The sequence below is a fragment of the Streptomyces sp. NPDC001380 genome, from assembly GCF_042895785.1.
Classification (GTDB): Bacteria; Actinomycetota; Actinomycetes; order Streptomycetales; family Streptomycetaceae; genus Peterkaempfera.
The window spans coordinates 86,697-137,335 of record NZ_JBIAWP010000014.1 but is presented as its reverse complement, the minus strand read 5'-3'; the positions used below and the strand labels follow the sequence as shown (position 1 = coordinate 137,335).

45 protein-coding genes and 1 pseudogene (1 of these 46 only partly in view) are annotated in these 50,639 nt (G+C 76.6%); 19 read left to right on the top strand and 27 right to left on the bottom strand.

Annotation, left to right across the window (positions count from 1 at the left end; translation table 11 throughout):
- The first annotated feature begins 172 nt into the window (after window positions 1-172).
- On the top strand, window positions 173-1,609 hold the full coding sequence (locus tag ACFY07_RS18800) for an FGGY family carbohydrate kinase (RefSeq protein WP_390869802.1): 1,437 nt from the start codon (window positions 173-175) through the stop codon (window positions 1,607-1,609).
- A 105-nt stretch (window positions 1,610-1,714) separates the two neighbouring features.
- Here ACFY07_RS18800 and ACFY07_RS18795 read toward each other — a convergent pair whose 3' ends face one another.
- The 6 genes from ACFY07_RS18795 to ACFY07_RS18770 form a co-directional block, all read right to left on the bottom strand.
- Complete coding sequence (locus tag ACFY07_RS18795; RefSeq protein WP_390869870.1) at window positions 1,715-2,935, bottom strand: RNA polymerase sigma factor; 1,221 nt, start codon at window positions 2,933-2,935, stop codon at window positions 1,715-1,717.
- 563 nt (window positions 2,936-3,498) lie between these two features.
- Window positions 3,499-5,415, bottom strand: a complete 1,917-nt coding sequence (dnaG, locus tag ACFY07_RS18790) for a DNA primase (RefSeq protein ID WP_390869801.1) — start codon at window positions 5,413-5,415, stop codon at window positions 3,499-3,501.
- A gap of 87 nt (window positions 5,416-5,502) precedes the next feature.
- Window positions 5,503-6,768 carry an NAD(P)/FAD-dependent oxidoreductase gene (locus ACFY07_RS18785; RefSeq protein ID WP_390869799.1) on the bottom strand — a complete coding sequence of 422 codons (1,266 nt, stop codon included), beginning with the start codon at window positions 6,766-6,768 and terminating at the stop codon, window positions 5,503-5,505.
- A 180-nt stretch (window positions 6,769-6,948) separates the two neighbouring features.
- Window positions 6,949-8,268 carry a deoxyguanosinetriphosphate triphosphohydrolase gene (locus ACFY07_RS18780; RefSeq protein WP_390869798.1) on the bottom strand — a complete coding sequence of 440 codons (1,320 nt, stop codon included), beginning with the start codon at window positions 8,266-8,268 and terminating at the stop codon, window positions 6,949-6,951.
- Between the two features lie 137 nt (window positions 8,269-8,405).
- Entirely contained in the window at window positions 8,406-8,846 is a 441-nt protein-coding gene (locus ACFY07_RS18775) for a hypothetical protein (RefSeq protein ID WP_230649799.1), read from the bottom strand.
- Window positions 8,847-8,893: 47 nt separating this feature from the next.
- A complete protein-coding gene (locus ACFY07_RS18770) occupies window positions 8,894-9,904 on the bottom strand; it encodes a sirohydrochlorin chelatase (protein WP_390869796.1) in 1,011 nt (336 codons plus the stop codon).
- A gap of 215 nt (window positions 9,905-10,119) precedes the next feature.
- Between ACFY07_RS18770 and ACFY07_RS18765 the strand changes: the two genes are divergently transcribed.
- Entirely contained in the window at window positions 10,120-12,276 is a 2,157-nt protein-coding gene (locus ACFY07_RS18765) for a molybdopterin oxidoreductase family protein (RefSeq protein ID WP_390869794.1), read from the top strand.
- 27 nt (window positions 12,277-12,303) lie between these two features.
- Here the strand turns inward: ACFY07_RS18765 and ACFY07_RS18760 are convergent, their stop codons facing one another.
- Entirely contained in the window at window positions 12,304-12,882 is a 579-nt protein-coding gene (locus tag ACFY07_RS18760; protein ID WP_390869792.1) for a hypothetical protein, read from the bottom strand.
- Window positions 12,883-13,146: 264 nt separating this feature from the next.
- Between ACFY07_RS18760 and ACFY07_RS18755 the strand changes: the two genes are divergently transcribed.
- Genes ACFY07_RS18755 through nirD form a run of 3 tightly spaced genes read left to right on the top strand, consistent with a single transcriptional unit; the run spans window position 13,147 to window position 17,848 of the window.
- Window positions 13,147-14,790 (top strand): NAD(P)/FAD-dependent oxidoreductase, encoded by a 1,644-nt coding sequence (locus ACFY07_RS18755; RefSeq protein WP_390869790.1) that lies wholly within the window; start codon window positions 13,147-13,149, stop codon window positions 14,788-14,790.
- On the top strand, window positions 14,787-17,456 hold the full coding sequence (nirB, locus tag ACFY07_RS18750) for a nitrite reductase large subunit NirB (RefSeq protein WP_390869788.1): 2,670 nt from the start codon (window positions 14,787-14,789) through the stop codon (window positions 17,454-17,456). Before ACFY07_RS18755 ends, nirB begins: the two co-directional genes overlap by 4 nt.
- Window positions 17,453-17,848, top strand: coding sequence for a nitrite reductase small subunit NirD (gene nirD / locus ACFY07_RS18745; protein WP_390869786.1), 396 nt, complete (start codon window positions 17,453-17,455; stop codon window positions 17,846-17,848). Before nirB ends, nirD begins: the two co-directional genes overlap by 4 nt.
- A gap of 70 nt (window positions 17,849-17,918) precedes the next feature.
- On the opposite strand, the gene ACFY07_RS18740 is transcribed toward nirD, so the two are convergent.
- From ACFY07_RS18740 to ACFY07_RS18730, 3 genes are all read right to left on the bottom strand, one after another.
- Window positions 17,919-18,470: a Uma2 family endonuclease gene (locus ACFY07_RS18740; protein WP_390869868.1), complete on the bottom strand. Its 552-nt coding sequence runs from the start codon at window positions 18,468-18,470 to the stop codon at window positions 17,919-17,921.
- Window positions 18,471-18,601: 131 nt separating this feature from the next.
- Entirely contained in the window at window positions 18,602-19,657 is a 1,056-nt protein-coding gene (locus ACFY07_RS18735) for an SGNH/GDSL hydrolase family protein (RefSeq protein ID WP_390869784.1), read from the bottom strand.
- Window positions 19,658-19,873: 216 nt separating this feature from the next.
- Window positions 19,874-20,806, bottom strand: coding sequence for a PAC2 family protein (locus ACFY07_RS18730; RefSeq protein ID WP_390869782.1), 933 nt, complete (start codon window positions 20,804-20,806; stop codon window positions 19,874-19,876).
- Between the two features lie 560 nt (window positions 20,807-21,366).
- Here ACFY07_RS18730 and ACFY07_RS18725 point away from each other — a divergent pair.
- Window positions 21,367-22,059, top strand: a complete 693-nt coding sequence (locus tag ACFY07_RS18725) for a GNAT family N-acetyltransferase (protein ID WP_230649824.1) — start codon at window positions 21,367-21,369, stop codon at window positions 22,057-22,059.
- A 106-nt stretch (window positions 22,060-22,165) separates the two neighbouring features.
- On the opposite strand, the gene ACFY07_RS18720 is transcribed toward ACFY07_RS18725, so the two are convergent.
- Entirely contained in the window at window positions 22,166-22,858 is a 693-nt protein-coding gene (locus tag ACFY07_RS18720; protein ID WP_390869779.1) for an MOSC domain-containing protein, read from the bottom strand.
- A 160-nt stretch (window positions 22,859-23,018) separates the two neighbouring features.
- Here ACFY07_RS18720 and ACFY07_RS18715 point away from each other — a divergent pair, with 160 nt between their 5' ends.
- Window positions 23,019-23,813 (top strand): methyltransferase domain-containing protein, encoded by a 795-nt coding sequence (locus tag ACFY07_RS18715; protein WP_390869777.1) that lies wholly within the window; start codon window positions 23,019-23,021, stop codon window positions 23,811-23,813.
- A 9-nt stretch (window positions 23,814-23,822) separates the two neighbouring features.
- On the opposite strand, the gene ACFY07_RS18710 is transcribed toward ACFY07_RS18715, so the two are convergent.
- Window positions 23,823-24,527 carry a TetR/AcrR family transcriptional regulator gene (locus ACFY07_RS18710; protein WP_390869774.1) on the bottom strand — a complete coding sequence of 235 codons (705 nt, stop codon included), beginning with the start codon at window positions 24,525-24,527 and terminating at the stop codon, window positions 23,823-23,825.
- Window positions 24,528-24,662: 135 nt separating this feature from the next.
- On the opposite strand from ACFY07_RS18710, the gene ACFY07_RS18705 reads away from it, so the two are divergent.
- The 3 genes from ACFY07_RS18705 (at window position 24,663) to ACFY07_RS18695 (ending at window position 26,584) form a co-directional block, all read left to right on the top strand.
- Window positions 24,663-25,133 (top strand): nitroreductase family deazaflavin-dependent oxidoreductase, encoded by a 471-nt coding sequence (locus tag ACFY07_RS18705; RefSeq protein WP_390869773.1) that lies wholly within the window; start codon window positions 24,663-24,665, stop codon window positions 25,131-25,133.
- Between the two features lie 216 nt (window positions 25,134-25,349).
- Window positions 25,350-26,159 carry a histidine kinase dimerization/phospho-acceptor domain-containing protein gene (locus tag ACFY07_RS18700; protein ID WP_390869771.1) on the top strand — a complete coding sequence of 270 codons (810 nt, stop codon included), beginning with the start codon at window positions 25,350-25,352 and terminating at the stop codon, window positions 26,157-26,159.
- The gene (locus tag ACFY07_RS18695; RefSeq protein ID WP_390869769.1) at window positions 26,153-26,584 is read left to right on the top strand and encodes an ATP-binding protein; all 432 of its coding nucleotides are present in this window, start codon (window positions 26,153-26,155) and stop codon (window positions 26,582-26,584) included. Before ACFY07_RS18700 ends, ACFY07_RS18695 begins: the two co-directional genes overlap by 7 nt.
- A gap of 121 nt (window positions 26,585-26,705) precedes the next feature.
- Here ACFY07_RS18695 and ACFY07_RS18690 read toward each other — a convergent pair.
- Window positions 26,706-27,134 (bottom strand): annotated as a pseudogene (locus ACFY07_RS18690) (dihydrofolate reductase family protein); the annotation flags it as partial.
- Window positions 27,135-27,265: 131 nt separating this feature from the next.
- Here ACFY07_RS18690 and ACFY07_RS18685 point away from each other — a divergent pair.
- Window positions 27,266-27,853 carry a TetR/AcrR family transcriptional regulator gene (locus ACFY07_RS18685; protein WP_390869768.1) on the top strand — a complete coding sequence of 196 codons (588 nt, stop codon included), beginning with the start codon at window positions 27,266-27,268 and terminating at the stop codon, window positions 27,851-27,853.
- 170 nt (window positions 27,854-28,023) lie between these two features.
- On the opposite strand, the gene ppdK is transcribed toward ACFY07_RS18685, so the two are convergent.
- On the bottom strand, window positions 28,024-30,741 hold the full coding sequence (ppdK, locus tag ACFY07_RS18680) for a pyruvate, phosphate dikinase (protein WP_390869766.1): 2,718 nt from the start codon (window positions 30,739-30,741) through the stop codon (window positions 28,024-28,026).
- A 519-nt stretch (window positions 30,742-31,260) separates the two neighbouring features.
- On the bottom strand, window positions 31,261-32,517 hold the full coding sequence (dusB, locus tag ACFY07_RS18675; protein WP_390869764.1) for a tRNA dihydrouridine synthase DusB: 1,257 nt from the start codon (window positions 32,515-32,517) through the stop codon (window positions 31,261-31,263).
- Between the two features lie 169 nt (window positions 32,518-32,686).
- Between dusB and ACFY07_RS18670 the strand changes: the two genes are divergently transcribed.
- Together ACFY07_RS18670 and ACFY07_RS18665 are read left to right on the top strand one after the other, a co-directional pair.
- Window positions 32,687-33,301 carry an NADAR family protein gene (locus tag ACFY07_RS18670; protein ID WP_390869762.1) on the top strand — a complete coding sequence of 205 codons (615 nt, stop codon included), beginning with the start codon at window positions 32,687-32,689 and terminating at the stop codon, window positions 33,299-33,301.
- Window positions 33,302-33,488: 187 nt separating this feature from the next.
- On the top strand, window positions 33,489-35,054 hold the full coding sequence (locus tag ACFY07_RS18665) for a hypothetical protein (protein WP_390869760.1): 1,566 nt from the start codon (window positions 33,489-33,491) through the stop codon (window positions 35,052-35,054).
- A 134-nt stretch (window positions 35,055-35,188) separates the two neighbouring features.
- Here the strand turns inward: ACFY07_RS18665 and ACFY07_RS18660 are convergent, their stop codons facing one another.
- Complete coding sequence (locus ACFY07_RS18660; RefSeq protein ID WP_230649857.1) at window positions 35,189-36,571, bottom strand: glycine--tRNA ligase; 1,383 nt, start codon at window positions 36,569-36,571, stop codon at window positions 35,189-35,191.
- Between the two features lie 201 nt (window positions 36,572-36,772).
- Here ACFY07_RS18660 and ACFY07_RS18655 point away from each other — a divergent pair, with 201 nt between their 5' ends.
- The 4 genes from ACFY07_RS18655 (at window position 36,773) to ACFY07_RS18640 (ending at window position 40,038) form a co-directional block, all read left to right on the top strand.
- Window positions 36,773-37,741: a metal ABC transporter substrate-binding protein gene (locus ACFY07_RS18655; protein WP_390869758.1), complete on the top strand. Its 969-nt coding sequence runs from the start codon at window positions 36,773-36,775 to the stop codon at window positions 37,739-37,741.
- Entirely contained in the window at window positions 37,738-38,544 is an 807-nt protein-coding gene (locus ACFY07_RS18650) for a metal ABC transporter ATP-binding protein (protein WP_390869756.1), read from the top strand. The genes ACFY07_RS18655 and ACFY07_RS18650 overlap by 4 nt, the downstream gene beginning before the upstream one ends.
- Before the next feature lie 5 nt (window positions 38,545-38,549).
- Complete coding sequence (locus ACFY07_RS18645; RefSeq protein ID WP_230650238.1) at window positions 38,550-39,470, top strand: metal ABC transporter permease; 921 nt, start codon at window positions 38,550-38,552, stop codon at window positions 39,468-39,470.
- A 142-nt stretch (window positions 39,471-39,612) separates the two neighbouring features.
- On the top strand, window positions 39,613-40,038 hold the full coding sequence (locus tag ACFY07_RS18640; RefSeq protein ID WP_390869754.1) for a Fur family transcriptional regulator: 426 nt from the start codon (window positions 39,613-39,615) through the stop codon (window positions 40,036-40,038).
- 84 nt (window positions 40,039-40,122) lie between these two features.
- On the opposite strand, the gene ACFY07_RS18635 is transcribed toward ACFY07_RS18640, so the two are convergent.
- The 4 genes from ACFY07_RS18635 to leuA all read right to left on the bottom strand — a co-directional run bounded on the left by ACFY07_RS18635 (window position 40,123) and on the right by leuA (window position 44,810).
- Window positions 40,123-41,034, bottom strand: a complete 912-nt coding sequence (locus tag ACFY07_RS18635) for an isoprenyl transferase (protein ID WP_390869752.1) — start codon at window positions 41,032-41,034, stop codon at window positions 40,123-40,125.
- Window positions 41,035-41,037: 3 nt separating this feature from the next.
- Window positions 41,038-41,784 carry a DNA repair protein RecO gene (gene recO / locus ACFY07_RS18630; RefSeq protein WP_390869750.1) on the bottom strand — a complete coding sequence of 249 codons (747 nt, stop codon included), beginning with the start codon at window positions 41,782-41,784 and terminating at the stop codon, window positions 41,038-41,040.
- A 280-nt stretch (window positions 41,785-42,064) separates the two neighbouring features.
- Window positions 42,065-42,793, bottom strand: a complete 729-nt coding sequence (locus ACFY07_RS18625; RefSeq protein ID WP_390869748.1) for a TerB family tellurite resistance protein — start codon at window positions 42,791-42,793, stop codon at window positions 42,065-42,067.
- A 235-nt stretch (window positions 42,794-43,028) separates the two neighbouring features.
- Window positions 43,029-44,810, bottom strand: coding sequence for a 2-isopropylmalate synthase (leuA, locus tag ACFY07_RS18620; protein ID WP_390869746.1), 1,782 nt, complete (start codon window positions 44,808-44,810; stop codon window positions 43,029-43,031).
- A 364-nt stretch (window positions 44,811-45,174) separates the two neighbouring features.
- Here leuA and ACFY07_RS18615 point away from each other — a divergent pair, with 364 nt between their 5' ends.
- Both ACFY07_RS18615 and ACFY07_RS18610 read left to right on the top strand, forming a co-directional pair.
- Complete coding sequence (locus ACFY07_RS18615; RefSeq protein ID WP_390869744.1) at window positions 45,175-46,251, top strand: M4 family metallopeptidase; 1,077 nt, start codon at window positions 45,175-45,177, stop codon at window positions 46,249-46,251.
- Window positions 46,252-46,383: 132 nt separating this feature from the next.
- Window positions 46,384-46,650 (top strand): protealysin inhibitor emfourin, encoded by a 267-nt coding sequence (locus ACFY07_RS18610; RefSeq protein ID WP_230649881.1) that lies wholly within the window; start codon window positions 46,384-46,386, stop codon window positions 46,648-46,650.
- A gap of 31 nt (window positions 46,651-46,681) precedes the next feature.
- On the opposite strand, the gene era is transcribed toward ACFY07_RS18610, so the two are convergent.
- From era to ACFY07_RS18575, 7 genes are all read right to left on the bottom strand, one after another.
- Window positions 46,682-47,632 carry a GTPase Era gene (gene era, locus ACFY07_RS18605; RefSeq protein WP_390869742.1) on the bottom strand — a complete coding sequence of 317 codons (951 nt, stop codon included), beginning with the start codon at window positions 47,630-47,632 and terminating at the stop codon, window positions 46,682-46,684.
- Between the two features lie 66 nt (window positions 47,633-47,698).
- Window positions 47,699-47,863, bottom strand: coding sequence for a hypothetical protein (locus ACFY07_RS18600; RefSeq protein WP_390869740.1), 165 nt, complete (start codon window positions 47,861-47,863; stop codon window positions 47,699-47,701).
- A 48-nt stretch (window positions 47,864-47,911) separates the two neighbouring features.
- Window positions 47,912-48,181: a hypothetical protein gene (locus ACFY07_RS18595; protein ID WP_390869738.1), complete on the bottom strand. Its 270-nt coding sequence runs from the start codon at window positions 48,179-48,181 to the stop codon at window positions 47,912-47,914.
- The gene (locus ACFY07_RS18590; protein WP_390869866.1) at window positions 48,181-48,546 is read right to left on the bottom strand and encodes a cytidine deaminase; all 366 of its coding nucleotides are present in this window, start codon (window positions 48,544-48,546) and stop codon (window positions 48,181-48,183) included. The genes ACFY07_RS18595 and ACFY07_RS18590 overlap by 1 nt, the downstream gene beginning before the upstream one ends.
- A gap of 68 nt (window positions 48,547-48,614) precedes the next feature.
- On the bottom strand, window positions 48,615-49,985 hold the full coding sequence (locus ACFY07_RS18585) for a hemolysin family protein (protein ID WP_230649894.1): 1,371 nt from the start codon (window positions 49,983-49,985) through the stop codon (window positions 48,615-48,617).
- A gap of 101 nt (window positions 49,986-50,086) precedes the next feature.
- Window positions 50,087-50,575: an rRNA maturation RNase YbeY gene (ybeY, locus tag ACFY07_RS18580; RefSeq protein WP_230649896.1), complete on the bottom strand. Its 489-nt coding sequence runs from the start codon at window positions 50,573-50,575 to the stop codon at window positions 50,087-50,089.
- Between the two features lie 21 nt (window positions 50,576-50,596).
- Window positions 50,597-50,639, bottom strand: partial view of a PhoH family protein gene (locus ACFY07_RS18575; RefSeq protein ID WP_390869735.1) — the final stretch only. Its footprint extends 1,124 nt past the window's final position; the window shows 43 of its 1,167 coding nt (coding positions 1,125-1,167); the start codon falls outside the window, past its right edge; its stop codon occupies window positions 50,597-50,599.

Here is a 50,639-nt window from a genome sequence, read left to right as displayed (position 1 = left end):
GCCCGGGGTACGCCGCCAACCTGCGCCCGGGGCGGGCGGGGGGGGGCCCCGCCCGGCCCCCCCCGGGGGGGGGCCCCCCGGGGGGGGCCCCCGCCGCGGTTCGGTACCGGATGGGCAACGGCTGCCGCGCCCGGCGCACCGTGTCACCGCACCGTGGGGCATGATCTCGACCATGGCCATTGTCGCCGGCATTGACTGCTCGACCCGGTACACGAAGATCATCGCCTGCGACGCCGCCAGCGGCGCCGTCCTGCGCGACAACCGCGCCAAGCACCCCGTGACCGCTCCCCCGGAGGACTCCCCCGGGGCCACCGAGATCGATCCGCAGGTGTGGCTGCACTCCCTGGGCGCGGCAGCCTCCGGCGGCGTGCTGGAGGGCGTCCGCGCCATCGGCGTCTCCGCCCAGCAGCACGGCATGGTCGGTCTCGACGCCGGCGGGGTGCTGGTACGCCCGGCCCTGCTCTGGAACGACCCGCGGGCCTCCGGGGCCGCCGCCTCGCTGGTGGAGGCGCTGGGCGGTCCGGGACCCTGGGCGGAGGCCATCGGGGCGGTGCCCGCCGCCACCTACACCATCGCCAAGCTGCGCTGGCTCGCCGAGTTCGAGCCCGCCTCGGCGAACCGGGTGGCCGAGGTGCTGCTCCCCCACGACTGGCTGGTCTGGCAGCTGCTGGGGCACCCCCGGCGCCGGACCACCGACCGCGGCGACGCCTCGGGCACCGGCTACTGGTCGCCGGTCACCGAGAGCTACCGGCAGGACCTGGTGGAGCTGGCCCTCGGCCACGAGCTGCGGCTGCCCGAGGTGCTCGGCCCGGCGGAGGCCGCCGGGGAGACCCCCGAGGGCCTGCTGATCTCGGCCGGCACCGGGGACAACATGGCGGCCGCCCTCGGACTGGGCGCGGGCCCCGGCGACGCCGTGGTCTCGCTCGGCACCAGCGGGACCGTCTTCGCCGTCCACGACGAGCCGCTGGTGGACACCTCCGGCACCGTCTCCTCCTTCGCCGACGCGACCGGCCGCCACCTGCCCCTGGTCGGCACCCTCAACGCGGTCCAGGTGCTGCGCCGCACGGCCGCCCTGCTCGGCGTCGACCTGGAGGGCCTGAGCGAACTGGCCCTCCAGTCCTCGCCCGGCTCCTACGGGCTGGTGCTGCTCCCCTACCTGGAGGGCGAGCGCACCCCGTACCTGCCGCACGCCGCGGGCACCCTGGCGGGCCTGCGCGCGGAGTCGATGCGGCGGGAGCACGTGGCGCGGGCGGCGGTGGAGGGCATGCTCTGCGGCATCGCGGACGCGCTGGACGTGCTGCGGGGGCGCGGGGTCAGGGTGCGCCGGGTCTTCCTGGTCGGCTCCGCCGGCCGGCTGGCGGCCGTCCAGCACATCGCGCCGCTGGTGCTGGGCGTGCCCGTGGTGATCCCCCCGCCGGGCGACTACGCGGCCCGGGGCGCCGCGCGGCAGGCGGCCTGGGCCCTGTCCGGCGGCGCCGAGCCGCCGCCGTGGGAGCTCGCCGACGCGGTGGAGGTGGAGCCCGGGGAGGACGTGGAGTTCGGCCGGGCGGTGCGGCAGCAGTACGCGTCCGTGCGGGAGCAGATGCACCCGGAGACGCGGGGGAGCTGAGCGGGGGCGACGGGACCGGGCCGCGGGGGGCCGGACGGCGCGGGTGCACGGCCTGTCCGGTGCGCGCCCGCGCCCGGCGGGGACGGGCACCGCCGGGCCGCCCGCTCAGTCCAGGTATCCGCGGAGCTGGTCGGCGAAGGCGTGGTCGCGGAGCTTGGCGAGGGTCTTGGACTCGATCTGCCGGATGCGCTCGCGGGTCACGCCGAAGAGGCGGCCGATCTCCTCCAGGGTGCGCGGCCGCCCGTCCGCGAGGCCGTAGCGCAGCTGGACCACCCGGCGCTCACGCTCCCCGAGGGTGGAGAGGACCGCCTCCAGGTGCTCGCGGAGCAGGAGGAAGGCGGCGGACTCGACCGGCGACGCGGCGTCGGCGTCCTCGATGAGGTCGCCGAGGGCCACGTCGTCCTCCTCGCCGACCGGCGCGTGCAGCGAGACGGGCTCCTGGGCGAGCCGCATCACCTCGGTCACGCGCTCCTCCGGGATCTCCAGGACCGCGGCGACCTCGGAGGCGGAGGGCTCGCGGCCGTGCTCCTGGAGGAGCCTGCGCTGGACGCGCACGACGCGGTTGATCAGCTCCACCACGTGCACCGGGACGCGGATGGTGCGCGCCTGGTCGGCCAGCGCCCGGCTCATCGCCTGGCGGATCCACCAGGTGGCGTAGGTGGAGAACTTGTAGCCGCGGGCGTAGTCGAACTTCTCGACGGCGCGGATCAGGCCGAGGTTGCCCTCCTGGACGAGGTCCAGCATGCCCAGGCCGCGGCCGACGTAGCGCTTGGCCACCGAGACCACCAGGCGCAGGTTGGCCTCGATGAGGCGGCGCTTGGCGATCCGGCCCAGGAGCACCAGCCGGTCGAGGTCGTCGGCGAGCCGGTCGTCGGGGGACTCTGCGGCGGGCTCGGCGGCGGACCCGGCCGACTCGGCGGCGTCGCGGGGCCCGGTGCGGCCGGCGGGTTCGGCGGCGCCGCCGGGTCCCGCAGCGGCCCCTCCGCCCGGGAGCCGTCCGGCGGCGCCGCGCGTCAGGTGCTCGGCCAGGCGCTGCTCCGCGAAGAGGCCCGCCTCGACCTGGCGGGCCAGTTCGACCTCCTCGGCGGCGGTGAGCAGCGGGACGCGGCCGATCTCGCGCAGGTACTGGCGGAAGAGGTCGGCGGAGGGGCCGCCCGTGTCGTCGAGGGCCGGGGCCTGCTCCTCCGGGGCGGCCGCGGGGGCCTCGTCGGGCGGCTCGCCGGCCAGGTCCGCGTCGCTGGGCCCGGCGTCCCCGGGCCCGGTGTCGCCGGGGTCGGCGGCAGTGCCGTCCGAGCCCGCGCCGCCGTCGGGCGGGTCGTCCTCCAGGACCTCCCCGCCGCCGGCCGGGCCCCCGCCGGCCGCCCCCTCGGGGGACGGCCGCTCCCCGGCGCGGCGGCGCCTGCGGGCCCCGGCCCGGCCGGGCGGTCCGGAGGCGCGCGGGTCCTCGGGGGGTCCGTCGTGGCGGACGGCGTCGGCCGTCCCGGCGGAGCCGCGGTGCGGCGGTGCGGGCTGGGCCGTGAGGGCGAGGTCCACGTCGTTCCCTTCCTGCGCGGAGGGCTCGATGAGTGAGGGGGGCTCGGCGGGTGCGGGGGGTCCGATCGGTGCGCGGGGCACGGGGGGCCCGGGAACCTGCGCGGCGGGGGGCCGTCCGGCCGGCTCCGGGGCGTGCCCCTCCGGGGCGGCGGGCGCGGCGCCGCCCTCCGTCCGGAGGACCGTGGGCGGGACGACGGCTGCCGCGCCCGTCCCGCGCTGGGATGACTGGGGCACCGCTTCCAGTGTGGGGTACGCCGCGCGTCGGGGCCGATACTCGTGCGGGGCTTTTTTGGGCGCGGGGGGCGGCCGGGGCCGCACGGGGGGCCGGGCGGGCCCGCAGGCGGTGCCGGAGGGGCCTACAGCGCCGCCGCGCCCAGGGTCCGCAGGCTGTTGCGGTACTGCTCCAGCGCCCACAGCTCGTGCTGGACGGCGGCCATGTCCTCGGGGGCCGCGCGGTTGCCGAGCCGCTGGAGGTGGGAGTGGGCCTCGCGCATCCGGGCGTCCACCGCCTGCAGGCGCAGCTTGACCAGGAACTCGCCGGCGTAGAGCGCGTCCGGGGCGCGGCGGGTGCGGATGGGCTCCACGGTGAGCTCGGTGACCAGGGAGCGGACCGCGTCGTCGGGCGCGGCGTCGCGGACCAGGGCGGGGAAGTCCGGCAGCGAGGCCCCCCGGGCGGCGCCCCCGGCGGCGGCGACGGCACGGCGCACGGCGGTGTAGGGGGCGGTGGGGAACTCGTCCTCGCCGAAGTTGTCGAAGGCGGGGCTGACGAGGACGGGGTGCTGGAGGGCGAGTTTGAGCAGCTCGCGCTCCACGAACTGCGCCGGGTCGCGCGGGTTGAGGCGCGGCGCGGGCGGCCGCGCGGGCGCGGGCGCCGGTGCGGCCGCCTCCGTACGGCGCGCGGCGGGGCCGCCCGCCCCCCGGCCGTTCTCGCGCTCCCGCTGCCAGCGGGCGATCTGGGCGACCCGGCGGACCACGAACTGCTCGTCGAGGATGCCGAGCATGCCGCCGAGCTGCACCGCGTACTGGTGCTGGATGGACCGGTCCTTGATGCGGGCGACGATCGGCGCGGCCTCCTCCAGCGCCGCGGCCCGCCCCTCGGCCGTGTCCACCCGGTGCCGGGAGACGGTGCTGCGGATCGCGAACTCGAAGAGCGGCACCGGGTTGTCGACCAGCTTGCGGACGGCCGCGTCGCCCTCGGCGATCCGCAGTTCGCAGGGGTCCATGCCGCCGGGGCTGACCGCGATGGAGGTGCGGGCGGCGAACTTCTGGTCGTCCTCGAAGGCGCGCAGCGCGGCCTTCTGCCCGGCCGCGTCGCCGTCGAAGGTGAAGACGGTCTCGCCGCGGTAGGCGGAGGTGTCCATCAGCAGGCGGCGGATGATCTTGATGTGGTCCTCGCCGAAGGCGGTGCCGCAGGTGGCGACGGCCGTGGTCACCCCGGCCAGGTGGCAGGCCATCACGTCGGTGTAGCCCTCGACGACCACCGCCCGGCCCGACTTGGCGATGTCCTTCTTCGCCAGGTCGATGCCGTAGAGCACGTGCGACTTCTTGTAGATCGGGGTCTCGGGCGTGTTGAGGTACTTGGGACCGTTGTCGTCCTCGCGCAGCCGCCGCGCGCCGAAGCCGACCACCTCGCCGGTGATGTCGCGGATCGGCCAGACCAGCCGTCCCCGGAAGCGGTCGATCAGGCCGCCGCGCTGCCCCTGCGAGGCGAGGCCGCCCGCCAGGATCTCGCGGTCGGTGAAGCCCTTGCCGCGCAGGTACCGGACCAGGTGCTCCCAGCCGACCGGCGCGTACCCCACGCCGAAGTGCGCGGCCGCGGCGGCGTCGAAGCCCCGCTCGGCGAGGAAGCGGCGGCCGATCTCCGCCTCGGGGCCGCCCAGCTGCTCGGCGAACCAGGCGGCGGCCACCTTGTGGGCCTCCACCAGCCGGGTCCGCTCGCCCTTCTGCCGGCCGGGGGTGTAGCCGCCCTCCTCGTAGCGCAGGGTGATGCCCGCCTGGGCGGCGAGGCGCTCGACCGCCTCGGTGAAGGAGAGGTGCTCGACCTTCATCACGAAGGCGAGGGTGTCGCCGCCCTCGCCGCAGCCGAAGCAGTGGTAGACGCCCTTGGCGGGGTTGACGTAGAAGGAGGCGGACTTCTCGTCGTGGAAGGGGCAGACGCCCTTGAGCTGCGCCCCGCCGCCGCTGACCAGCTGGACGTAGTCGGAGACGACCGCGTCGATGGGCAGCGCGCTGCGCACCGCCTGCACGTCCTCGTCCCTGATCCTGCCTGCCACGCAGGAAGTCTACGGGGGCCGGACGACAGCGCCCGCCGGACGCGGGCCGGGCCCGGCCGCGGCGGGTCAGCCCAGGACCGCGGCGGGTCAGCCCAGGACCGCGTCCAGCGGCACCGCGGGGTCGGCGAGCCGCTCCGGGTCGACCGGCCGCCGGGAGCGGACCAGCCGCTGGACGGACTCGGCGACGTCCCAGACGTTGGCGTTCATCCCGGCGAGCACCCGGTCCTCCGCGTCCAGCCAGAACGCCAGGAACTCGCGCTTGCCCGCGTCCCCCCGCACCACCACCTGGGCGTACTCCCCCGGCGCGGCGAAGCCGGAGTACTCCATGCCCAGCTCGTACTGGTCGCTGAAGAAGTAGGGGATCCGGTCGTAGGAGACCTCCTGCCCCAGCATCGCGCGGGCCGCCGCCGGACCGCCGTTGAGGGCGTTCGCCCAGTGCTCGACCCGCAGCCGCCGCCCGAGGACGGGGTGCCAGGCGGAGGCCACGTCGCCGGCGGCGAAGACGTCGGGGTCGGAGGTGCGCAGCGAGGCGTCCACGGCGACGCCGCCGCCCTCCCCGCGGGGGGCGACGTCCAGCCCGGCGGCCTCGGCGAGGGCGGTGTCGGGGGTGGCGCCGATGCCGACGACCACGGCGTGGGCCGGCAGCTCCTCCCCGGTGTCGGTGAGCGCGGCCAGCACCATGCCGTCCTGCCCGACGACCTCGGTCACCGAGGCGCCGAGCTGGAAGGAGACGCCGTGCTCGCGGTGCAGGTCCGCGAAGAAGGCGCCCAGCTCCGGGCCGAGGACGCCGTGCAGCGGGGTCGGCTGCGGCTCGACGACGGTGACCTCGGCGCCGTAGCCGCGCGCGGCCGCCGCGACCTCCAGGCCGATCCAGCCGGCGCCGACGACGAGCAGCTGCCCGTTCTCCCGCCCCAGGGTCCGCAGGACGGACCGCAGCCGCTCGGCGTGCGGCAGCCGCCGGAGCACGTGGACCCCCGCGAGGTCGGCGCCCGGCACCTGCAGCGGGCGCGGCGAGGAGCCGGTGGCGAGCAGCAGCCGGTCGTACCGCAGGGCGGTGCCGTCGCCGAGCCGCACCTCCTTCGCGGCGCGGTCCAGGGCGGTGGCCGGCTGCCCGAGGTGCAGCTCCACCTCGTGGGCCGCGTACCAGGCGGGCTCGTGCACCCGCAGCGCGTCGCGCTCCTCCGCGCCGGTGAGGAACCCCTTGGAGAGGCCGGGCCGCTCGTAGGGCTCCTCCCGCTCGTCGCCGAGCAGGATCACCCGGCCCGTGAAGCCCTCGGCGCGGAGCGTCTCCGCCGCCTTGGCCCCGGCGAGGCCGGCGCCCACGATGACGAAGGTCCCGTTGGTGTCCACCACGTCCGCTCTCCCCTGTTCCGCCCTGTTCCGCGGCAGGCCGCACGGAGTCCGGCCACACACGGTGACTGCCAGGTTACGCCCGGACGGACCGGGGGCCGGTCCGGACGGGCTGCCCCTGCGGACGAGGATCCCCCCGGCGTCCGCCCGGGTGAAGAGCCGGACGGCCCCCGCACCGGATCGTCACCGCTCCTGCACCAGTGTGCGGTGCAGGGCCAGCGCGGAGGCGTCGGTGAGCGAGGCGATCTGGTCGACCACGGCCCGCAGCCGCGACCGGTCGTCCCCGGCCTCCTCGAACATGGCCAGGAAGACCGGGTCCAGCCCGTGCGGCGCGTCCCGCAGCAGCACCTCGGCCAGCTCGGCGATCACCACCCGCTGCCGGGAGCGCAGCTCGGCCTGGTCGGCGCGCTGCATCACGTACCGGACGGCGACCGCCTTGAGCACGGCGCACTCCAGCCGGACGCCGTACGGCACCACCAGCTCGGCCCGGTACCGGGTCAGCCGCCCCGGGCCGTGGCGCTCGCGGGTGGCCCGCTCGGCGGCCAGGCAGAAGCGGCCGATGAGCTGGCTGGTGGTGTCCTTCAGCCGGGCCCGGTCGCGGGCCGAGCCGTCGTAGGAGCGCGGCCACCACTCCTGCGCCTGGAGGCGGTCCAGCGCCTCGCCGAACTCGTCGGCGGAGGCGCCGGGCGCGTACCGGGCGGCGACGGCGAACAGCTCCGCCCGCTCGGCCCGGCCGGTGAGCGCGGCCGGGTCGACGTGGCCGGCGTGCAGGCCGTCCTCCAGGTCGTGGACGGAGTAGGCGACGTCGTCGGACCAGTCCATGACGGTCGCCTCGAAGCAGCGCCGCCCCGGCGGCACGGCGGCCCGCACCCAGCGGAAGACCGGCAGGTCCTCGGCGTAGACGCCGTACTTGGACGAGCGGGGCTCGGTGGGGTGGCCGCCCCGCGTCCAGGGGTACTTGGTGGCGGCGTCGAGGGCGGCGCGGGTGAGGTTCAGGCCCACGCTGCGGCCGGGCCACGGCGCCAGCCGGGTCGGCGGCCCGCCGGGCGGGGCGAAGCGCTTGGGCTCCAGGCGGGTGAGGATCCGCAGCGACTGCGCGTTGCCCTCGAAGCCGCCGCACGCGGCGGCGGCCACGTCCAGGGCCTCCTCGCCGGTGTGGCCGAAGGGCGGGTGGCCGAGGTCGTGGGCGAGGCAGGCGGCCTCCACCAGGTCAGGGTCGCAGCCGAGCGCGGCGCCCAGCTCCCGGCCGACCTGGGCGCACTCCAGCGAGTGGGTGAGCCGGGTGCGGGGGAAGTCGCTGAGCATGGGTGCCACCACCTGCGTGGTCCCGGCCAGGCGGCGCAGCGCGGCGGAGTGCAGCACCCGGGCGCGGTCGCGCTGGAACGCGGTGCGCCCCGGCCGCTTGTCCGGCTCGGGCACCCAGCGCGCCTCGGCGGCGACGTCGTACGGTGCCGTCCCGTCGGCGCCGGTCCGGACGGCGGTGGCCTGCTCGGTGTCGTCCATATACCGGCCACCGTACGCCCGGCGTGCGGCATCCCGGCCCCGCCGCGCGGACGGCGGCGCCGGGGGCGGGGCCGGCGGGCCCGCCGCACCCCGCGGCTCCGGCGGCGTACGGGCGGGAGTGCCCGGGTCCGGCCGGCTCAGCGCGGCCCCTCCCCGAGAGCCCCTCCGGCAGCGCGGTCGCGCACCTCCCCGCCGCCGTGCCGCCGGCCGGGGCGGGCGGTGGCGAGCCACCGCCAGCGGGGCTGCTCCAGGACCAGGCAGGCCGCGGCGAGGACGGTGACGGCGACGGCCGCGGGGCGGGGCCAGGCGAACCAGGCGCCGGCGACGGCGGCGTCGAGCTGGAGCAGGACCAGGACGATGGTGACCGGGCCCGGGACGGGCACCAGGGTGCTCTTCTTGTCGCCGGGGGTGGAGAGGAGGGCCGGCAGGCCGATGAGGAGCACGTCGGCGAGGACGGCCAGGACGACGGAGTGCCGGGCGAGCGCCCAGGGGGCGGCGGTCCAGGCGGTGAGCTCGGTGGCGACGCGGAGGAGGGCGGCGGGTCTGCTGTCCGGAGCGGTGCTCGCACGGGTGTCCACGCGCGGCAGCATGCCACGGGCGCGGGCGCGGCGGGGCCGCTTCCGGGTCAGCCGGTCGCGAGGGCCCTGCGGCGGGCGGGCGCGGCGGTACGGGCGGCGGCACCCGGCTCCGCGGTGCGGACGGCGGCTGCGGCTGCGGCTGCGGCTGCGGCTGCGGCTGCGGCTGCGGCTGCGCGGTCGTAGCGGGCGAGGACGAGGCGGGCCAGGGCGGGGTGGGCGCCCAGCGGCGCCGAGGCGGGTCCGGGGGACGCGGCGGCGGCCCGGCGGGCGAAGTCGCCGGGCGCGGTGAAGTACCCGGCGACGGCGATCCGGCGGTGGCCCCGGGCGGCGAGGGCGGCCACGGCCTCGGCGACCGTGGGCGGGCCCGCGGCGACGCAGCCGGGGAGGACCGGCACGCCGAGGCGGGCGGCGAGGAGGCGGGCCTGGGCCCCGGTGTCGGCGGCGGAGTCGGGGTCGCGGGAGCCGGCGGCGGCCAGGACGACGGCGTCGCCGGCGTGCGGGAGCGGGCCCGCCTCGGCGAGGCGGTCGTGCAGGGCGTCGGTGAGCAGCGGGTGCGGGCCCAGCGGCGGGGCGACGGCGGCGGCCAGGTGCGGGGCCGCGGCGAGGGCCTGCGGGATGTCCGCCCTGACGTGGTAGCCGCGGCCGAGCAGCAGCGGGACGAGCACCGCCTCCCCGGCGAGCCCCGCGAGGACGTCGGGCAGCAGCGGTTCGTCCAGGCCGAGGTGGGCGAGGTGGACCGGGAGGCCGGGGCGCAGGGCGCGCACCCGGTCCAGCAGCCGGCGGACCTCGGCGCCGGCGGCCGGGTCGCGGGAGCCGTGCGCGACGGCGACGAGGGCCGGGCGGCGGCGCCCGCGACCGGGGCCGGCCGGGCCGGGGGCGGCGCCGGAGGAGACGGCCGGGCGCGGTGCCGGTCCGGGGTGCGGTGCCGGTCCGGGGTGCGGTGCCGGTCCGGGGCGGGCCGCCGGGTGCGCGTGCCGGACGGCGAGCCCGGAGGAGAACCGGGCGGCGATCTCGGACATGAGCTCCGAGGCGCTGGAGTCCCACAGGGGCTGCGTCATGCGTCCAGCGTCCCCCCGGGGTGTTTCCCGGCGGTTGCACGGCCGTCACGGGTGGTTTCCCGGGCCTCACGGCGGCGGAACGCGGGGCGGGAGGCGCCCGCACGCCCCGCGGGGCCCGGCCTCACAGCCGCCCCGGACCGCCGCTGAGGGCACCGTACCGGCCTCGTAACGCCCGGGCCGCGGCCGCGAAACAGCCCCGCCGCACGCTGCTCGGCATGAGCGAAGCCGCCGCACCGACCCCCGCCGCCGCCCGGCCCGCCGTCGACACCCACTGCCCGTACTGCGCGCTGCAGTGCGGCATGGCGCTGAGGCCGGCGGCCGGGTCCGGCTCCGGGTCCGGGTCCGGGTCCGGCGGGAGCAGCGGCGGCGCGGTGCCGGTCGAGGTCGTGGAGCGGCCCGCGTTCCCGGTGAACCGGGGCGCGCTGTGCGGCAAGGGCGCGAACGCGGCGGCGCTGCTCGCCCCCGGCGCCCGGCTGACGGTGCCCCTGGTGCGGCCCCGGCGCGGCGCGCCGCTGGAGCCCGCGACGTGGGACGAGGCGCTGGACCGGGTCGCCGCCGGCCTGTCCCGCACGGCGGAGGCCCACGGCCGGGACGCGGTCGGCGTGTTCGGCGGCGGCGGGCTGACCAACGAGAAGGCCTACCTGCTGGGGAAGTTCGCCCGCGTGGTGCTGCGGACCGCGACGGTCGACTACAACGGCCGGTTCTGCATGTCGTCGGCGGCGGCCGCGCAGAACAGGGCGTTCGGCCTGGACCGGGGGCTGCCGTTCCCGCTGGAGGACATCCCCCGGACCGGCTGCCTGGTCCTGGTGGGCGGCAACCCGGCGGAGACCATGCCGCCCTTCGTCCGGTACCTGCGGGAGCTGAGGGAGAACGGCGGCCGGCTGGTCGTGGTCGACCCGCGCCGCACCCGCACCGCCGGACTGGCGGACCTGCACCTGGCGCCGCGCCCCGGCACCGACCTGGCGCTGGCGCTGGGCCTGCTGCACCTGGTGGTGGCGGAGGGGCGCACCGACGAGGCCTTCGTCGCGGAGCGCACCACGGGGTGGCCGGAGGCGCGGGCGGCGGCGATGGCGCACTGGCCGGAGCTGGTGGAGTCGGTCACCGGGGTGCCGGTGCCGCAGCTGCGGGAGACGGTGCGGCTGTTCTGCGACGCGGAGGCGTCGATGGTGCTGACCGCCCGCGGGCCGGAGCAGCAGTCCAAGGGCACCGACACGGTGAGCGCCTGGATCAACCTCTGCCTGGCGACCGGCCGGGCCGGCCGCCCGCACTCGGGGTACGGCTGCCTCACCGGGCAGGGCAACGGGCAGGGCGGCCGCGAGCACGGGCAGAAGGCGGACCAGCTGCCCGGCTACCGCAGACTGGACGACCCCGCGGCGCGCGCCCACGTCGCCGCCGTGTGGGGCGTGGACCCGGAGTCCCTGCCCGGCCCCGGCCGCAGCGCGTACGAACTGCTGGACTCCCTCGGCCGGGACGTGCGCGCCCTGCTGGTGGCGGGCTCCAACCCGGTGGTCTCGGCCCCGCACGCCGCGCACGTCGCCGAGCGGCTCGCCGCCCTGGACCTCCTGGCCGTCAGCGACGTGGTGCTCTCCGAGACCGCCGCCCTGGCCGACGTGGTGCTGCCGGTCGCCCAGTGGGCCGAGGAGACCGGCACCATGACCACCCTGGAGGGCCGGGTCGTCCTGCGCCGCAGGGCGGTGGACCCGCCGCCGGGGGTGCGCAGCGACCTGGAGGTGCTGCACGGGCTGGCGGCCCGGCTGGGCCACGGCGAGGGCTTCCCGGTGGAGCCGGAGAAGGCCTTCGACGAGCTGCGGCGGGCGTCGGCGGGCGGTCCGGCGGACTACGCGGGCATCGGCTACGGGCGGATCGCGGCCGAGGACGGCGTCTTCTGGCCCTGCCCGTCGGCGGACCACCCCGGCACCCCGCGCCTCTTCCTGGACCGCTTCGCCACCCCGGACGGCCGGGCCCGCTTCGCCGCCGTCCAGCACCGCCCGGCCGCCGAGGAGCCGGACGCCGAGTACCCGCTGCGGCTGACGACGGGCCGGGTGCTGGCGCAGTACCAGTCCGGGGCCCAGACCCGCCGGGTGGCCGCCCTGGCGGCGGCCGCGCCGGGCCCGTTCGTGGAGCTGCACCCCCGGCTCGCCGAGCGGCTGGGGATCGGCGAGGGCGCCCCGGTCGCCGTGGTCAGCCGCCGCGGCCGCGCCGTCGCCCCGGCCCGGCTCACCGACGCGATCCGTCCGGACACCGTCTTCATGCCGTTCCACTGGCCGGGCGCGGGGCGGGCCAACACCGTCACCAACCCGGCGCTGGACCCGGTCTCGCGGATGCCGGAGTTCAAGGTCTGCGCGGTGCGGCTGGAGCCGGCGGGCGGGTGACGGCGGGACCGGGAGTCCGACGGACCGTCAGCTCTCGGCGGTGAGCAGGACCTGCACCGTGACCGGGGCGCCGCCGGTGGACACCTCGGCCCGCAGCGGGCCGCCGGAGGCGGGGACCGCCCCCGTCCAGCGGGTGAGGGCGTCGCCCGCGTCGCCGAGCCCGCACATGCCGCCGGTGGCCGACCAGACGGGCGGCTGCGGGGAGGGCGAGGGCAGCAGCCCGTTGCCCTCCAGGGCGCGGTCCAGCTCGCCCGGCGGCAGCCGGAAGGCCAGCTGGAGCAGGGGCTTGCCGCTGGCGGCGGACGAGGTGAGGTAGTGGACGTCGCGGGCGTCCGCGGGTACCCGCACGCCGAGCCGGTCGGCGGCCGCCCCCAGCGGCTCGACGCTCCCCGGGCAGGCCCGGGAGTCGGCGGCGGGGAAGGCGGAGGCGGTGGAGAGCTGCCAGTACAGCACCCAGCCGAGGACGGCCGCCACGGCGGCGGGCAGGCCCACGACGAGCAGCGGTCCGAGCCAGCGGGGAGCGGGGTCGGCCTCCGCCTCGCCCTCCGCGCGCGGGGTGATGTCCACGACGGGCTCGGGGTCCTCGGCCCCGCCGGTGCTGCCCATCGCCGCTCCCTCGTGTGCGCCGCCCCCGACGGCCCGGGCCGGGCGGCTCGTGCGGGGCGGCCCGGGTACGGGCGGACCGGGCACGGGCGTCCCGGGCGGGGGAAGGTCCGTGTGCAGGCCGATGCTAACGGCACAGCGGCGACCGGCGCGGACGCACCGCGGGCGCGCCGCTCACAGCGCCGTTCCGCGGACACTGAGGGCACCGTTCCGCCGGTGAAACAGACGCGAACCGGTCGGGAAACACCACCGTTCGAACCTTCTCGCATGACCACGGGAGCAGGGCCGCGCAGCGGGCGGCCGGACGGCGCACCCCGCCGCATCGTCGTGGTGGGCGGCGGGACGGCCGGCCACCGGCTGGTGCAGCAGCTGGCCGCCCGCGGGGCGTCCGGCGGGCCGGGCTGCGGCCCGAGAGGCGGCACGGACGGCGGGCAGGGGGGCCTCCGGGTCACCGTGCTCGGCGAGGAGGCGCACCCCGCGTACAACCGGGTGCTGCTGGCCGAGGTGCTGGCCGGCCGGTACGCGCCCGAGGTGGTGGCGCTGCCGCCGGTTCCGGAGGGCCCGGTGGTGCGGCGCGGGGTGCGGGTCGTCCGGATCGACCGCGCCGAACGGCGGGTGCTCTGCGACGACGGCTCGGCCGTGCCCTACGACGACCTGGTGCTGGCCACCGGCGGCAGCCCGGTGCTCCCGCCGCTGCGCGGGCTCTTCCTCGACCCGGACGACCCGGACGACCGGGACGGCCCGGACGCCCCGGACGCCCCGGACGGTCCGGACGGCCCGGGCGGGGCGGCGGGCGCGGGCGGGGCGGCGGGCGCGGGCGGCGCGGCGGGCCGGGGGTACGGGGGGTACGGCGGCACGGGGCACGGCGGCGACCTGCCCGACGGCGCCTTCGCCTTCCGGACGATGGACGACTACACCGGCATCGACGCCCACCTGCGGCGGACGGGCCCGGCGGCCCGGGCGGTGGTCGTCGGCGGCGGACTGCTGGGCGTGTCGGCGGCACGGGCGCTGGCGGCGCGCGGCATGCAGACGGTCCTCGCCCACCAGGGCGAGCACCTGATGGAGCGCCACCTGGACGCGGAGGCGTCCCGGCTGCTGCGGGACCACCTGGCCGGACTCGGCGTGGAGGTGCACACCGAGTGCCGGGCCCGCGCGGTGCTGACCCGGCACAGGCGGGTGGCGGCGGTGGAGCTGGCCGACGGCTACCGCCTGGCGGCGGACCTGCTGGTCGTGGCGTGCGGGATCCGCCCCCGCACCGGCCTGGCCCGGGCCGCCGGGCTGGAGGTGCGCCGGGGGGTGGTGGTCGACGACCGGCTGACCACCTCCGACCCGCGCGTCCACGCGGTCGGCGACTGCGCGGAGCACCGCGGGACCGTGTACGGCCTGGCGGGCCCGGCCCTCCAGCAGGCCGACCTGCTGGCGCGGCTGCTCGCCGGTCCGGGACCGGCCCCGGCCGGGGTCCCGGAGGCGGCCGCCCCCGCCCCCGCCTACACCGGCAGCCGGCTGCTGACCCGGCTCACCCTGGCCCCCGCCGGGACCCCTGCCGCCGGGGCCCCGGGCGCAGGGACACCGGCCCCGGGGACCCCGGGCGCAGGACCGGCGGCGTTCGACCTGGCGGCGTTCGGCGAGACGGCGCCCGCCGGACCCGGGGACCGGGTGCTGCGGCTGGCCGACGCCACCCGCGGCTCCTACCGCAAGGTCGTGGTCCGCCGCGACGGCCGCGGCGGCGACCGCGTGGTCGGCGGCATCCTCCTCGGCGACCTGGCCACCGTGGGCGCCCTGGCCCACGCCTGGGAGGACGACGAACCGCTGTCCGCCCACCCGCTCCACCTGCTCACCGCGCACGGGAGCGCCCATGCGGGCCCCCGCGGCACCACCCACGGCACGCCCCACGGAGGGAACCCCCGATGACCGACACCCCCGAGAAGCCCGTCGTCGTCCTGGTCGGGTACGGCATGGTCGGCCACCGCCTCCTGGAGGCGCTGGCCGAGAACGGCGCCGCCGCCCGCCTGCGGGTGGTCGTCCTGGCCGAGGAGCCGCGTCCCGCCTACGACCGCGTCCGGCTGACCTCGTACTTCTCCGGCCTCACCGCCGAGGACCTGGTGCTGGGCGAGGAGGGCTTCGCCGAACGGCACGGCTTCGAGGTCCGCCTCGGCGACCCGGCGGTGGCCGTGGACCGGGCCGCCCGCACGGTGACCGCCCGCTCCGGCCTCGTCGTGCGCTACGACACCCTGGTGCTGGCCACCGGCTCGTACCCGTTCGTGCCGCCGGTGGAGGGGAGGGACGCGACGGGCTGCTTCGTCTACCGCACCGTCGAGGACCTGCTCGCCATCGAGGAGTACGCGCGGGGCGCCCGGGTCGGCGCGGTGGTCGGCGGCGGCCTGCTGGGCCTGGAGGCGGCCGGGGCGCTGAAGGGGCTCGGGCTGGAGACGCACGTCGTGGAGTTCGCCCCGCGGCTGATGCCGGTGCAGGTGGACGACGGCGGCGGCGAGGCGCTGCGGCGCACCGTCGAGGAGCTGGGCGTCGTGGTCCACACCGGTGTCGGCACGAAGGCGGTCGCGGTGGACGCGGCGGGCGCCGTCACCGGCATGGCCTTCACCGACGGCTCGGAGCTCGCCGCCGACCTGGTGGTCTTCTCCGCGGGCGTGCGCCCCCGCGACGCGCTGGCCCGCGACTGCGGGCTGGAGGTCGGCGAGCGCGGCGGCGTCCGGGTGGACGCGGACTGCCGGTCCGTCACCGACCCGCGGGTCTTCGCGATCGGCGAGTGCGCGCAGGCGGTGGACGGCCGGGTGTACGGCCTGGTCGCACCCGGGTACGAGATGGCGCAGGCGGTCGCCGCGCAGCTGGCCGGGGGCACGGGCACGTTCACCGGCGCGGACCTCTCCACCAAGCTCAAGCTGCTGGGCGTGGACGTGGCCAGCTTCGGCGACGCCTTCGCCGCCTCCGAGGGCGCCCTGGAGGTCGTGTACTCCGACTCCCGCTCCGGCGTCTACAAGAAGCTGGTGGTCACCGCGGACGGCGCCCTGCTGGGCGGCATCCTGGTCGGCGACGCGGAGGCGTACGCCGCGCTGCGGCCGCTCGCCGGCACCGGCACCCCGCTGCCCGCGCCGCCGGAGGCGCTGGTGCTGCCCGCCGGCGCGGGCGCGCCGGCGGCGCTCGGCCCCTCGGCGCTGCCGGACGGGGCGGTGGTCTGCAACTGCCACAACGTCACCAAGGGCGCCGTGCGGGCCGCCGTCGCGGAGCACTCCTGCACCACCGTGCCCGAGGTCAAGGCGTGCACGAAGGCGGGCACCGGCTGCGGCTCCTGCGTGAAGCTGCTGACGTCGCTGGTGCAGGACGAGCTGGAGGCGTCCGGCGTCGCCGTCGACCGGGGCCTGTGCCCGTGCTTCGCGCAGACCCGCGCCGAGCTGTACGAGATCGTGCGGGTCACCGGGACCGCCACCCACGCCGAGCTGCTCGACCGGTACGGGCGCGAGGAGGCCCGGGGCGGCGAGGGCTGCGAGGTCTGCAAGCCCACGGTGGCGTCGGTCGTGGCCTCGCTCGCGCCGGAGCTGGACGCCCCGGTGCACATCCTCGACGGCGAGCAGGCGGCCCTGCAGGACACCAACGACCACTTCCTCGCCAACCTGCAGCGGAACGGCTCGTACTCGGTGGTCCCCCGCATCCCCGGGGGCGAGATCACCCCGGAGCGGCTCATCGTGATCGGCGAGGTCGCCCGCGACTTCGGCCTCTACACGAAGATCACCGGTGGGCAGCGGATCGACCTGTTCGGCGCCCGGGTGGACCAGCTGCCGCAGATCTGGTCGCGGCTGGTCGCCGCGGGCTTCGAGTCGGGCCACGCCTACGGCAAGTCGCTGCGGACGGTGAAGTCCTGCGTGGGCTCCACCTGGTGCCGGTACGGGGTGCAGGACTCGGTGGCGATGGCGATCCGGCTGGAGCTGCGCTACCGGGGCCTGCGCTCGCCGCACAAGCTGAAGTCGGCGGTCTCCGGGTGCGCCCGGGAGTGCGCCGAGGCCCGGGGCAAGGACTTCGGCGTCATCGCCACCTCCGCCGGCTGGAACCTCTACGTCGGCGGCAACGGCGGCGCCGACCCCCGCCACGCCGACCTGCTGGCGCAGGACCTGGACGACGAGGGGCTCGTCCGGCTGATCGACCGGTTCCTGATGTTCTACATCCGCACCGCCGACCGGCTGGAGCGCACCTCCGCCTGGCTGGAGCGGATCGACGGCGGGCTGGACCACGTGCGCGACGTCGTGGTGGGGAACTCGCTCGGGATCTGCGGCGAGCTGGAGGCCCTGATGGACCGCCACGTCGGCCGGTACCAGGACGAGTGGGCCGCGACCCTCGCCGACCCCGAGCGGCTGCGGCGCTTCGTCTCCTTCGTCAACGCGCCGGGGGTGCCCGACCCCACGGTGCGGTTCGTGCCGGAGCGGGACCAGGTCCGGCCCGACCTGGAGGTGCTGCTCTCCGAGGACGACCTGCTGCGCTCCCTCGACCCCGACGGCCCCGGCCGCCCCGACCGCTCGTCCGACGGCGCGCCCGGCCGCGCCCCGCTCCTGGAGGTCCGCTCCCGATGACCGCTCCCACCGCCGCCCCCGCCGCCTCTCCCGCCGTCGCCTCCCCGGCGGATCCCGGGACCGCCCGCGTGGAGCTGCTGACCGGCGGCGCCTGGGTGCCCGTCTGCGACTGGCCGCTGCTCACCCCGGGCCGCGGGGTGGCCGTGCTGCTGCCCGACGGCCGGCAGGCCGCCGTCTTCCGGGACCGCCGCGACCGGGTGTGGGCGGTCGGCAACCGCGACCCGTTCACCGGCGCCCACGTCCTCTCCCGCGGGCTGCTGGGCTCCGCCGCCGGGGGCGGCCCGTACGTGGCCTCGCCGCTGCTCAAGCAGCGCTTCGACCTGGCCACCGGCGTGTGCCTGGACGACCCGTCGGTCCGCATCCCCGTCCACGCGGTCCGGCTCGCGGACTGACGGGGACGCACCCTGACGGTCCGTCGGCCCATTTGGGCCGCCGGGCCGTGCCCGGTGGACCGGGCGGCGGTCAGCGCACCCAGCTCTTGAGGGCCTCGGTGTCCAGCACGATGCCGACGGGCTGCGGCAGCCGCACCTCCCTGCCGAAAGGACGGCGGACGAGGGCTCCGTACACGCCCCCCTCGGGCTCGCTGTGGACGAGGACCTCGCAGGAGTCCCGGTCGACCAGCAGGTAGACCGGGATGCCCGCCTCCGCGTAGGCGCGGGGCTTGTCCTCCCGGTCCCGCCGGTCGGTGTCGGTGTCGTAGGAAGTGACCTCCAGCACCATCAGGACCCGGTCGGCGTCGGCCCACTCCCCCTGTCCGGCGAAACTCCCCCGAGGTGCGAGCGCGCCGTCCGGCTTGGCGTGCCCCTTCCGGTACGCCTCGACCTTCAGACCCCGCTCCGGGTAGAGCCACAGGTCGGGCCGCTGCTGCATGCAGTGCTCCATGACCCAGCGGACGATCTCGTCGTGGTCCCCGTCCGGCACCGCCTTGACCCCCAGCTTCCCGTGGATGAACTCGAGGCGGACGCCCTCGCGGTCGGCGGCGACCGCGATGCGCTCGAACTCCTCGACCAGCATCTGCGGCCGGTCCTCGGTGGCAGTCACCACGCTCTCCTTCCTCCGGGGCGGCGCCGGGACACCGGCACTCCGCACGGTACTACCGCAGCAGGGACCAGGCCGGGCACTCCGCGCCGGACGCCGGGCGGCGCTCAGCCCGGACCGTCCGGCGCACCCAGGGACCGCAGGACGGCGTCGGCCATACCGCGCTCGCCGCGGGCGTTGGGGTGGACCGGCGCGGCGGCGGAGGCCGGGGAGAGCGGCTCGATCCAGCGGACGGCCGCCGGGGAGCAGGCGTCGCGGCCCCGGGAGGGCGTCCGGGTGTCGACGTACCGGGCGCCCGCGGCCCCGGCGGCGCGCCGCAGCGCGGCGTCGAGCCGCCGCTCGTGGTCGTGGAGGAAGGCGACGTCGCCCGGCGCCAGGCCCATCAGCGAGGAGCAGGCCGTGCCCGCGCCGGAGGCCGGGACGAGCTCCGGGTAGCCGAGCACGAGGACGCGGGCGTGCGGCGCCCGGCGCCGGACCTCGCCGAGCGCGGCCTCCAGGTCGCGGCCGGCGGTGTCGATCCGCCGCTGGAGCAGGCCGAGGCCGGCGGGGGTGTAGGAGTCGCGGCAGGGCGCGGCGCTGCCGCCGCCCAGGCCGAGGCCGCGCATCACGCCCGCCTGGACGCAGCGGGTGAGGACCTGGATGAAGCCCACGTCGTTGCCGCCGATCCCGACGGTCACCAGTGCGGTGCGCGGCGACAGGGCGGAGAACTGGGCGGGGTTGGCCCCTCCGGGGACGCCCTGGGGCGAGGCGAGGTCGGCGATGACGGCGCCGCTGCAGCTGACGTCGCGGAAGTCGGCCGCCGGCACCCGCAGGGCGCGGGCCACCAGGGCCGGGTAGTTGCGGCCGGAGCGCTCGCAGCCCTCGGGGGTGCCGTGCTGCGGGGGGATGCGCGGGCCGGAGGTGTAGGAGTCGCCGAGCGCGACGTAGGAGCCGCGGAGGGCCGGGGCGCCGCCCCGGGACGCCGGCGGCGGGGCGGCCGTCGCGGCGGGGGAGGCGGCCGGGGAGCCGGTCGCCGAGGGGGCGGCGGCCTCCGGGCCGCCCGCCCGGGTGCCGGGGCCCCCGGAGCAGGCGGCGGAGAGCAGGAGGGCGCCGGTCGCGGCGAGGGCGCCGGCGGCGGTGCGCAGGGACCGCACGCGCGGGGGCTTCGTACGCGGGGGCTTCATCGGCGCGGGCCTCCCCAGGTTCCGGTCCGGGCTCGGCGGACGGCCCGCTCCGCGGACCGCACGCCCGTCCCTCGACGGTACGGGGGCGTGCGGCGGGCCGCCCGCCCGGGGTCCCCGGCGGGCACGTCCGGGACCGGCCCCCGGGCGAACGGGCGCGCGGGGGCCCGGCCGACGGACGGGTGCCCGGCCCGGCACGGCGGGCCGGGCCCGCGCGGCTCAGTCCGCGCCGCGCTCCTGCTCGGCGAGGAACTGCTCGAAGCGGCGCCCCAGCTCGTCGGCGGACGGCAGGTCCACCTGCTCGGCGAGGAGGCTCTCGCGCCCCTCCGCGCCCGCCACGGCGTCGTACTGGCTCTCCATGCCCCGGATGGCGGTGGGCAGGTCGCCGCCGCCCTCGGACAGCTGGCCGTCGATGTCCTCGCGGACCTCGGCGACCCGCTCGCGCAGCTCCGTGGCCGGCAGGACCAGGCCGGTGGCGGACTGGACCGCCTCCAGCACGGCGACGGCCGCCGCCGGGTAGGGCGAGCGGGCGACGTAGTGCGGGACGTGCGCGGCGAAGCCGAGCACGTCGTGGCCGGCCTCGGAGAGCCGGTACTCCAGCAGCGCCTGGGCGCTGCCGGGGACCTGCGCCTGCTCGAACCAGCTGGGGTGGCCGGCGGCCAGGTCCAGCCGGTTGCCGTGGGGGGTCAGGCCGACCGGGCGGGTGTGCGGCACGCCCATGGGGATGCCGTGGAAGTCCACCGCGAGCCGCACCCCGAAGCGGACCGCGAGGCCGCGCACGGCGGCGGCGAACCGCTCCCACTCGACGTCCGGCTCCGGGCCGCTGAGCAGCAGGAACGGCGTGCCGGCCGCGTCGCGGACCAGCTGCAGCAGGATCTCGGGCGCCTCGTAGTCCGACCAGTGGTCGCGGTCGAAGGTCAGCACGGGCCGGCGTGCCCGGTAGTCCACGAGGCGGTCGTGGTCGAAGCGGGCCACCACCTGCGGGCCGCCCTGCTCCAGCAGGTGCTCGACCACCTGGCCGCCGGTCTCGCCGGCGTCCATGAAGCCCGTGAGGTGGTAGAGCAGGACCAGGCCGGGCGAGGACGCCGCCGTGGCCGCCACCGCCTCCACGCCCTCGCGCTCCAGGTCGTACAGAGCTTCCGGATCGCGCACCGCGAACCCCATCCCTTCCGTTCCGGACGGGCCCCGGCCGTCGGTGCCCGGGAACCCCCTCGGACACCCTCAGCACGGACGGGGGCCGCCGCATTCCCGCAGCGCTCCCCGCGCCGCCCCCCGCACCGCGGATCCGGCCCGCGCCCCCGCCCGGCGGCGGCGAAACCGCTGGCCGGAGGCGTCCCGGGCCCGTCCGCGGGCCGGGCGCCGACCACCCGGGGACGGCGGTCGGCGCGCGCCGCCGCCCCGCGCGCCGGTGTCGGCGCGCCGCAGGATGACGCACGGCCCGCAGGCAGGTATCGTCCTCTCGCTGCCCGGCATCTTCCTCCTGCCGGAGGCAGCCCCCTCCTCGCATCTTGCCTTCACCTGGCCGCCTGCTTCCTCACGCGCATCGTTCCCTCCCCGGCCATCACGCGGACCGACACTGTCCCCCGCTCCCCCTGCCCCGGGCGGCCCTCCGGCCTGCCCCGGACCGGGCCCGGCGTCGGGGCGGTCGCCCGCACCTTCCTCCTGGCCGGACCGCGGCAGGAGCCCTCTTCTCGTCGAAGGACCGAAGGCCCGTGCCCGTCTCCGTCACCCTCACCGGCCGCGTGGTGCGGCTGGAGCCGCTCACCGAGCAGCACGCCCCGGCCCTGGCCGCCGCCGCGGCCGAGGACCGCACGGCGTACGCGTTCACGCCCGTGCCGCACGGGCTGGACGCGGCCCGCGCGTACATCGCCTCCGCCCTGGCCGACCAGGCCGCCGGCCGGGCGCTGCCGTTCGCCACCGTCCGGGTGTCCGACGGACTGGTGGTGGGCTCGACCCGCTTCACCGAGCTGGACTACTGGGAGGGGCCGGTGGTCTGGCCGCCGGCCCCGCGCGGTCCGGTCGGCGACCCGTGGGCCGCCGTGCCGGACGCCGCCGAGATCGGCGGCACCTGGCTCTCGGCCCGCGCGCAGGGCACCGGGATCAACACCGAGGCCAAGCTGCTGATGCTCCGGCACGCCTTCGAGACCTGGGGCGTGCGGCGGATCTCCCTGCGGGCCGACGCCCGCAACCTGCGGTCCCGGGCCGCGATCGAGCGGCTGGGCGCCGTCTGCGAGGGCGTGCGCCGGGCCCACACCCGCGGCCTGGACGGCATGGTCCGGGGGACGGCGTTCTACTCGATCCTCGACGAGGAGTGGCCGGCGGTGCGGGACATCGTCGAGCTGCGGATCGCCGCGTCCCGGGCGCCGAGCGCCCCGGACCACCCCCGGCCGCTGGTCTCGGCCTGACGGCCGGTCCCGGGGGCCCCGCGCGCGGCGGGGCCCCCGGGCCGACGCGGCGGGGCCCCGTGCCGTGTCCCGGTGCCGTGTCCCCGTGGCGTGTCCCGACGGCGGGTCAGTCCTCCCCGGGCCCGGGCGGCGGGAACGGCGCCTCCCGGGTGCGGTGCCGGGCGGCCGCCCTGACGTCCTCGGGGAGCTGCTGGGCGGCGAGCAGGCCCGGCAGCAGCCCGGGCTCGGTGGTCAGCGCGCGGAAGCACCCCGCCACGGTCACCCGGTGGTCGGGGCGGAACTCCACCGCCACCGGGTCGCCCGCCCGGACCTCCCCGGGCTCGACGACCCGCAGGTAGGCGCCGGGCAGCGCCCGCAGCGTGAACCGCCGCACCCAGCGGCGCTCGTCCAGCCAGACGGCGAAGGTGCCGCAGGGGATGCGCGGCACCGCGACCTCCAGCAGCACCGAGCCGCCGACCCGCCACCGCTCGCCGATGAGCGCGCCGTCCACGTCCAGCCCGGCGGTCGTCAGGTTCTCGCCGAAGGAGCCGTTCGGCAGCTCCCGGCCGAGCTGTGCCTGCCAGGCGTCCAGCGCCTCGCGGGCGTAGGCGTAGACGGCCTGGTCGTCGCCGCCGTGGTGGCGGGTGTCGCAGACGCGGTCGCCCACCAGTCCGCCGCCGAGGCCGCCGCGCTTGGGCCCGGGGGCGCGCACCGCCACCGGGTGGTCCACGGGCCGCTTGTCGATGCCGGTCGTGCCGACGTCGGGTTTGGCGGGGTTGGGGCGGGGGCGGGCCAGGTTCACCGAGAGCAGACGGGCCATGCGGCGGAGCGTAGGCCCGGCGGGGCCCCGGGCGCAGCAGGTTTTCCCGGAGCCGGGCCGCCGCGGACCGGCCCCGGCGGCCGGGTCCGGGCGGGGCCGCCGGGTCCGGGCGGGGCCGCCGGGACCGGGCGGGGCCGCCGGGCGGTGGGAGGATCGGGGCATGGCGCGCGACGAGGGGTACCTCCTGGACAACCGGCAGGCCGAGGCGGGCGAGCGGTTCGACGCCCTCGCGGAGCTCTTCGACGCCTCGACCTTCCGCCACCTCGACCACCTGGGCGTCGGCCCCGGCCGGCACTGCTGGGAGGTGGGCGCCGGGGGACCCTCCGTCGTGCGGTGGCTGGGCGGCCGGGTCGGGCCGCGGGGGCGGGTGCTGGCGACCGACATCGACGTCTCCTGGACCCGGGAGGCGGCCGGGCCGGCGGTGGAGGTCAGGCGCCACGACGTGGCCGCGGACGAGCCGCCGAGGGAGTCCTTCGACCTGGTGCACGCCCGGCTGGTCCTGCTCCACGTCGCCGACCGGGAGCGGGCGCTGCGGACGATGGCCGGCGCCCTGCGGCCGGGCGGGGTGCTGCTGCTGGAGGACGCCGACCCGGCGATGCAGCCGCTCGCCTGCCCCGACGAGCACGGGCCGGAGGAGGAGCTGGCCAACCGGCTGCGCCGCGGCTTCCGGACGCTGCTGGCGGAGCGCGGCGCCGACCTGGCGTACGGGCGGCGGCTGCCCCGGCTGCTGCGGGAGGCGGGCCTGACGGAGGTACGGGCGGACGCCTTCTTCCCGATCGCCTCGCCCGCGGGGGACCTGCTGGAGGCGGCGACCGTACGGCAGGTGCGGGGGCTGCTGGTGGAGCGGGGGCCGGCCACCGACGAGGAGGTCGACCGGCACCTGGCGAACGTGGAGGCCGGCCGCCTGGACCTGGCGACCGCGCCCATGGTGTCCGCCTGGGGCCGCCGCCCCTGAGAGGGCCGGTCAGGGGGCCGGCGGGGAGTCCGGGAGCCCGAGGAGGTCGGCCGCCTCCTCCACCGTGTGGGCGAAGAACGGCCCGGCCGGGTCGGCGGAGCCGACGAGGTGGCCGAAGAGCTCGAAGCTGACCATGCCGAAGAGCTGCGTCCAGGCGGCCAGCCCGCGGGCGAGGAGGGCGGGGTCCACGTCCGGGGCGAGCTGTGCGGCCAGGGCGGACAGCTGGCCGGCGAGCTCCCCCTCGGGGACGCGCGCCCCCGGCCGCCCCCCGGCCGGCGCGTCGCGCAGGACCGCGACCATGGCCAGGGCGACCCGGGCGGCGGGCTCGACGGTGGCCTGCGGCGCCCGGTAGCCGGGCACGGGGGTGCCGTAGACGAGGGCGTACTCGTGGGGGTGCGCGAGCGCCCAGTCCCGCACGGCGTGGCACAGGGCCCGCCACCGGGCGCGGGCGTCGCCGGGGGGCGCGGCGGCGACGGCGGCCTCGGCCCGCTCCCCCAGGGCGTCGTAGGCGTCGATGATCAGCGCGGTGAGCAGGTCGTCGCGGCTGGGGAAGTACCGGTAGAGCGCCGAGGAGACCATGCCCAGCTCGCGGGCGACGGCGCGCAGCGAGAGCTTCTGGGCGCCGTCGGCGGCGAGCTGCCGGCGGGCCTCCTCCTTGATCTCGAGGGTGAGTTCCTCACGGGCCCGCTGTCGGGCGGTTCGCGTCGCAGCCATGGGGGCAGTCTGCCACGGATCGGAGCGGTGCGCACAAACGAGAGCACTGCTCTTGACAGCCTCCGGCGGCCGGTGCCACAGTCATGGCAGACGAACCGAGAGCACCGCTCTCGAAAATCTCCCGAGGAGCCCGCCATGTCCGACGCCGCCGCGCCCCAGCCGACCCGCTACGTCCGGCCGGGCGGCCTCACCGACAAGGTCTTCAACCGTCTCGTGGCCGCCGCCACCCGGGCCGGGCTCAGCGTCTGGGGCTCCCGGGTGCTCGCCGTCCGGGGGCGCAAGAGCGGCGAGTGGCGCACCACCCCGGTCAACCTGCTCACCCACGGCGGCGAGCGCTACCTGGTCGCGCCCCGCGGCCACACCCAGTGGGTGCGCAACATCCGGGTGGCGGGCGGCGGCGAGCTGCGGCTCGGCCGGCGGGTGGAGGAGTTCCGGGCGGCGGAGCTGGCCGACGCCGACAAGCCCGAGGTGCTGCGGGCGTACCTGAAGCGGTGGAAGTTCGAGGTCGGGGTGTTCTTCGACGGCGTCGGCCCCGACGCGTCCGACGCCGAGCTGCTGCGCATCGCCCCCGGCTACCCCGTCTTCCGCGTGCTGCCCGCCCGGTAGGACCCGGGGCGGCCGCCGGGCCGCCGGGCCGCCGGGCCGCCGGGCCGCCGGGCCGCCGGGCCGCCGGGCCGCCGGGCCGCGGAGACCGCGCTGGACGCCGCGCTGGACCTGTACGACCGCACCGGCGACCCCGCCCCGGGCGCGGACCGCTCGCGCGACGGCGCGGGGCTGCCCGGACCGCTGCGCCGCCTCGCCCTGCACGGCCACCGCGGGTCGATGCTCGGCCCGGGACCGCACGGCACCGCCATGTGGGCGGCCGCCGGGACCGGCGGCGAGGTGCTGTCCGTCCGGGTGGACTACGCCGGCGACGAACGGGCCGTCGCCGACCTGGACCGGGCGATCCTCGCCTCGGGCGCGGCCGCCGTCCTGGTCACCGTGCTCGCGGGCACCCTGGCCGCCGACCGGATCAGCAGCCGGCTGCGGACCGCCGCGCGCAGCGCCCGCACCATCGCCGCCGGGGACTTCACCGCGCGCATCGGGCCGCTGGGGCGCACCCGCGACGAGGTCACCGAACTGGCCGCCGCCGTCGACTCCATGTCGGCGGCGCTGCACCGCAGGCTCCAGGCCGAGCAGCGGTTCACCGCGGACGTGGCGCACGAGCTGCGCACCCCGCTCACCGGGCTGGTGACCGCCGCGGAGCTGCTGCCGCCCGGCCGCCCCACCCAGCTGGTGCGCGGCCGGGTCGGGTCGCTGCACCGCCTGGTGGAGGACCTGCTGGAGGTGTCCCTGCTGGACGCGGGGGCGGCGCGGCCCGACGTCGCGGAGGTGCGGCTGGGCGACACGGTCCGGCGGATCGTCGGCGCCACCGGCCTGGAGGGGGTGGAGGTGCGGGTCGTCCGGGACGGCCGGATCGCCACCGACCCGCGCCGGCTGGACCGGGTGCTCTCCAACCTGGTCGTCAACGCCTGCCGGCACGGCGCTCCCCCGGTGCTGGTCACCGCCGAGGCCGCCGCGGGGGACGGCGCGGAACCCGGCGCGGCACCCGGCCCGGGGGGGGCGGCCCGGAGTGCGGCGGGGCCGTGGTGACGGTCCGCAACCACGGCACGGGCTGGCCGGAGGAGCTGCTGCGGGACGGGCCGCAGCGGTTCCGCACCGGCGCGGCGGAGCGGGGGCGCGGGCACGGGCTGGGGCTGACCATCGCCGAGGGCCACGCGGGGGTGCTGGAGGCGTCGCTGGAGTACGCGCGGGCACCCGGCGGGGGCGCGCTCGCGGTGCTCCGCCTGCCCCGGGGGCGCTGCCGTCCGGGGACTGACCACCCGTCACCAAATTGCCGCCGCGGGGAGGCCGGACCGGTCGGAGCGGCTCCCGGCCGGCCCGGGAGGCCGGCCGGGTTCCGCGCGCCGCGGGCCCGGGGCGGTCCCGGGCTGCCGGCCGGACCTCCCGGCCGGCGGCCGGGACGCACCACGGCGGGGTCCTGTCCGGTGCACCCCCTGACGTCCTCGTGCAGGTGACGATGCTGACGCCGGAGTCGAAGTCGCGGCGCGCGGCCGGCAGGAAGCCGGTGGGGGCGAACGGGCCGTCGAACAGCGGGATGCCGCTGCCGACCACGACCGGGTTGAGCTTGATGACCATGTCGTCGATCTCGTCGCGGAGCGCGGCGGCAAGCCTGCCGCCGCCGGCGAGCCAGATGCCCATGCCGTCCCGCTTCTTCAGGTCGCGCACCCGTGCGACCGGGTCGTCGGCGACGATCTCCACGCCCGGGTCGGCGGAGGTCAGGGTGCGGGAGACGACGTACTGCTCCAGGTGGGCGTAGGGGCTGGTGATGCCCGCCCTGAGGGCCGGCTCGCAGGTGCCGCGCCCCATGACCACGGTGTCGAAGTGCCGGTGGGGGATGCCGGTCAGGCCGAGCGGCCCGCGGACGTGCACCGGCATCGTCTCGGGGTACTCGGCGAGGATCGCCTCCCGGACCTCCCCCTCGAAGGGGAGGAAGTCGAAGCTGCCGTCCGGGGCGGCGATGTAGCCGTCGAGGCTGGCGGCGACGTAGTAGGTGAGCTTGCGCATCCGGTCTCTCTTCCCCGTGTGGACGCGGCGGGCCCGAACCCGAACCGCTTCACATGATGTACTGTGTTTGAAGTGGTTTCACCTTAGTACTTCACCTGAAGTGGTGTCAACGAGTTCCCGAGGATCCGCCGATGCGTCAGAACCCCTCCCGCCGCACCGCCCTGCTCGACGCCGCCATCGAGGTCCTCGCCCGTGAGGGCTCCCGGGGCCTGACGCTGCGCGCCGTCGACAAGGAGGCGGCCGTGCCCGTCGGGACGGCGTCCAACTACTTCGCCGACCGCGCCGACATGCTGGCCCAGGTCATGGGACGCACCCGCGAGCGGCTGACCCCGGATCCGGCCGAGCTGGCCGGCACGATGGACGCCGAGCCGTCGCACGAGCTGGTCAGGACCCTGATGCTGCAGCTCGTCGACCGCATGCGCCGCGACCGCAGCAGCCACCTGGCCATGCTCGAACTGCGCCTGGAGGCCACCCGGCGGCCCGGACTCCACGCGGAGCTGGCGCGCTTCCTCACCGCCGAGCTCGACGCCAACATCGACTTCCACCTGGGCTTCGGCCTGCCCGGGGACCGCACCGGGGTGGTCCTGCTCTACCTGGCCATGCTGGGGCTGGTCGTCGACGACCTGACCGTCCCGGAACTCCTCGCGCCGCACCGGCTGGACGCCCTGGTCGACGCCGCGGTGGCACGCCTCCTCCCGGAGGACGCCGCACCGGCGTAGCCTCCGCGCTCCTGCGGGCCCCGGCCCCCGAGGGCCCCGAGGGCCCGGACGCCGCCGGGGCGGGACCGGACGCCGTTGTCCGGCCCCGCCCCGGGGCTCCACCGTGCGGCGGCGTCTCCTGCGCCGAGCTCCGCCGCACGGGTGCGGTCACCGACCGCGCCGACACACCGTCAGCGCGAGTCGCTGCCCGCCGTCTCGATGGCGGCGCGGCCTGCCTCCAGGCGCGCCACCGGGATGCGGAAGGGGGAGCAGGAGACGTAGTCCAGCCCCACCTCGTGGAAGAAGTGGACGGAGTCCGGGTCGCCGCCGTGCTCGCCGCAGACCCCGAGCTTGAGGCCGGGGCGGGTGGCCCGGCCGGCCTCGGCGGCCTGCCGCACCAGCGAGCCGACGCCGTCCCGGTCGATGGTCTCGAACGGGGAGACGCCGAAAATGCCCTTCTCCAGGTAGGCGGTGAAGAAGGAGGCCTCGACGTCGTCGCGGCTGAAGCCCCACACCGTCTGGGTCAGGTCGTTGGTGCCGAAGGAGAAGAACTCGGCGGCCTCGGCGATCTGACCGGCCGTGACGGCCGCCCGCGGCAGCTCGATCATGGTACCGAGCGCGATGTCGAGGGGGACGCCGGTGGCGGCGGCGACCTCGGCGAGCACCTTCTCCGCGTCCTCGCGGACGATCTCCAGCTCCTGGACGGTGCCCACCAGCGGGATCATGATCTCCGGCCGGGGGTCGCCGCCCGCCCGGCGCCGCTCGGCGGCGGCCTCGGCGATGGCGCGGACCTGCATGGAGAACAGGCCCGGGATGACCAGGCCGAGGCGTACGCCGCGCAGGCCGAGCATCGGGTTCTGCTCGTGGAGGCGGTGGACGGCCTGGAGGAGGCGCAGGTCGTTCTCGTTGTGGTCCTTGCGGGCCTCGGCGAGGGCGACGCGCACCGACAGCTCGGTGATGTCCGGCAGGAACTCGTGCAGCGGCGGGTCCAGCAGCCGCACGGTGACCGGCAGCCCGTCCATGGCCTGGAAGAGCTCGACGAAGTCGTCCTTCTGCAGCGGCAGGAGGGTGCGCAGCGCCGACTCGCGCTCGTCGTCGGTGTCGGCGAGGATCAGCCGCTCGACCTCCTTGCGGCGCTCCTCGCCGAGGAACATGTGCTCGGTGCGGCACAGGCCGATGCCCTGGGCGCCGTACCGGCGGGCGCGCGAGGCGTCGTCGGCGTTGTCGGCGTTGGCCCGCACCCGCAGCCGGCGGCGGCCGTCGGCGTGGGACATGATCCGGTGCACGGCCTGCACCAGGCCGCCCTGCTCGTCGGCGCCGGCGTGCAGGGTGCCCTCGAAGTACTCGACGACCGGCGACGGCACGACCGGGACCTCGCCCAGGTAGACCTTGCCGGTGGAGCCGTCGATGGAGATCAGGTCGCCCTCCTCGACGACCCGGCCGTCGGCGGTGGCGAAGCGCCGCTTCTTGGTGTCGACCTCCAGCTCCTCGGCGCCGCAGACGCAGGTCTTGCCCATGCCGCGGGCGACGACGGCGGCGTGCGAGGTCTTGCCGCCGCGCGAGGTGAGGATGCCCTCGGCCGCGATCATGCCGTCGAGGTCGTCGGGGTTGGTCTCCCGGCGGACCAGGATGACCTTCTCGCCCGAGCGGGACCACTTGACGGCGGTGTAGGAGTCGAAGACGGCCTTGCCGACGGCGGCGCCGGGCGAGGCGGCGATGCCCCAGGCGATCCGGTCGGGCGCCTTCTCCCCCTGGCCGGGGCGCTCCTCGGCGAAGCGGGGGAACATCAGCTGCGCCAGCTGGGCGCCGTTGACCCGGTGCAGCGCCTCGTCGAGGTCGATCAGGCCCTGGTCGACGAGCTGCGTGGCGATGCGGAAGGCGGCCGCGGCGGTGCGCTTGCCGACCCGGGTCTGCAGCATCCACAGCTTGCCGCGCTCGATGGTGAACTCGATGTCGCAGAGGTCCCGGTAGTGGTTCTCCAGGGTCTCCATGATCCCCATGAGCTGGTCGTACGACGCCTTGTCCAGCGTCTCCAGCTCGGCGAGCGGCACGGTGTTGCGGATGCCGGCGACGACGTCCTCGCCCTGGGCGTTCTGCAGGTAGTCGCCGTACACGCCCTGGGCGCCGGTGGAGGGGTCGCGGGTGAAGGCGACGCCGGTGCCCGAGTCGGAGCCGAGGTTGCCGAAGACCATGGAGCAGACATTGACCGCGGTGGCCAGGTCGCCGGGGATGCGCTCCTGGCGGCGGTAGAGCCGGGCCCGGTCGCTGTTCCAGGACTCGAAGACCGCGCGGACGGCGAGGTCCATCTGCTCGCGGGGGTCCTGGGGGAAGTCGCGGCCGGTCTCGCTGCGGACGATGCCCTTGAACCGCTCGACCAGCTTCTCCAGGTCGCCGGCGTCCAGGTCCAGGTCGTCCGAGGTGCCCTTGGCGTGCTTGGCCTCGTCCAGCGCGTCCTCGAAGAGGCCGCCGTCGACGCCGAGCACGGTCCTGCCGAACATCTGCAGCAGGCGGCGGTAGGAGTCCCAGGCGAACCGCTCGTTGCCGGACTGGGCGGCGAGGCCGGCCACGGAGGCGTCGGAGAGGCCGATGTTGAGGACGGTGTCCATCATGCCCGGCATGGAGAACTTGGCCCCGGAGCGCACCGACACCAGGAGGGGGTCGTCGGCCTGGCCGAGGCGCTTGCCCATGGTCCGCTCCAGGGCGTCGAGGTGCGCACTCACCTCGTCGCGCAGGCCCTCGGGCTCGCTGCCGGACTCCAGGTAGACCTTGCACGCCTCGGTGGTGATGGTGAAGCCCGGAGGGACGGGCAGTCCGAGGTTGGTCATCTCGGCGAGGTTCGCGCCCTTGCCGCCGAGCAGGTCCTTGAGGTCCTTGTTGCCCTCGGTGAAGGAGTAGACGAATTTCGGCACGGGTGTTCTCCTCGCGCACGGGTCGCACGGTTGCCCTGACGGCGGAGAACATACCCATTTCGAAGGCACTTCAGCGCAACCGATAGGCCGTCAGTGGTCGCGGACCCGCGCCGGACACCCGGATCGATGCCTTCAAGGCCCGATCGCCTGCGTTTGTGAAATCGTCCTCCTGACGTTAGCGAGCGTTCATGTGTCGAAGGCGGTGAAACGTCGTGATCACCGGCGGGCGACCCTGGGTGACAGCGGATGGCACCGGGTGCCACCGCGCCTTGATTACCTGGAGGCAGGCCGCCGGTTCCGCCGGGGACTCCTTCGGGAAACGATCCGCGCCCCGCCGCGCCGCCGCCCGCCCGCGGGCCCCGTCAACCGGGCGCGCGTGTGGCAAGCGTCACGGGGGCCGTCCCACCGGGCGTACGGGGCCGGTGCGGAACGGCTCCGGATCGTGCGGGGCCGGGGGTCGGGTGGGGCCCGGCGGCGGGAGGCGGGGGCGGGGCAGGGGCGGACCGGCCGGGGCCGGGCTCAGCCGCCGGAGGTGTCCAGCTCCGCGTCGGCCCCGGGCACCGTGCAGTCGTACGGGTCGTCCAGCCAGCCCTCCGGCAGCACCACCCGGCGCTCGCCCGTGGTGCGGCCGCGCGGCCCGTCCGCGCCCTCCGGCCACGGCTGGTCCAGGTCGAGCGAGCCCAGCAGCCCCTCCAGCTCGGCCAGCGAGGAGGCGTTCGCCAGCTTCACCCGCATCTCCGAGCCCACCGAGAAGCCCTTGGTGTACCAGGCCACGTGCTTGCGGAAGTCGATGACGCCGCGCGCCTCGTCGCCGATCCACTCCCCCAGCAGCTCGGCGTGGCGCACCATGACCGCCGCGACCTGCCGGAAGGAGGGGCGCTGGTAGTCGCTCTCGCCCTCGAAGACCGAGACCAGGTCGCGGAAGAGCCACGGCCGCCCCAGGCAGCCGCGCCCCACGACCACGCCGTCGCAGCCGGTCTCCCGCATCATCCGCACCGCGTCGTCCGCCGACCAGATGTCGCCGTTGCCCAGCACCGGCACGTGGTCGGGCACCGACTCGCGCAGCCGGGCGATCGCCGACCAGTCGGCGGTGCCGCCGTAGTGCTGCACCGCGGTCCGCCCGTGCAGGGCCACCGCCGCCACGCCCTCCTCGGCGGCGATCCGCCCGGCGTCCAGGTAGGTGAGGTGGTCGTCATCGATGCCCTTGCGCATCTTGACCGTCACCGGGAGCCGGCCCGCGTTGCCCACGGCCTGCCGCAGGATCTCCCGCATGAGGTTCCGCTTGTAGGGCAGCGCGGAGCCGCCGCCCTTGCGGGTGACCTTGGGCACCGGGCAGCCGAAGTTGAGGTCGACGTGGTCGGCGAGGTCCTCGTCCGCGATCATGCGGACCGCCCGGCCGACGGTCACCGGGTCCACCCCGTAGAGCTGGATCGAGCGGGGCTGCTCGGTCGGCGCGAACCGGATCAGCCGCATCGTCTTGCGGTCCCGCTCCACCAGGGCGCGGGTGGTGATCATCTCGCTGACGAACAGCCCGCGGCCGCCGCTCTGCTCCCGGCACAGGGTGCGGAACGGCGCGTTGGTGATGCCCGCCATGGGCGCCAGCACCACCGGCGGCCACACCTGCACGGGCCCGACCCGCAGCGGCGCGGGGGCGCCCTCGGGGACGCCTGCGGAGGCGCCGTCCACGGGGGCGGCCCCCCCGGACGCGGTCCCCCCGGGGACGGTCTCCCCGGGGGCGGTCTCCCTGGGGGCGGCGGGCTCGGCGGTGGTGGTCATGCGGGCGGTTCCTCGGTTCGGGTGCGGGCGGTCCGGTCCCCCATTGTCCCCCACCGCGGCGGCGGCCCGGCGGGGGCGGACCCGAGGGGCGGACGGGCGGGCGGGACGGGCGGGCGGGGCGGACGGGAAACCGGTGGGCGGTGTCGGAGGCGGCTGGCAGGATCGGCGCATGACCGCCCCGACGACGCCCCCGCTGCCGCCCACCGTCCCCGCGGACGCCCGCAGCCGCGACGAGCTGGCCGCCCTCACCGCGGCGGGCGCCCGGCCGAAGTACCTCATGTTCTGGGGGCACCGCCCGCAGCGCGACGGCAGCCTCGGCGCAGGCTGCCTCAGCCAGTGGTGGCCCTCACCGTTCACCGTGGACGGGACCGCGTACGCGAGCGCCGAGCACTGGATGATGGCCGGGAAGGCCCGGCTGTTCGGGGACGCGGACGCCGCGGAGCGGATCCTCGCCGCCCGTACCCCGGCCGAGGCGAAGAAGCTGGGGCGGCTGGTGCGGGGGTTCGACGGGGCGGTCTGGGAGCGGGAGCGGTTCGGCCTCGTCGTGGCGGGGAGCACGGCCAAGTTCGGGCAGGACACGGCGCTCCGCGCCTATCTGCTGGGGACCGGGTCGCGGGTGCTGGTGGAGGCGAGCCCGGTGGACCGGATCTGGGGCGTCGGGCTCGCGGCGGACGACGAGCGGGCCGCCGACCCGTCCCGCTGGCGGGGGCTCAACCTGCTGGGGTTCGCCCTGATGGAGGCCCGCCGCGTCCTCGCCGGCGGACCGTCCGCACCGGAACGGTGACGGCCGGGCGGCGCCGCGAAAGGAAACCGAAGCACTCCCGTAACACCCGTGCGCGCCGGATGCGGCAGGATGACGACCGGCCATGACTCCGGGTGACGGTTCGGACGCGGTGGGTCGGTGGCCGTGCCCGAGCGGGTGAGCTGACGAGGGCCGGAGGCCGCAGGGGTGTCCGGCGGGAGGTCGCACCATGGCGGTTCACGACGGGGACACGGCGTCCGCGCAGGTCGACGCGATACGGACGCGGCTGGACGAGCTGCTGGCGGCACGCCGGTACGCCGTGCAGCGGGAGCGCAGGCTCGCAGCCGAGCTGCGGTCCGGCGGACTGCGGTCCGACGGGGCGGCCGGGGGCGTGGAGCAGGAGCTGGCGCAGGCGCGGACGTACCGGGAGCGGCTGGGCGCGGAGTGCGTGCGGCTGGGCGAGGAGCTGAAGGGGGCGGAGGCGCGGGTCCGCTGGTCGGCGGCGGTGCGGGGGGAGCACGCCCCGGCACCGGGGCAGGCTGCCGGGGCGGCGCCGGACCCGGCGGTCCCGGACCCGGCGGACGCCCCGCAGGCGGCGGCCCCGGGCGGGGGGCGGCGGGGGCGGCCGCGGCGGACGGGCGGCGCCCGGCACGGCGGGGTGTTCACGGCCGAGGGGCCGGCGGACGGGCCGGCGGAGGGGCTGCAGCCCGTGCCCGCCGCACCGGTCCGCCCGGTGGGTGCCCGCTTCGGCGGCGCCGCCGGGGAGCCGGTCCCGGCGGACGCCCCGCAGGGCACCGGGCGGGGGCGGGGCGGACGGGAGCAGCGGGAGCAGCGGGGACGGCGGGAGTACGGCGAGCACCGGGAGCAGCACCCGGGACGGGCGCAGCGGACGGTGCGGCCCGCCGGACGCGAGCACCCGGGCGGGGAGGACCCGTCCGCGCAGGACACGTCCGCGCAGGACACGTCCGCGCAGGCCCGGCCCGCGGAGGAGCCGTCGGCGGAGGCCCGGCCCGCGGCGCGGCACACCGCCGCGGCGGGCGCGCTCGCGGCCCGGGTCCGGGCCCTGTACGCGGGCGGCCAGGGGCAGCAGGCGGCGCGGGAGGTGGCCGCGGCGGCGGTGTCGCTGAGCCCGGCCGACGTGGCCGTGCTGGCCGGGCGGCTGCACGCCGACGGGCCGCCCGGCTCGTCGGCGTACCTGGCGCGGGCCGCGGCCGGGGGCGGACCGGGGCAGGTCGCCGGGGTGCTGGCGCTGCTGCGGCAGGCGGAGCTGGTCGAGGAGGCGCAGGAGCTGTTCCACCGGCTGTGGGCGTGGCCGCCGGACCGGCTGGTGCCGCTGTTCGACGCCCTGGAGCGGACCGGTCAGGCCGCGGACGCGGCGACCCTGCTGTGGGAGTCGGCGTCGGCGCCGCCCGCCGGGGTGGCCGCGCTGGCGGCGGCGCTGGCCGACGCGGGGCGGGACGCGGACCTGCGGAGCCTGCTGGGGCAGGCGTCCAGCCGCGCGCCCGGGGAGGTGGCCGCCCTGGCGGCCGCGCTGGCCGGGGCGGGACGGGCGGCGGAGTGCCGGGTCCTGCTGCGGGCGGTGGTCCGCGGCCGGACGGCGGACGACGTGGCCGGGCTGGGCTCGGCGCTGACCGTGCGGGGGCTGCCGGAGGTGTACGGGGTGCTGCTGGAGGCGGCCGGGGAGGCCGAGCCGGGACGCCGCCGCGACGTCGCGGCGGCGCTGCGGCTGGCGGACCTGCCGCTGGAGGCGCCCGCCGCCCCGGGGCGCGGACTGCGGGGCCGCCGGGGCCGCTGACCGACCGGGCCGACCGGGCCGACCGGACTGACCGGCATGGAAAGGCACGGGAGGGCGCCGGAGGGCGCGGGAGGAAGCACGAGGGGCGGCCCGCCGGGATCCCGGCGGGCCGCCCCTGCACGTGCGGGCCGGTGTCAGCAGCCGATGAGACGGGCGGCCAGGTAGCCCTTGACCTGGTCCAGGGAGACGCGCTCCTGGGCCATGGTGTCGCGCTCGCGGACGGTCACCGCGTTGTCCTCGAGGGTGTCGAAGTCGACGGTGACGCAGAACGGGGTGCCGATCTCGTCCTGGCGGCGGTAGCGCTTGCCGATGGCGCCGGCGTCGTCGAACTCCACGTTCCACGCCTGGCGGAGGTCGGCGGCGAGGCCGCGGGCCTTCGGGGAGAGGTCGGCGTTGCGGGAGAGCGGCAGGACCGCGACCTTGACCGGGGCCAGGCGCGGGTCCAGGCGCATGCCGACGCGCTTCTCCATGACGCCCTTGGCGTTGGGGGCCTCGTCCTCGAAGTAGGCGTCGAGGAGGAAGGCGAGCATGGCGCGGTTGAGGCCGGCCGCCGGCTCGATGACGTAGGGGAACCAGCGCTCGCCGGACTCCTGGTCGAAGTACTTCAGGTCCTGGCCGGAGTGCTCGGCGTGCACCGCGAGGTCGTAGTCGGTGCGGTTGGCGACGCCCTCCAGCTCGGAGAACTCGCTGCCGCCGAAGTTGAAGCGGTACTCGATGTCCACCGTGCGCTTGGCGTAGTGGGAGAGCTTCTCCTTGGGGTGCTCGAAGAAGCGCATGTTCTCCTCGCGCAGGCCGAGGCCGGTGTACCAGTTCCAGCGCTCCTGGAGCCAGTACTCGTGCCACTGCTCGTCCTCGCCCGGCTTGACGAAGAACTCCATCTCCATCTGCTCGAACTCGCGGGTGCGGAAGATGAAGTTGCCCGGCGTGATCTCGTTGCGGAAGGACTTGCCGGTCTGGGCGATGCCGAACGGCGGCTTCTTGCGCGAGGTCTGCTGGACGGCCTTGAAGTTGGTGAAGATGCCCTGGGCGGTCTCCGGGCGCAGGTAGGACAGCCCGGAGGCGTCCTCGGTGACGCCGAGGTGGGTCTTCAGCATGCCGGAGAACTGCTTGGGCTCGGTGAAGGCGCCCTTGTTGCCGCAGTTGGGGCAGTTGACGTCGGAGAGGCCCCCGGCCGGGACGTGGCCGTGCTTGGCCTCGTACGCCTCCTCCAGGTGGTCCGCGCGGAACCGCTTGTGGCAGGAGAGGCACTCGGTCAGCGGGTCGTTGAAGGTGGCGACGTGGCCGGACGCCTCCCAGACCTCGCGGGCGAGGATCACGGAGGAGTCGATGCCCACGACGTCCTCGCGGCCGGTGACCATGGAGCGCCACCACTGCCGCTTGATGTTCTCCTTGAGCTCGACGCCCAGTGGCCCGTAGTCCCAGGCGGCGCGCTGACCGCCGTAGATCTCGCTGCAGGGGTAGACGAAGCCACGGCGCTTGCTCAGGCTGACGATCGTGTCGATCTTGTCGGCGGCCACAGTGCTCTCTTCAGTACGACGACGCGGGCAAGGACTCGGGGAGGGTGCCGCGGCGGGGCGGCACGACCGAATGCCTCAGGTTACCGGCCCCGGGCGGAGGGGTTTCAAATCCCTTGCCCGCTGCGGCGGCGCCACGGCGGTCCGATCGTCCGAACAGCTGAGAATTGACAATCGTTTCCACTTTAAATGAGAATGGTTGTCATGAGCCACATACGCGCCCTCGCCCTCATAGCCGCGGCCGCCGCGGCCGTCCTGGCCCTCGCGGCCTGCGGCGCGGGCGGCCCGGTGGCGCGCGCCGACGGCCGGCTGGGCGTCGTCGCCTCCTTCTACCCCCTGCAGTACCTGGCCGAGCAGATCGGCGGCCCCCACGTCGCCGTCACCGACCTCACCTCCCCCGGCGTCGAGCCCCACGACCTGGAGCTCTCCCCCCGCCAGGTCGCCTCCGTGGGCTCCGCCGGACTGGTCGTCTACCTCAAGGGGCTCCAGCCCGCCGTGGACGAGGCCGTGCGGCAGTCCGGGGCCCGCCGCGTCGTCGAGGCCTCCTCCCTCACCCCGCTCGCCGACCACCACCTCGACGAGGGCGGGGACGGGCCGGGCGGGAGCGGCGACCGGGCCGCCGGCGCCGGGGCGGAACCGCACGCCCACGCCACCGGCGACCCCCACGTCTGGCTCGACCCCGCCCGCTACGCCGTCCTCGCCCGCGGCGTCGGCCGCGGCCTCGCCGAGGCCGACCCCGCACACGCGGCCGACTACCGCAGGAGGACGGACGCGATGGTCGCCCGCCTCGCCGCCCTGGACGCGGAGTTCCGGACCGGACTCGCGCCCTACCGGGGCCGCGACTTCGTCACGAGCCACGCCGCCTTCGGCTACCTCGCCGACCGGTACGGCATCCGCCAGGTCGCCGTCAGCGGCGTGGACCCCGAGTCCGAACCGAGCCCCGCCCGGCTCGCCGCCATCCAGCGCCAGGCGCGCGCCCACGGGGTGACGACGGTCTTCTTCGAGACCCTCAGCAACCCGAAGCTCGCCGCGACCCTCGCTGCCGACCTCCACCTGCGGACCGCCGTGCTCGACCCGGTCGAAGGGGTCAAGGACTCCTCCCGGGACGACTACTTCTCGGTCCAGCGGCAGAACCTGAAGAACCTCGAGACAGCCTTCGGAGGCGCCCGATGACCTCCCCGCCCGCATCCGCCGGCACCGGCACGGACCCGGCCGTCCGCCTGCTCGGCGGCGCCGCCTCCCTGGGCGGCCGGCCCGTCCTGCGCGGCGTCGACCTCACCGTGCGCCCCGGCGAGGTCGTCTCGCTGCTCGGCGCCAACGGCTCCGGGAAGTCCACCACCATCCGCGCCGTGATGGGCTCGGTGCCGCTGCAGCGGGGCACCCTGGAGCTGTTCGGCACCCCGTACGGCAGGTTCCGGGCCTGGCACCGCGTCGGCTACGTGCCGCAGCGCACCAGCGCGGCCTCCGGCGTGCCCGCGAGCGTGCGGGAGGTCGTCTCCACCGGGCGCCTCTCCCGGCACGGGCTGCGGCCCTTCCGCCGCCGCGACCGCGAGGCCGTCGACCGGGCGCTGGACGCCGTCGGCATGCTGGACCGGGCCGGCGACGGCGTCGGCGACCTCTCCGGCGGCCAGCAGCAGCGGGTGCTCATCGCCCGCGCCATGGTCGGCGAACCCGACCTGCTGGTGATGGACGAGCCGATGGCCGGGGTCGACCTGGCCAGCCAGCAGGTGCTGGCCGACACCCTGGAGCGGGAGGTGCGGCGCGGCGCCGCCGTGCTGCTGGTGCTGCACGAGCTGGGCCCGCTGGAGCCGCTGATCGACCGGGCGGTGGTGCTGCGCGACGGCTGCGTGGCCCACGACGGGCCGCCGCCGCCCGCCGCCGGTCAGCACGCCCTGCCCGGCCACGACCACGTCCATCCGCACGGCGGCGACCACGACCGCCGTGCCCGCACGACCGCACCGGGGCTGCTGCCGTGACCGAGATGCTGAACGCCGCCTTCATGCAGCGGGCCCTGCTCGCCGCCCTGCTGATCGGGGTCACCGCGCCCGCCGTCGGCCTCTACCTGGTGCAGCGCCGCCAGGCGATCATGGGCGACGGCATCGGCCACGTCGCCCTCACCGGCGTCTCGCTGGGCTTCCTGCTGAACACCAGTCCCGTCTGGATGGCCACGCTGGTCGCGTCCGCCGGCGCGGTGGTGATGGAGCTGATCCGCGAGCGCGGCCGCACCCGCGGCGACATCGCGCTGGCCATGCTCTTCTACGGCGGCATGGCGGGCGGCGCGCTGATCATCAAGCTCTCGCCCGACGGCTCGATGGCCAACCTCACCAGCTACCTGTGGGGCTCGATCCTCACCGTCTCCACGGCCGACATCGCCACCGTCGGGGTGCTCGCGGCCCTCGTCACCGCGATCACCTTCGGCCTGCGGCGGCAGCTCTTCGCCGTCTGCCAGGACGAGGAGTTCGCCCGGGTCACCGGGCTGCCGGTGCGGCTGCTCAACCTGCTGCTGGCGGTCACCGCCGCCGTCACCGTCACCGTGGCCATGCGGGTGGTCGGCCTGCTGCTGGTGAGCGCCCTGATGGTGGTCCCGGTCGCCGCGGCCCAGCAGGTCACCCGGTCCTTCGCCGCCACCCAGGCGCTGGCGGTCGGCATCGGCGTGGCGGTCTCCCTCACCGGCACCACCGCCTCCTACTACCAGGACCTGCCGCCCGGCCCCGCCATCGTGGTGCTCGCCATGGTCGTCTTCGGCCTGATCGGGGTCCTGGCCGTGCCCCTGGCCCGGCGCCGCCACCGCACCGGGGGCGGCGGCGCGGAACCGGCCGCCTGCGACCTGGTGCTGCCCGGTCCGCGGGAGGACACCGGGAGCGGGCAGGGGCCCGCGCGGGGGGCCGCGCTGGCAGAATGAGGGCCCCGGCACCGCCGGCCGCAGGACCCGGCGCTCCCCGGCCACGGGCCGGTGCGGCGGGCCCGCCGACCGCACCCACCGCACCCACCGCACCCACCGCACCGAGACCATCGACCGCACCGACCACCGAGGAGGACTCACGGTGACCACCGCCAGCCCGTCGCCGCGTGCCCGGTCGACCCGGCAGCGCGCCGCCGTGTCCGCCGCCCTGGACGAGATCCAGGACTTCCGCAGCGCCCAGGAGCTGCACGACCTCCTCCGCCACCGGGGCGACTCGGTCGGCCTGACCACCGTCTACCGCACCCTGCAGTCGCTGGCCGACGCGGGCGAGGTCGACGTGCTGCGCACCGCCGACGGCGAGGCCGTGTACCGGCGGTGCAGCAGCGGGCACCACCACCACCTGGTGTGCCGCAGCTGCGGGCGCACGGTGGAGGTCGAGGGCCCCGCCGTGGAGCGGTGGGCCGACGCGGTCGCCGCCGAGCACGGGTTCTCGGACATCTCCCACACCCTGGAGATCTTCGGCACCTGCGCCGCCTGCTCCGGCGGGGCCTGCTCCGGCGTCGGCTGACGGGGCGCGGACCCGGAGCAGGGGCGGGGCCGTGCGCGAGGGGCCCGGGAGGCGGCGACCGCCTCCCGGGCCCCTCGCCGCGTCTCAGCGCTGCTGCTGGGCGGGTATCCCCCCGGCTTCGGGCAGCCCCTCGGCGGCCCCGTCGGCCGCGCTCCCGGCCGGCCCGCTCCCGGCCGGCCCGCCGGAGGCCGCCTCGTTGGGCAGGGCGCCGCCGAAGCGGCGGTCGCGCATCGCGTACTGCTCGCAGGCGCGCCACAGGTCGCGGCGGTCGAAGTCCGGCCAGAGGACGTCCTGGAAGACGAACTCGGCGTACGCGGACTGCCAGAGCAGGAAGTTCGAGGTCCGCTGCTCGCCGCTGGGCCGCAGGAAGAGGTCCACGTCCGGCATGTCGCGGTGGTAGAGGTAGCGGGCGAAGGTCTTCTCGTTGACCTTGCCCGGGTCGAGCCGGCCCGCGGCGACGTCCTCGGCGATCGCGGCGGCGGCGTCGGCGATCTCGGCGCGGCCGCCGTAGTTGACGCACATGTACAGCGTCACCAGGTCGTTGTCCCTGGTCTGCTCCTCGGCGACCTGGAGCTCCTGCACGACGCTCTTCCACAGCTTCGGCATCCGCCCGGCCCAGCGGACCCGCACGCCGAGGGCGTCCATCTCGTCGCGGCGGCGGTGGATGACGTCGCGGTTGAAGTTCATGAGGAAGCGCACCTCCTCGGGCGAGCGCTTCCAGTTCTCGGTGGAGAAGGCGTAGAGGGAGAGGTTCCTCACGCCCAGCTCGATGCAGCCCTTGAGGACGTCGAGCACGACGCCCTCGCCGACCTTGTGGCCCTCGGTGCGGGGCAGGCCGCGCTCCTTGGCCCAGCGGCCGTTGCCGTCCATGACGATGGCGACGTGGTTCGGGACCAGCTCGCCGGGGATCTTCGGCGGCTGCGCGCCGCTCGGGTGCGGGCTGGGCGGCAGGTAGGTCCGCTGCCGTCCGCCGCCGAAGAGCCGTCGTGCTGCCATCGCCTACTTCTCCACGTATCTCAGGGAACGGAGGCCCCGCTCGAGGTGCCACTGCAGGTAGGCAGCGACCAGGCCGCTGCCCTCCCGGCAGTGCCGCGGCTCGCAGGCGTCCGCGGTCTCCCAGTCGCCGGAGAGCAGCGCACCGAGCAGTTCCAGTGTCTCAGGGGAGGGTACGGCACTGCCGGGGACCCGGCAGTCGCCGCACAGGACCCCGCCCGCCTGCAGGGAGAAGAACCGGTTGGGCCCCTCCATGCCGCACTTGGCGCAGTCGTCGAAGGTGGCGCCGTAGCCGTTGACGGCGAGGGAGCGCAGCAGGAAGGCGTCCAGCACCAGGTGGGCGTCGTGGGCGCCGGACGCCAGCGTGCGCAGGCCGCCGACGAGCAGCAGGTACTGCTGGACGGCGGGCTCGCCCTCGTTCTCGGTGAACCGCTCGGCGGTCTCCAGCATGGCGGTGCCGGCGGTGTAGCGGCCGTAGTCGGAGACGATGCCACCGCCGTAGGGGGCGATGGTCTCCACCTGGGTGCACAGCGGCAGGCCGCGGCCGACGAGGTCGCTGCCGCGGGCGAAGAACTGCACGTCGACGTGGGAGAAGGGCTCCAGCCGGGCGCCGAACTTGGACTTGGTGCGCCGCACGCCGCGTGCCACCGCCCGCACCCGGCCGTGGTGGCGGGTGAGGAGGGTGATGATGCGGTCGGCCTCGCCCAGCTTCTGGGTGCGCAGCACGATGCCGTCGTCGCGGTAGAGGCTCATGCGGTGCGGCCCGGGCGGGGGCGGGGGGCGGGGGCGGGGTGCGGCATGGTGCCATTCTCCCGCATCCGGACCGGGCTCCGGGGGCGGGCGGGCGCAGGCGCCGCGGGTGGCGGACGCGGGCGGACGCAGGGACCACGGGTGGCGGGCGGGGCGCGGGCCGCGGAGGTCCCCGGGGGCCCGCACCGGGGGCGCCGCGGGCCGCTGCAGGGCGGGCGCCCGCGCCGGTGCGGGTCCGGGCAGGCCCGGGAGGGGGACGCGGGCCCGTCCTTGGGAGGCGTGCCTAGGAGTGCGGCGTGCGGGCCGCCGCCTCCAGCAGCTCCGCGATCCGGTCCTCGCCGAGCTGCAGGCAGTGGCCGACGGCGGCGAGGGCGTCGCGCTCGGCGGGCCGGTAGGGGCCGTCGGCGAGGGCGATCCAGGCGCCCTGGAGCAGGAGCCGCTCCAGTCCCTGCGGGGCGAGGTGGGGGGCGAGCGGCTCCAGGGCGGCGTGGAGCTCGATCGCGAGGCCGCCGCCGATGCCGCCGTACACGGCGTCGAGGGGCGCGGCGTCGAGGGGCAGGGCGCCGAGGGGCAGGGAGCCGCGGGGGTCGCCGCCCGGGGCGGAGCCGAGGCCGGAGAGCGCCGCGAGGGCGGCGAGCACCTGGGCCTCGCCGCAGTCCTCGAAGCCGGCCTCCCGGATCACCCCGCAGGCGGCCTCGCGGGTGGGGCGGCTGGCGGCACCGCCGGCGGCGAGGACGGCGAGCGCGACGGTGTACTGGGCGTCGCGCAGCATGGCGGAGAGCCGGGTGCAGGTGGGACGCTCCAGGGCGGAGGGCGCGCAGCGGGCGCGGCAGGCGGTGCACTGGACGCTGGTGCCGGCCGGTCCGAGGGGCAGCACGGGGGCGCCGAGCAGGCGCAGCCAGCGGCGGCCCCGCTGCCGGCGGTAGTTGCGGTCGCCGCCGCAGCCGGAGCAGAAGAACTCACCGAGGACCTCGGTCCGCCATGCCGGACGGACACCCCACAGACGCGTCACAGGCGCACTCCCCTGTCACTGCCGGCGTCCCCTGCCCGTCACCCACGGGCGAGGTCACGCAACCGAGCACTCAGGGGCGTCCCACCGACCCCGCTGTCGGTTGGGTCGATGCTGCCACGCGCGTGAGGCCCTGTCAGTACCCCGGACGGCGGTCGGGCCGAAAAAGTGTGGCGCAGGACACACACGCGCCGCCGGGGGTCCCGGCGGCGCGTGCGGCGGCGGGGTGGCGCGCGGGTCAGGCGCGGCGGGCCCGGTTGACGGCGCTGACGATGGCCTTCAGCGAGGCGCGGACGGTGTTGGCGTCCATGCCGACGCCCCAGAGCACCCGGCCGTCGACGGCGCACTCGACGTACGCGGCCGCCCGGGCGTCGCCGCCCTGGCTCAGCGCGTGCTCGGCGTAGTCCAGCACCCGTACGTCCACGCCGATCCCGGCCAGGGCGTCGACGAAGGCGGAGACCGGGCCGTTGCCGGAGCCGGTCAGGACGGTCTCCCGGCCGTCGACGACGGCCTCGGCGGTCAGCACGTCGTGGCCCTCGTCGGTGTTGAGCCGCTGGGCGCTGCGCAGCGAGATGCGGCCCCAGGGGGCGCCGGGGACGGGCAGGTACTCGTCCTCGAAGACGGACCAGATGGCGTCCGGGGTGATCTCGCCGCCCTCGGCGTCGGTCTTGGCCTGGATGATCCGCGAGAACTCGATCTGCATCCGGCGGGGCAGGTCCAGCTTGTGGTCGTTCTTCAGGACGTAGGCGACGCCGCCCTTGCCGGACTGGCTGTTGACGCGGATGACGGCCTCGTAGGAGCGGCCGACGTCCTTGGGGTCGATCGGCAGGTACGGCACGCCCCACGGCTGGTCGGCGACGCTGCGGCCGGCGGCGGCCGCGTCGGCCTCCAGGGCCTCGAAGCCCTTCTTGATGGCGTCCTGGTGGGAGCCGGAGAAGGAGGTGTACACCAGGTCGCCGGCGTAGGGGTGGCGCTCGGGCACCGGCATCTGGTTGCAGTACTCGGCGGTGCGTCGGATCTCGTCGATGTCGGAGAAGTCGATCTGCGGGTCGACGCCCTGGGAGAAGAGGTTCAGGCCGACGGTGACCAGGTCCAGGTTGCCGGTGCGCTCGCCCTGCCCGAAGAGGCAGCCCTCGACGCGGTCGGCGCCGGCCATGACGGCCAGCTCGGCGGAGGCGACGCCGGTGCCGCGGTCGTTGTGGGGGTGCGCGGAGAGGCAGACGTGCTCGCGGCGCGACAGGTGGCGCGACATCCACTCGATGCGGTCGGCGTAGACGTTCGGGGTGGAGCGCTCGACCGTGGTGGGCAGGTTGAGGATGATCTCGCGGCCCTCGCCGGGCTGCCAGACGTCCATGACCGCCTCGCAGACCTCCAGGGCGAAGTCCAGCTCGGTGTCGATGAAGATCTCCGGCGAGTACTCGTAGCCCAGGACGGTGTCGCCGCCCAGGATCTTCTCGCCGTACTCCATCACCAGGCGGGTGCCGTCCACCGCGATCTGCCGGACCTCCTCGCGGCTCGCGCGGAAGACCACCCGGCGGAAGAGCGGCGCGGTGGCGTTGTACAGGTGCACGGTGGCGCGGGGCGCGCCGGCCAGCGACTCGACGGTCCGCTCGATCAGCTCCTCGCGGGCCTGCGTCAGCACCGAGATCGTGACGTCCTCGGGGATCGCGCCGTCCTCGATGAGGGAGCGGACGAAGTCGAAGTCCGTCTGGCCGGAGGAGGGGAAGCCGACCTCGATCTCCTTGTAGCCCATGCGGACCAGCAGGTCGAACATCTGGCGCTTGCGGGCGGGCGACATGGGGTCGATCAGGGCCTGGTTGCCGTCCCGCAGGTCGGTGGAGAGCCAGCGCGGCGCCCTGGTGATCACCTGGTCGGGCCAGGTGCGGTCGGGCAGGTCCACGGTGGGGAACGGCGCGTAGCGGTGGACCGGCATCCGCGAGGGCTGCTGGCGCACGGTGGCGGCGGTGATCGGGGTGGGGCGCCCGACGTGGGCGCGGGCGGCGGACTCCGACTGGGTCATGGCGGTGGTTGCTCCTCTGGCGACGGGCTGGCCGGACGGGGGTCCGGCGGGCCGACGGCTGCGGCGGTGCGCGCAGCACCGGTCCCCGCGGCGAGGGAGCCGGCCTCGTGGTCTACAGGCCCCCGCCGCGGCAGCTAAGAAGAAGCAGCCCGTAGCGCATGATGCCGCCCAGCGTAACCCAGCCCCCGCGCGCACCGCAGGGACGTCCCGCCACGTGAGACACGGGCGGACGCGCCGCAGGCGGGCCGGGGGCGGACCGCGCCGACACCCCGGCGGGCTGCGGAAACGATCCCTCCTCGCCGCTCCGGGGGAATCAGCCGCCCGGTCCGGTGACAACGCGTGGCCCCGCGGGGACCCTGGGCGCATGGAACCCACAGCCCACGGCGCCGCGGACCGCACCCCGGGAGGCCGCGCCTGCTTCTGCACCATCGTGCCGCCGCACGTCCTGGACCGGCTGGCGGAGGCCGGCGACGCCGCGGTCCGGGACGCCGCCCGGCGCTCCCTCGCCCTGGACGCCCGGCACCGGGAGAACCGCGTCCTCGCCCGCCGCGCCGCACCGCCGCCCGCGGCCGCCGGCGACCGCCCCGAGCGGACCGTCCGCGACGCCGGCCACACCGAGCACCTGCCCGGCCGCACGGTGCGCCGCGAGGGCGGCGCGGCGGTCGCGGACGGCTCGGCGAACCGGGCGTACGACGGCCTCGGCGCCACCTTCGCCCTCTACCGCGAGGTCTACGGCCGCCGCTCGATCGACGGCGCCGGACTGCCGCTGGACGCGACCGTGCACTACGGCCGCGACTACGACAACGCCTTCTGGGACGGCGAGCGGATGGTCTTCGGCGACGGCGACGGCGAGGTCTTCGGCGACTTCACCCTCCCGCTGGACGTCATCGGCCACGAGCTGACCCACGGCGTCACCCAGTACACCGCCGAGCTGGAGTACCGGGGCCAGTCCGGCGCCCTCAACGAGTCGCTCTCCGACGTCTTCGGCTCCCTGGTCAAGCAGTACGCCCTGCAGCAGACCGCCGACCGGGCGGACTGGCTGATCGGCGCCGGGCTGCTGGCGCCGCGGGTGCACGGCGTGGCGCTGCGCTCCATGCGGGCGCCCGGCACCGCCTACGACGACGAGGTGCTGGGGAAGGACCCGCAGCCCGCCACCATGGACGGCTACGTGGACACCCGGGACGACGACGGCGGGGTGCACATCAACTCCGGCATCCCCAACCACGCCTTCTACCTGGCGGCGACCGCGCTCGGCGGCAACGCCTGGGAGCGGGCCGGGCAGGTCTGGTACGACGCCCTGACCTCGCCGGGGCTGCGGCCGGACGCCGACTTCGCGGCCTTCGCGGCGGCCACGGTGGAGGCGGCCCGCGCCCGCTACGGCGAGGGCCGGGAGGCGGACGCGGTGGCCAAGGGGTGGGCGCAGGTGGGCGTCACGGGGTGACCGGGGCCGGCCCGGCCGCCGGCGGGGCGGGCGGCGGGGCGGGGCGCCCCGGCGGCCGTCCCGCGCCCGCCGGCACCGGCCCGTCGCGGCAACCCCTCGCCAGACCGGCCCGCCGGATAGCAGACTGGCACCATGCGCATCAGCGTCACCCGCACCGGCGGGCTCGCCGGGATCGCGCGCCGGGCCGAGCTGGACACCTCCGCACGGACCGACGCGCCGCACGTCCACGCCCTCGTCCGGGAGGCGATGGCCTCCGGCCTGCGGACCCGGAGCTTCGGCGTGCCCGACGGCTTCCACTACGAGATCACGGTGGACGGGCGGACGGTGCACTGCGCCGACCCGCGCCTGACGGAGGCCCAGCGGGAACTGGTCTCCCTGGTGCTGCAGGAGGGCGCCTGACCCCGCCGGCCGCCCCCTGCCGGGCAGGGCGTCAGAAACCGAGCTTGCGCAGCTGCTTGGGGTCGCGCTGCCAGTCCTTGGCGACCTTGACGTGCAGGTCGAGGAAGACGGGCGTGCCGAGCAGGGCCTCGATGTGCTTGCGGGCGGTGGTGCCGACGTGCTTGAGGCGGGAGCCCTTGGCGCCGATGACGATCGCCTTCTGGCTCTGCCGCTCGATGTAGACGTTGGCGTGGATGTCCAGCAGCGGCCGGTCGGCGGGACGGCCCTCGCGGGGCAGCATCTCCTCGACCACCACGGCGAGGGAGTGCGGCAGCTCGTCGCGGACGCCCTCCAGGGCGGCCTCGCGGATCAGCTCCGCGACCATGACCTGCTCGGGCTCGTCGGTGAGGTCGCCGTCCGGGTACAGGGCCGGGCCCTCCGGCAGCAGCGGGACCAGCAGGTCCGCCAGCAGGCCCACCTGCCGGTCGCCGACGGCGGAGACGGGGACGATCTCCGCCCACTCGATGCCGACCTCCCTGCCGAGCTGGTCGACGGCGATCAGCTGCTCGGCGAGGCGCTGCGAGTCGACCAGGTCGGTCTTGGTGACGATCGCGACCTTGGGGGTCCGCTTCACCTCGGCCAGCTCCTTGGCGATGAAGCGGTCGCCGGGGCCCAGCTTCTGGTCGGCGGGCAGGCAGAAGCCGATGACGTCGACCTCGGCCCAGGTGCTGCGGACCACGTCGTTGAGCCGCTCGCCGAGCAGGGTGCGCGGCTTGTGCAGGCCGGGGGTGTCCACCAGCACCAGCTGGGCGTCGGACCGGTGGACGATGCCGCGCACCGAGTGCCGGGTGGTCTGCGGGCGGTTGGAGGTAATGGCGACCTTCGTCCCCACCAGGGCGTTGGTCAGGGTCGACTTGCCCGCGTTCGGCCGCCCGACGAAGCAGGCGAAGCCGGCGCGGAAGGGGGCGCCGCCGGAAGGGGGAGTGAGGCTCATGGCGACCATTGTCCCCGACCGGGAGGGGTGCCGCGCACACGCGCCCTCCGCCCCGGGGCCCCCGCGGACCGGCCGCTACTTCTTCTTCCTGCCGCTCCCCAGGGAGTGCAGGACGCCCGCGACGGTGAGGACCGCGACGGTGATGGACGCGGCGAGCCAGCCGGGCGACCCGGTCTCGTGCCAGATGCCCATCCCCCACAGCACCACCAGCGCGGCCGCGATGAACGCGCAGCCCCCCATGCCCTCCGCCCCTCCCCCGCGGGCGCTCCCTGCGCCCGCACCGGGAGCCTAGCCCCGGTCGGACAGGTGTCCAACCGCGCGCCGCCCCCGGCGGGAGCGCACCCGGCCGAGGGCCCACCGGGCGGCGGAGACCGCGGCCAGCACGGCGAAGAGCCCCAGCACGACGGACGCGGCCGCGTCCCAGCCGTCCCGGACGCCGTGGTCGCGGAGGCGCACGGCCCACCTGAGGAGCACGAAGGCGCTCCACAGGGCGACCAGGGCCTCCCGGACCCGCGGGCGGGTCCACCGGTCGAGCCGCGACCCGGGTCTGCGGACCATCAGGCGGGCGTGGTGGACACCACCGTGCCGTCGGGGCCGGCCAGCAGGACCGGCGTCCCCGCCCCGCCCAGGTCGCGGACGGCGGCGAGGTCGGCCTCGGCCGGGGCGTCGGCGGCGGTGACCACGGCGGCGGCCTCCAGGCCCTTGGCGCCGCTGGCGACGGCCATGGCGACCGCGGTCTGCAGGGCGGTGAGCCGCAGGGACTCCAGGGCGACCGTGCCGGCCACGTAGGTGCGGCCGGTCTCGTCGCGGACCGCCGCGCCCTCGGGGACGCCGTTGCGGGCCCGGGCCGAGCGGGCCAGGGTGACGATCTTCTTGTCCTCCGGGTCCAGCCCGGCTGCGGCGTCGCTCATGGCCCCGAGCATAGCGATCACCGCGCCGGGCCGTCCGGCCGAGGCCGCGCCGCCCCGGGAGGGCGGCCCGGAGTCCGGGGTCAGCCGGCGGGGTGCGGCTCCTCGTGCTCCTCGGCGGCCTGCGCCGCCCGGTCCTCGCCGTGCCCGCGGCCCCCGCCGCGCCGCACCGGCTCGGCGAGGACGGTGCCGATGCGGTTGCGGCGGCCGGCGGAGGACTCGGCGGTCAGGCGCAGCGCGGTGATGGGCACCGCGTCGTCCTCCGGGAGCGGCACCTCGCAGGAGGCGCCGGGGATGGGGACGCGGCCCAGGTGCTTGGCGAGGAGGCCGCCGACGGTCTCGACGTCCTCGTCGGCCAGCTCCAGGCCGAAGAGCTCGCCGAGGTCCTCGACGGGCAGCCGGGCGGTGACCCGGTAGGTGCCGCCGCCCAGCTCCTCCACGGGCGGGGCCTCCCGGTCGTACTCGTCGGTGATCTCGCCGACGATCTCCTCCAGGACGTCCTCGATGGTGACCAGGCCGGCGGTCCCGCCGTACTCGTCGATGACGATGGCGACGTGGGAGCGCATCTGCTGCATCTCGCGCAGCAGGTCGCCGGCCGGCTTGGAGTCGGGGACGAAGACGGCGGGGCGCATGACCGAGGAGACCGGCTCGGACTCGGCGTCGCGGTTGATGTGGGTGCGGCGGACCAGGTCCTTGAGGTAGACGATGCCGACGACGTCGTCCTCGTTGTCGCCGACCACGGGGATGCGGGAGAAGCCGCTGCGCAGCGCCAGGGTGAGGGCCTGGCGGACGCTCTTGTGCCGCTCGATGAGCACCAGGTCGGTGCGGGGCACCATCACCTCGCGGACGATGGTGTCGCCGAGCTCGAAGACCGAGTGCACCATGCGGCGCTCCTCGTCCTCGATCAGGGCGTCCTTCTCGGCGAGGTCGACCAGGGCGCGCAGCTCGGCCTCGGAGGCGAAGGGACCCTCCCGGAAGCCCTTGCCTGGGGTGAGGGCGTTGCCGAGCAGGATCAGCAGCCGGGGGATGGGGCCGAGGACGCGGGCCAGCGGCAGCAGCACCACGGAGGCCGCGGTGGCGGTGTTCAGGGGGTGCTGGCGGCCGATGGTGCGGGGGGAGACCCCGACCATGACAAAGGAGACCAGCACCATCACGCCGATGGCGACCAGCACCGCGACCCAGGTCGAGGCGAAGCCCCGCACGCAGACGACGGTGACCAGGACGGCGGCCGCCATCTCGGAGCCGACCCGGATGAGGGTGGCCAGGTTGAGGTAGCGGATGGGGTCGGTGGCCAGGGTGAGGAGCCGGGCGGAGCCGCGCCGCCCGGCGCGGACGGCCTCCTCGGCGCGGAACCGGGACACCCGGGAGATGCCCGCCTCGGCGCAGGCCGCCAGCCATCCGACGATGACCAGCAGGACCGCGCCGATGACGAACGACGTCGTGTTGCCGCCCATGTGCGTCTGTCAGCTCTTCCGTGTGCCCGTTGCCGGGACTGCTCGTGCGGGGTGCCCGCGCGGGATGGCCCGTGCGGGGTGCTTCGCGGGTCCGTCCGGTCTCAGCGGACGGTGGGGGCCGGGGAGGGGCCCTCCAGGCCGCGGGAGGCACGCCAGTCGTCCAGGATGCGCTTCTGCAGGCCGAACATCTCGCGCTCCTCCTCGGGCTCCTCGTGGTCGTAGCCGAGGACGTGCAGCACGCCGTGGACGGTGAGCAGCTGCAGCTCGTCGTCCATGGAGTGGCCGCCGGCCTTGCCCTGGCCGAGCGCGACCTCGGGGCAGAGCACGATGTCGCCGAGGAGGCCCTGCGGCAGCTCCTCGCCCTCCTTGCCGGGGCGCAGCTCGTCCATGGGGAAGGACATCACGTCCGTGGGGCCGGGCTCGTCCATCCACTGGATGTGGAGCTGCTCCATGGCGTCGGAGTCCACGAGGATCACCGACAGCTCGGAGAGGGGGTGGATGCGCATGCGGTCCAGGGCGTAGCGGGCGACGTCGAGCACGGACTGCTCGTCGACCTCCCAGCCGGACTCGTTGTTGACGTCGATCGACATGGTCGGTGGGGCTCTCGGCTCTCAGCTGTCGTTGCGGCGGGGCTGGCGGGGTGCGCGGCCGCGG

Coding starts and splice junctions, on each gene's coding strand:
- ACFY07_RS18615 (WP_390869744.1), top strand. CDS start 45,175: ATGGAACCCACAGCCCACGGCGCCGCGGACCGCACCCCGGGAGGCCGC.
- ACFY07_RS18760 (WP_390869792.1), bottom strand. CDS start 12,882: ATGGGCAGCACCGGCGGGGCCGAGGACCCCGAGCCCGTCGTGGACATC.
- nirD (WP_390869786.1), top strand. CDS start 17,453: ATGACCGCTCCCACCGCCGCCCCCGCCGCCTCTCCCGCCGTCGCCTCC.
- era (WP_390869742.1), bottom strand. CDS start 47,632: ATGGTCGCCATGAGCCTCACTCCCCCTTCCGGCGGCGCCCCCTTCCGC.
- leuA (WP_390869746.1), bottom strand. CDS start 44,810: ATGACCCAGTCGGAGTCCGCCGCCCGCGCCCACGTCGGGCGCCCCACC.
- ACFY07_RS18740 (WP_390869868.1), bottom strand. CDS start 18,470: ATGCTGGTCGAGGAGTTCGAGCGCATCGCGGTCGCCGCCGACCGCGAG.
- ACFY07_RS18765 (WP_390869794.1), top strand. CDS start 10,120: ATGAGCGAAGCCGCCGCACCGACCCCCGCCGCCGCCCGGCCCGCCGTC.
- ybeY (WP_230649896.1), bottom strand. CDS start 50,575: ATGTCGATCGACGTCAACAACGAGTCCGGCTGGGAGGTCGACGAGCAG.
- recO (WP_390869750.1), bottom strand. CDS start 41,784: ATGAGCCTCTACCGCGACGACGGCATCGTGCTGCGCACCCAGAAGCTG.
- ACFY07_RS18585 (WP_230649894.1), bottom strand. CDS start 49,985: ATGGGCGGCAACACGACGTCGTTCGTCATCGGCGCGGTCCTGCTGGTC.
- ACFY07_RS18610 (WP_230649881.1), top strand. CDS start 46,384: ATGCGCATCAGCGTCACCCGCACCGGCGGGCTCGCCGGGATCGCGCGC.
- ACFY07_RS18700 (WP_390869771.1), top strand. CDS start 25,350: ATGCTCGGCCCGGGACCGCACGGCACCGCCATGTGGGCGGCCGCCGGG.
- ACFY07_RS18710 (WP_390869774.1), bottom strand. CDS start 24,527: ATGGCTGCGACGCGAACCGCCCGACAGCGGGCCCGTGAGGAACTCACC.
- ACFY07_RS18715 (WP_390869777.1), top strand. CDS start 23,019: ATGGCGCGCGACGAGGGGTACCTCCTGGACAACCGGCAGGCCGAGGCG.
- ACFY07_RS18655 (WP_390869758.1), top strand. CDS start 36,773: ATGAGCCACATACGCGCCCTCGCCCTCATAGCCGCGGCCGCCGCGGCC.
- ACFY07_RS18720 (WP_390869779.1), bottom strand. CDS start 22,858: ATGGCCCGTCTGCTCTCGGTGAACCTGGCCCGCCCCCGCCCCAACCCC.
- ACFY07_RS18590 (WP_390869866.1), bottom strand. CDS start 48,546: ATGCTCGGGGCCATGAGCGACGCCGCAGCCGGGCTGGACCCGGAGGAC.
- ACFY07_RS18800 (WP_390869802.1), top strand. CDS start 173: ATGGCCATTGTCGCCGGCATTGACTGCTCGACCCGGTACACGAAGATC.
- ACFY07_RS18595 (WP_390869738.1), bottom strand. CDS start 48,181: ATGGTCCGCAGACCCGGGTCGCGGCTCGACCGGTGGACCCGCCCGCGG.
- ACFY07_RS18705 (WP_390869773.1), top strand. CDS start 24,663: ATGTCCGACGCCGCCGCGCCCCAGCCGACCCGCTACGTCCGGCCGGGC.
- ACFY07_RS18735 (WP_390869784.1), bottom strand. CDS start 19,657: ATGAAGCCCCCGCGTACGAAGCCCCCGCGCGTGCGGTCCCTGCGCACC.
- ACFY07_RS18645 (WP_230650238.1), top strand. CDS start 38,550: ATGCTGAACGCCGCCTTCATGCAGCGGGCCCTGCTCGCCGCCCTGCTG.
- ACFY07_RS18780 (WP_390869798.1), bottom strand. CDS start 8,268: ATGGACGACACCGAGCAGGCCACCGCCGTCCGGACCGGCGCCGACGGG.
- ACFY07_RS18755 (WP_390869790.1), top strand. CDS start 13,147: ATGACCACGGGAGCAGGGCCGCGCAGCGGGCGGCCGGACGGCGCACCC.
- nirB (WP_390869788.1), top strand. CDS start 14,787: ATGACCGACACCCCCGAGAAGCCCGTCGTCGTCCTGGTCGGGTACGGC.
- ACFY07_RS18685 (WP_390869768.1), top strand. CDS start 27,266: ATGCGTCAGAACCCCTCCCGCCGCACCGCCCTGCTCGACGCCGCCATC.
- ACFY07_RS18635 (WP_390869752.1), bottom strand. CDS start 41,034: ATGGCAGCACGACGGCTCTTCGGCGGCGGACGGCAGCGGACCTACCTG.
- ACFY07_RS18670 (WP_390869762.1), top strand. CDS start 32,687: ATGACCGCCCCGACGACGCCCCCGCTGCCGCCCACCGTCCCCGCGGAC.
- ACFY07_RS18665 (WP_390869760.1), top strand. CDS start 33,489: ATGGCGGTTCACGACGGGGACACGGCGTCCGCGCAGGTCGACGCGATA.
- ACFY07_RS18650 (WP_390869756.1), top strand. CDS start 37,738: ATGACCTCCCCGCCCGCATCCGCCGGCACCGGCACGGACCCGGCCGTC.
- ACFY07_RS18600 (WP_390869740.1), bottom strand. CDS start 47,863: ATGGGGGGCTGCGCGTTCATCGCGGCCGCGCTGGTGGTGCTGTGGGGG.
- ACFY07_RS18770 (WP_390869796.1), bottom strand. CDS start 9,904: ATGACGCAGCCCCTGTGGGACTCCAGCGCCTCGGAGCTCATGTCCGAG.
- dusB (WP_390869764.1), bottom strand. CDS start 32,517: ATGACCACCACCGCCGAGCCCGCCGCCCCCAGGGAGACCGCCCCCGGG.